The sequence below is a fragment of the Crocosphaera chwakensis CCY0110 genome, assembly GCF_000169335.1.
GTDB classification, from domain to species: domain Bacteria; phylum Cyanobacteriota; class Cyanobacteriia; order Cyanobacteriales; family Microcystaceae; genus Crocosphaera; species Crocosphaera chwakensis.
The window spans coordinates 57,672-115,342 of sequence record NZ_AAXW01000007.1 but is presented as its reverse complement, the minus strand read 5'-3'; the positions used below and the strand labels follow the sequence as shown (position 1 = coordinate 115,342).

Sequence of the window (57,671 nt, the reverse complement as noted above, 5' to 3'; positions counted from 1 at the left end):
CATATAGTATTAATTAAGGGAAATTTATAAAAAATTTATAAAATTTCAAAAAATAATTTTAGGAAAATTTCATTATTTAAACTTTATAAAGTGACAATTTTAAAACTGTCTATTGTTGGTTGAAATTGCAGAATTAAACTTCTATCTTTATTACTAATCGATTGAGTTCGATTGTGGTGTGAAAGAGTGATTGTGTGGTGTGAGAGCCGTATCAGGAAAGCACTTGGTGTCGAAACTAGGCAAGATTCCCAAGTGCTTTTCTTATCATTTTTAGTGATTACTCTTATTAATTCTTGGTGGCATAAAGAATTAGGTTAATACTTTAGATTGTCCGTGCCAACGTAATAAATGATCGCACAATACTAAAGAAACCATCGCTTCTACCATAGGAACAGCCCTGGATAAAACACAGGGATCATGTCTTCCTTTAGCTGCTAATGTTGTTTCTTCACTATCAGAAGTAACGGTTTTTTGTTCTTTACCAATGGTAGCAGTAGGTTTAAAAGCAACACGAATAATTATATTTTCTCCGTTACTAATTCCTCCTTGAATACCTCCAGAACGATTAGTTTTGGTGCGAATATTTCCGTTATCATCAATATAAAATTCATCATTATGTTCACTTCCTGTTAATAGGGTTCCGGCAAACCCTGAGCCAATTTCAAAACCTTTACTCGCAGGAAGCGACATGACAGCTTTAGCTAAATCTGCTTCTAGTTTATCAAACACTGGTTCTCCTAACCCTTTTGGAACATAACGGGCAACACATTCAACTACACCACCAATAGAGTCTTTATCTCGTCGGGTTTGATCAATGAGATCGATCATTTTTTCCGCCATTTCTTGATCGGGACAACGCACAATATTACTTTCAACTTCTTTTAAAGTAACGGTGTCTGGATTAATATTTCCTTCTAAATCTTTGATCTGTTTCACATAGCCAACAATTTCAACATTAGCAACTTCTTTTAAGATTTTTTTTGCAATTGCACCAGCAGCAACTCTTCCGATAGTTTCCCTAGCAGAAGATCGACCACCCCCTTTCCAGTTTCTGATCCCATATTTTGCTTCATAAGTTGCGTCTGCATGGGAGGGACGAAACTTAACAGCCATCTCGTTATAATCTTGCGATCGCGCGTCTTTGTTACGAACTAAAATAGCAATAGGAGTTCCTAATGTTTTCCCTTCAAACACGCCTGAAATAATCTCGCAAATATCCGTTTCTTTTCTGGGTGTAGTAATCTTACTTTGTCCGGGACGACGGCGATCTAAGTCTACTTGAATATCCGTTTCTGATAATTCTAAACGAGGGGGACAACCATCAATAATCACCCCAACTCCTCCCCCGTGAGATTCTCCAAAGGTTGTGATACGAAATAGATGGCCAAAGGTGTTACCCATATTTTTAGATCAGCATTAGTTTTTCTTTTCTTATTGTAACCTTTTTTTGTAGTTAAAATCTAAAAGATTGTTGATTTTTTTATAAAATATCTTTACGTTTTTGCAAAATATAAGTTACACCCCAATAAAGAAAACTATGTAATAATAATAAGCCCCAATTGATTAATAAATTGCTAGAATCAGCAGCATAAACTTCCGTAGGAATATCAACAGGAACCTCCACTGGAGCAGGATTTAGTGGGGAAATAGGTTTAGCTTCAGGAATCATAGAGGGAATATCTACCAAACTACCTAATGCACCTACTGACCAACGACTAATCATTAACCACGAGAATAGTTTGCCAATACCTGTCATTTTAAACAAAACCCCTGAAAAGATAATTTGAGGCAATAATAATAATGGTAACGAACTGTTAGCTTGAGTAATATTTTTTACAAATGCAGACACCATAATTCCTAAACCAATAGTAGAAAACAGCGTCAAGAATAGTGTTATTTCAGTCCCTAATATCCAAGTAAATTGATTAGATTCTGGTGCTTTAAAACAAATTAAAATTGTTAGAGATATGAGTAAACTTTGTAAAAATCCTAAGATTCCTAAAATAGAAGCTTTGGATGCTAAATAAGCGCAAATTCCTAGATTAACTAATCTTTCTCGTTGATAAATTTTGGATTCTTTAACGATTTCTTGTAAAGAACTTGCTAATCCTACCCAAATGGCTGCACAGGTAAAAACGAACAAAACTTTTAAAGATAAAGTTGCAAAACTTGGGTCATTGTCATCCGCTAAATTGAAGGGAATTATATCGGATAAGGCAATTCTCATAGCTATAATTCCCAAAGGTGCAGTGATTAAAGTTAAACCAATATTCAAAGGGTCTCGTAATAGTAATTGACCATATCTTTGAGATAAAATAGAAAACTGTTGTAAGAAAGAACTGTTTACTTTTTTAGGTTTAGATTTTTGATTAGTTTGGGTCGATACTTGTACTAAGTGTTGAGTAATATATTTATCATAAAAATTAGAATCATCTTTAAAGCGTATGGATTCTTCTTCTACTTTATTTTTATCTTCAAGATGAATATAAATATTAGCAAAATTATTACTTTTGAGTCCAAAAAAAGTTATAGCTTCTTGGGGAGGTCCAAAATAACAGAGATTTCCTCCTTTTCCCAAAAAAACTAAGCGATCGCAAAGATGAATATTTAAAGTGGTATGAGTGACTAAAATAATAGTTCGTCCTTCTTCAGATAATGTTTTAAGTAATTCCATCATTTTTTTATCTAATCCTGGATCAAGGCCAGAAGTTGGTTCATCCAAGAAGAAAAGTTTAGGATCTGCTAATAATTCAACCCCCATACTCACCCGTTTAAGTTGTCCTCCACTGAGATTTTTAACTAAAGTATTTTCTCTTTCTTTTAACTCAATTTGTGTTAATACTTTCTCTCTTTCTTGTTCAATATTGATGTCAAAAGGTAAGCGTAATTTAGCTGCATAGTCTAAAACTTCTTTAACTGTCAAATTAGAATGGACAATATCATATTGAGGCACATAACCGATCAGATTACGATAAATATTAAAATTTTTTCGTAAATCTTCTCCATTTAATTCAACGATTCCATTATTGACTGGTTCAAGTCCTAATAGAGTTCGCATTAAAGTTGATTTTCCAGCACCACTTCCCCCAACAATGACAACAAATTGACCAGGATCGATAGGTAAAGAAATATCAGTTAATAACGTAATATTTTTACCCTGTTTATCTTTAACAACTCGATGTAAATTTTTAGCATCAAGACGAATATTATCACCAGTATCTGCAATCAGTAAATCATCTCCTTGCAAAATTAATGTATAAGGTCCTATACGAATAGTCGAACCATTAAAAAGAATTGCTTGATTAGTTACTTTTTGCCCGTTAACAAATACCCCATTAGTGCTACGATCTGTTAGGATATATTTACCTTGATTATTACTATCAATTATGGCGTGATAACGGGAAACAGTTGGTGCATCTAACCGTAAATTAGCTTGAGTATCTCGACCAATAACAACTGACTTATTTTTAAGAGAAATAGATGTTGTCTTTAAGGGTTTTAAGGTTTGATTAGCACTAGGATTAGAATAAGTAATAATAATATGATTACCCGTAACTGTTCCGATAGTAATTTCCATCCCGTCTTGTAACAATAATCCTTCTTTAGGTGTAATTAAAGTATTATTTGAAAATAAGCGATTACTACTAGGTTTAACTTGATCACCATCATAAATTCGGTAATCATTTCCTTCTGTAGTAAAAGACGCTTGACAACCACTAACTAGCATCCAAGTCTTACTTTCAGGAACAACAAGATCAGCTTTTTCAGCATTTCTTCCTAAACGATGCAAATCTCTTGTTAACTCGAAAGGACCTAAAATTTCCCCCTGATTATTTCTTAGAATAATCGAAGGAATTTGAGCTAAAACTGTTTTTGAACCTGAAGCATTGGTCATAATAATATCTCCTAAACAAAATTAATTTTTAATCATTTTATAAAAATAGAGAATCTCTGACAATTCTTTATCAGAGAGTATAAGCTTGTTATTAGCTAAAAATCTAGATTTCTTAGTCACAGTTAGGACAATTGATTAGTTGTTTTTCTAGCTTCAATTTCGTTATAAACTGCAAAAAACTATCATAATCGCTTTCCACTTGATTAGCGTAATCAAAAGCTACTTCTTTAACTAATTCACGAAATTCTTTATGTTTTCCATTAGTCAGTTGTGTTACTTCCTTTTCAAACGAATAGGGAATATATTTTTCTTCAAAATCTTTATCAGCACGAGCATGATCAGTGGCTAAAATTTTACCCCATAGTTTCGCAATTTCCAATAAATCAGATTGCTTTGCATTGGCAAAAGTAAAAGCATTACCTTCCTTATCTTCAAGATCATCTAATGATGCTTTATTCGGAGACATTTCTCTAACAGAATAGTAACCAGAAAACTCGCCATTTTTATCAGAAAGATACATCCATCCTAAGAAATCATCAGTATGTTTTGTTAAAGCACGATAAGCGATCGCATGACGTTGTGCATCATTATCAAAAAACTTATCATAAGTAGCTTTTTCTGTTGAATTAAAGACATGGTAAGGTGTTGGTTTAGATTGACGCTTAATATCCAAAATGCGATCATCTTCTAAAGAATCTGATTCTCCCTCAAGTAATATATAATAACGAGGAGTGCCTAAAGATCCCAATCCAGCTTTTAACCTTGGGGCAATATCTTTAACTTTAAAATAATTTTCATTGTACTCAAGTTTACCTGTCAAAGTATTACCATAAGCTTTCATTTGAGAGGTTATGGCTTCTTTTTCTTCTAGAGATGCGATACCTAATATATCTCTTTCTTTAGGTGTTTTAAAGCGTTTTCGATCCTTTTCATCTATTGTCCATTTTTCAAGTAGCTTGTTACGACTTTTTTTTTCAGCATATTCAATAAGTTCCTTTATTTCTCCCTCAGTATTTTTGTTAGTAAAATAAGTTTTGGTTTCGTCGTTATTTCCTTGATATTCAGCTAAAGTATCTAGATAAGATTCAGTAAATTTATCAATCACATCAGCAATTTGATTCTTTTCATCTAAATTTAAAGTGGTGGTATGACTATTACTTATAGAAAGAATAATACTGGTAGCCATACGCCATACATCATATTGATAGTTAGAAATAACTGATTCATCAAAGTCATTAAGATCAAAAATCACTTCATTTTCATCATTATGATAGGCTCCAAAATTATCTACGTGCAAGTCACCAGATATCCAGATATTCGTCTGTTCACTAGAAAATTTACTGAATCGATTATCTTTTGAAAAATCATCCCAAAATAAATAATTAGTTGCTCGATAAAAAGGAAAAGCAGCACACGCAATACGGCAATATTTTTCATATTTTATATCATTTTTTAATTGATTGTTTGCTTCTTGTATTTTTTCCACTACTTCCTTATTTTTATTTTGATTATGTTCCCCTTTAGCTAAAACCGAAATAGGAAATAGACAAAAATTGATTAAAATAATGACGATAAAAAGAGTTAACAATCCTATCAAAGATATATATTTATTTTTCATACATTTTAAATCAAATAAGATACTTTTTTAGCCTATCATAATAGTCTTAATGGGGATTAAAAAAAATGTAAATAAATCAAGCTAATATTCTTATGTTTTGTGAACCAATGTAAATAATTGTTTTCAATTTGATAAAGAAAGAACTTTAACTATTTCTCCTCGATCAATTTTGGTTACTCCTATTGGTAAAATAGCTAAAGCATTGGTTAAGGCTAAGTTAATTAAATTCGCTGAATTCTGACTGCCTTGGGCTAAGGTAAATACATATTCACCATTAATTAATTTTAACTGACCCCAAATGTAAGTTTCTCTTTGACCTTTAGAAGATAAATTATCTTGAGATTTGACGGTGATTAATTTAGGTTCATAATCCCCTTGAATTCCTGATAATTTATCTAAAGCCAGTTTAACAAATCGCCAACAACTAACCAAAGCAGACACAGGATTTCCCGGTAGTCCAAAATAAATACATCCGTTATCAAATTTAGCCACTGTCAACGGTTTTCCTGGTTTCATCGCAACACCATTAACCATGATTTTCCCTCCTAATTCAGCTAAAATACTATTAATATAATCATAATCACCAACAGAAACCCCACCGGTAGAAAGAACAAAATCTGCTGTATTGATAGCTTTTCTAATTTTCTGTTTAATTATTTCAGGTTCATCCTTAACAATACCGAAAGAAATAGGAATTCCCCCATTATTAAGAATAAATGCTTTAAGTGCATATTGATTAGAATCAATAATTTGTTCAGGATTTAACTTTTCAGTTGGGGCGATTAATTCATTTCCAGTCGAGAGAATAGCCACACGAGGACGACGATAAACTGTTACAGTAGAACATTGTGCCGTTGCTAAAATAGCCATTTCTGACTCATTAATATAACTACCTGGATTTAATAAAATATTACCAGCTTGATAAAAACTGCCTTGTTTTCTAACAAATTCTCCGAGATAATTAGGAGGGGATAAGATAGTAACTTTTCTTCCTTCCTTGCGAGTATTTTCCTGCATGATAATCGTGTCAACCCCATCAGGTAACATCGCTCCAGTAAAAATGCGACAAGCTTCCCCTGATTGAATTGATTGTTTCGGGTTAATTCCTGCAGGAATCTCTGCTACAATATCTAAAGTTATAGGATAGTCGGAGTTTGACTGTTTAACATCTTCAAAACGAATCCCATAACCATCCATGGCGGAATTATCCCAATAAGGAAAATTCAAGGGACTACTAATAGATTGAGCCAAAATTCTTCCCGTTGCTTCATCAAGGGAAATACTGTCTGTCTCTTGTAAACTTTCTACTAACTTTAAAATAATTGTTTGGGCTTCTTGAACAGAAATTATAGTCATGGTCTTTAATTTTAAATTGATAAAAAGTTATCCTAATCATAAAAGATTTTCTATTTAATTTTATCCTCTATACTAGCTTTAACTTGATTAGATTAAGCTTTCCTCTTCTAAAATAAGTATAAATTGCTATATTGTTAAACCAAAAATGTGCTAAAAGAGTGGCAATGGGGATTTAAAGATGCTATGCACCAGTGCAGGAACAAAAACCTAAATCAAATAGAGGCATTATTGAGTCGCTACGGATTCGAGATCAAAGAAGTTAGCATTTCTGAGGTAATCGAAAATGGGTAGCATCTTACTCAGTTTATTGGATTCGTCTGGCTATTGTCGAAGCTCTCTATCAAGGACGTTATAAAGCCATTTCTGTTGAGCATATTCTTGCTCTTTGGAAACGCCTGGGACATCCTACTTATCATTTTACCTACGAGTTTGAACGATTTATTACCCGTAATCTTTTTGTTGAAGATATCAGCAATCACAAAATAATCGAAGAGCAACAACCAGAAGAAAAGTCATCCACTCCAGACAAACCAATAGAACCTGCTCCAAAAAATAATATTACCTTAACGCCGATTCAAGAATTAGTTAAAAAAATAGAGATTCCTATTTTGATCGCCACTGAGAAACTAAATCACAAAACTGAGAGAAAAGAAGAGTTAAACGGTGCGGTTGCTGAAAAAGTAGATCAAAAAAATATTGCCATCACCAAGGAAGTATTAAAGTCTCAAACCACCTTAACTCAAGAAAAGACCTCTCGTACCATTAACCAATTTACCCCCCATTGCGATGCTTCAAATTTTTATGGAAAATTGAGGGCTGTCGCCTATCAAGAACTAGAAGAAGATCAAGATAATTAGTGACTCATCATCCTCCCTAACTTTTCATCCTATCCTCAGACTGAACCCCCCTGAAATGTTATTTTTCTCGAAATTTAGGGAATCCTATAACTGTAACACTGTAATTAGTCACTTTATTGAAGATGCAATGATGACAGCTTCCTATCCCCCTCAAAACCCAATTTCCATACCAGAATTTACACCCTCAAGACAAACCAGTTTCTTTGATACCCTCAAACAACCTAGATTTAGTGGTCAACTAATCCTGACCAATAGTAAAGGAGAAAAGTGGTTTTTTTACTTATATTTAGGGCGAATTATGTACGCCACTGGGGGAACCCATCCCGTTAGACGGTGGAGAAGACATATTGCCCGTTATTTGCCCGAAATTGCCTCTAAATTATCCTCCTTGCAGCTAGATTTAGCCAGTTTAGGGAATCAAGACTTTCGCTTATGTTGGGAATATCAACTGTTGTGTTTGTGGGTAGAACAACAGAAAATTAGTCGCGAACAAGCAGCTAGAATGATTCGTTCTATCATTATCGAAGTGCTATTTGATATCACCCAAACGATGGAAGTGACTTGTGAACTCAGACAAGATAACTTGCTTTCAACTCGTTTGGTGTTAATCGATGCCGATCAATTGATTAACGAAGCCTATAAACAATGGCAAGCTTGGCAAGAGGCAAAAGTCGCCGATCGCTCCCCCAACTCCGCTCCCATCATTAGACAAGCTGAAGAATTACAACAGCGTACCTCTCCCCAAGTCTATCAAACCTTAAAACAACTCCTAGACGGCAATCAAACCCTACGGGATCTCTCGGTACGGATGAAACGGGATGTAGTTACCGTTACCAGTTCCCTACTGCCCTATGTCCAGATGGGGTTAGTAGAATTAATCGCCATCGAAGACTTATCTCCTCCCGTTTCTATTCCCACTCCCACCGCCACCGTCGCCACCCCAGAGGTTTCCGTTGGTCCATTGGTGGCTTGTGTAGATGATAGTCCCTTGATGTGTCAAACCCTAGAGAAAATTCTGGTAGGGGCTAATTACCAATTTTTAGGCATTAACGATCCCTTAAGAGCGATCGCTATCTTATTAGCCCGTAAACCAGCCATTATTTTCCTAGATTTGGTTATGCCCAACGCCAACGGCTACGAAATTTGCGGACAACTGAGAAAACTTTCCTTTTTCCGTAATACACCCATCATTATTCTTACTGGTAATGATGGCATTGTGGATCGAGTTCGGGCCAAAATGGTGGGTTCAACGGATTTTATGAGTAAACCCGTTAATCCTGACTTAGTTTTAAGTGCCATTCGCAAATATCTTAAACAAGAAAACGTCGCTTAAAGGAAATTGAAACATTTTCCTTTGTAAATTTTACGCACCCTATCCATTCAAAATGTTACTTTCCTTAGGGTTTTAGGGAATTGTAAGACTATAGAACCACCTTAATCAAACATTAATAGAGGCAAAAATTATCATGGGAACCGTCCTTGTCATTGAAGATTCTTTAACCGAACGAGAAATTATTACTCAATATTTAAAAATTGCAGGTATTACGGCTGCTATTGCCAGTAGTGGAGAAGAAGCCCTAGAAAAATTGAATGGAGAATTGCCTGATCTCATTGTATTGGATGTCGTTTTACCCGGAGTGAGTGGCTTTGAAATCTGTCGAGCGATCAAAGCCGAAGAACGTACCAGTAAAATCCCGATCATTATTTGTTCCACCAAAAATACTGATATGGACAAATTTTGGGGCAAACGCCAGGGCGCAGATGCTTACATTCCCAAACCCATCGATCAAGATACCTTTCTCAGCACCATTAAACAACTTATTCCCTAAATTTACTCAGTAAGCCTCATCACAGGAGTCAAGTATTGTGGTTCAACATGGATTTTCTCAGATCAACTCGACAACAACCTCCCTAGAAAGCCAAGAACGTTATCAATTAGAGCAATTTTTACGATTCCAGTTAGTTCCAGATACCACCTTACTCTTACCCGTTGACCAATTAACCGAAGTTATTACCATTCCCCTCGGTCAAATTGTTCCCATTCCTCAAACCCCCTCTTGGGTAATGGGAGTCTATAACTGGCGTGGAGAAATTCTCTGGATTATCGATTTAGGAGAATTATTGGGGTTAACCCCTTGGCATCAACAGCCCCAAGTGACTCCCATTTATCGAACGATTGTCCTTCATTCAGGTAAAACTTCCCACAAAGTCGCTAAAGCCCATCGTCAGCATATCGGGGCGGTAGTTAGTCAAGTCGATGATATGGAATGGTGTAATCCTAATGAGATTCAATCTCCTTCGGGATCAGCAGCGAATTCTGGCTTAGCGGCCTTTCTGCGAGGTTATTGGTTACCACCCCGTGGAGATATGTTAGTGGTTCTCGATGGAGAAGCCATTCTCGCAGCCATGCCTAAACCTAATGATTAAAGTATTTAATCCAAAGTCTTTACAAAAGACTAAACAACAGAAGCATCAATATCTGTCTCGCTTATTTTGCCAATTGTATCAATGGCCGATTGCTTAATTTCAACAGTTTAACCATTTTTTAGGTGCTTTATTCTTGGTTTCTTTGCTATTTATCTTCCTACTTCTAACTCTTAACACCGAATTTAGGTTCTTAGTCCCTCTTTATTGAAATTTACTCTTTGGTTAACGTTATGACTCAGACTTCTCCTAACCCAAATTCCCAGAATAATAACGAAAGCAACGGTTTTGTTTCTCAAGACATTTCACTAGAAAACAATCAATCCTCAGACACCCTTGACACCGAAAGCAACGAATCCCAAATTCTAGCCATTGAAAGCGAAGTTACCCTTCCCTCTGAACCGCCTAGAGAAAAACCAAACACCGCCACCCCTACCTCGCAAAATTGGCCAGTCATTAAATGGTGGCAAGATTTAACCCTACGTTCCAAAAGTATTATCGCTACCACAGCTATTGGTATTATTCCAGTGATTGCAGTGGGTTCTTTAACCTATAGTATTTCTAATAAGATTACCTACCATCAGGCCAAAGAAACAGAAATTTCCCGTGCAGTTGGGATAAGTGATCAACTGTCTCGGTTTATGAACGATCACTATCTCAATATCCAAGCGTTAGCCACCTTAGACACCTTTACTAAAGCTGAGTTAAGAAATCAGGTTTCTCCTCAAGAAAAACAAAAAGTCTTAGATAATTATATTAATCTTTATCAGTTGTATGACAGTATTGCTGTCTTTGATTTACAAGGGAATGTCATTGGTCAATCCAAAGGAACTCCTCTGAAAAATTATAAAGATCGTAGTTATTTCCAAGAAGTTCTTAATACCAAATCAGCTACTGTTACTCAACCACTCATTTCCGCCACAGAAGGGACATTTAACGTCTATTTTGCTGCCCCTGTCCGAGATAGTCAGACAGGGGATATTGTTGCCGTAATTCGTTCAAGAATGCCCGTTCAACACCTGCAAAAAGTGGTGAAACAGGGAATGAAACAAGGAGAAGATATTTACTTAGTCAATAAGAATGAAGAGGTTTTTCTCGCTCCAGACGGAATTCAAGTAACCCAGACCAATACTGCTGGTAAAGCTGATGAGAGAAGCAAGCAGTTTGAACACCAAGCGGTTAAAGCTTCCTCATTATTTTCTGTTTATTCTATCCTTGAGGAGCGACAAAAACCAGCAGCAAAGCTAGGTGCAGAAGACTTAGTGGCTTTATCCCCTTTTACTAAGGTTGATAAGCTACCTGATCTAGGATGGAATACCGTAGTTACCCTCGATAATGCTGTCGCCTTTGCTGCTCAACGACAACTACTAACAGCCATCTTTTTAGGAACCTTAGTAACTGCCGGGTTAGCAGGGGCTTTAGCCCTTCTGCTTTCTGAACAAATGACCCGTCCTGTACACCGTGTCATCTCTGCTGTCAAGAAAATTGGAGAAGGGGACTTAGACGTAGAAGTTGAAGTATTAGGTGATGATGAGTTCGCTACTTTAGCCAAAAATGTCAACACCATGACCCGACGAATTCATCGCTTAGTAGATAAACAAATCTCATCGACTCTACAAGCGAACCTTTTAGCCGAAATTGCCAGTAGCATCATTACTGATCGCCTTGCCTTACAACGGATTCTTGATCAAGCTGTAGAGGGTATTCGGACAGTTCTAGGGGTTGATCGGGTGGTAATTTATGAATTTAATGTTGATGGCAGTGCCTTTATTTCCTATGAATCGGTCAATCCAGCTTATCCCAGTGCTAAAGAATTGCAAATCGACGATCGCTGTATTCCTCCAGAAATTATGGAAGAATATCGTCAAGGACGAGTAGTGCCTACTGATAATGTCCATGAAGCTGGCTTTCATCCTGAACACCATCAACTCATGGAACAGTTGCATATCGATGCCAATTTAGTAGTTCCTATTATCAAACAAAAAGATGTATTCGGCTTATTAATCGCCCATCATTGTCAAGGAACTCATCAATGGGAAAAGGAAGAAGTTAGCTTTATGCAGCGTGTAGCCGAACAGTTAAACATTATCCTTGACCGTATTACCCTGCAACAACAACAAAGAGCCGATGCTAAACTGGGCCAGATGTTACGGAATATTAGCGTTAAAATTGCGGCCGGCCTCAACACCGAAGAAGTGATGCAGATAGCTGTTGAACAAATGCGTCGCGCTCTGAAAACTGATCGAGTTGTTGTTTATACTTTCGATGAGCAATGGATAGGAACCATTGTGGCTGAAAACGTAGCAGATGGATATCCCAAGGCGTTAAATGCCAAGATTATGGACCCTTGTTTTGCCACTAAATTCGTCGATAAATACCTCAATGGTCGAGTTCAGGCAACGCCGGATATTTATAATGCAGGACTGACCGAATGTCACCTTAAGGAACTAGAACCCTTTAAAGTTCGTGCTAATTTAGTTGCTCCTATAATTTGCAACGGAAAATTATTAGGGTTATATATTGCCCATGAATGTTCGGGACCAAGAAACTGGAATCCTTCAGAAATTAGCTTTTTCTCCCAAGTCGCAGCCCAAATCGGTTTTGCTCTAGAAAGGGCTGATCTGCTCGAACAACAAAGAATTTCTGAACAAGAACAGAGAACCGCAAAAGAACAATTACAACGACGGGCATTAGAATTACTCATGGAAGTTGATCCCGTTTCCCAAGGGGATCTCACCATTCGGGCAAGAGTAACAGAGGATGAAATTGGTACGATTGCCGACTCTTATAACGCCACCATTGAAAACCTAAGAAAAATTGTAAACCAGGTACAAAACGCTACCGGACAACTCTCAGACACCACCAACAAAAACGAGTCTGCTATTCGTTCCTTATCTCAAGAAGCCTTTGAACAGGCGCAGGATATCTCTGCAGCCCTAGATAAACTGCAAGCCATGAACGACTCTATTCGCACCGTTGCTGCTAACGCTGAATTAGCTGAAGCTACCGTACAACAAGCTACCGAAACCGTAGAACACGGAGAAGATGCTATGAACCGTACAGTAGACGGGATTATGGCTATTCGACAGACAGTAGCAGAAACCGCCAAAAAAGTAAAACGGTTAGGGGAGTCATCCCAGAAAATTTCTAAAGTGGTGAACTTAATTAGTAGTTTTGCTGATCAGACTAACTTATTGGCGTTGAATGCTTCGATTGAGGCAGCACACGCAGGAGAAGAAGGACGAGGCTTTGCGGTGGTAGCTGAGGAAGTGCGATCGCTGGCTCGTCAGTCTGCTTCAGCGACAGCAGAAATTGAAGCCCTCGTTGCCGGTATTCAAACGGAAACCAACGAAGTAGTGGCTGCTATGGAAGCAGGGACAGAACAGGTAGTAACTGGAACAAAATTAGTTGATGAAACCCGTAAGAGTCTTAATAAAATTACGGCCGCAAGTATTCAAATTAGCGAATTAGTTGAAGCCATTACCCGTTCTGCCATTGAACAGTCCCAAACCAGTCAAACTGTAACCCAAACCATGACTCAAGTGGCAGCCATCTCGGATAAAACCTCCAGTGAAGCAGCACAAGTGTCCGACTCATTCGGAGAACTCTTAGCTGTTGCTCAGTCCTTACAAGATAGTATTCGTCAATTTAAAGTCCAGTAGTTGCCAAAGAAAGTTTGAGAAGATCATTGACATTTTTCTTCTCACTCTTGTCCTTTCCATATCCCAACAAGACTTATCCCATGACTCAGACCCCTTCCAAACCCACGACCCAAAAAACTGCTGATAATTGGAGTAACCCTAATACCGACTCCAGTTCTTCTGCCAGTCCATTAAACTTACCACAAGATTCTCTTCCTAACTCCCCAGAAACAGTAACCTTTGAACCCCAAACTTTTTGGTGGCAACGGTTAAGTCTTAGGGCAAAAGCAGCTATCATCGCCGTAACTATTGGTGTGGTTCCCGTTTTTGCCATTGGTTCTATTGACTATTTCATTGCTCGAAAGTCTATGGTTCAGCAAATTAAACAAGAAAGTCAAGACGATGCCATTACCCTAGCAGAACAGATTAAATTATTCATAGCAGAACGGTATGACGATATTCAGTTATTGGCTAATCTTCCTGTCTTTACCGATCCTCGGATTGCTGCTGCTACTTCTACTGAAGAAAAACAAAAACTATTAGCTGAATATATTCAATCAACAGGAACTTATCAAGACGCTATTTTGTTTAACCTTAATGGGGATGCCATTGTTCATTCCCAAGGGAAAAGTATTCCCAACCATAAAGATTCTCCTTATATTAGCAAGGTTTTGCAAACGGGTAAACCATTTATCTATAAACCTAGTGCTGCTAAATTGCCAAAAGGTTCGATTAAAATTGTCGCTCCAGTCAAAGATAAAACTACTGGCAAAATGATTGGGGTTATGCGCTTGGGAATGCCTGTTAGTAATTTAGACAAAGTGGTTGATGCTTATTCTTTACTCAAAAAAGATTATAAATTAATTGACAATTTTGATGCTTATTTTATCGCACCAGATGCTAAATATATTGGTAAAAACCCCAAACAAGAATTTCAATATTTCTCTCAAAAGTCTTTTGATCACAAAGCTCATACTTGGAAAGATATCAGTCAAATCACAGGTCAAAAAATCTTAGGTGCCTACGCTCCTATCAGTAATGTGGCTAATTTTCCTGATTTGAATTGGGGCGTAATTATTGAAGCTGACACAAAAACAGTTTTAGCTGCTCAAAGACAGTTATTATTAACAATTGCTTTGGGAACATCGGCTGCCAGTCTTTTATGGGCATTAATTGCTGTTTTATTAGCTAATCGTTTGACTCTTCCTATTGTTCAGGCAACAAACGCTCTAGCAAAAATTGGTCAGGGAGAATGGGATACTCGTCTAAAAGTTTCAGGAACCGACGAATTAGGACAATTGGGAACAAATATCAACAGAATGTCCAGACAACTTAAACAGTTCAGTGAAAAACAAGCGGATTTAGTTGAAAAATCCCGTTGGTTAGTTAAAATCAATGGCATGGTTGCTACCAATGAAGAGGAAGTTAGAAAACAGTTCGATCAGATATTAAGCAAAGCAAAAGAAATGTTAGGGTTAGATCGCCTTGTTATCTATCGTTTTAACGACGATTGGAGCGGTTATATTGCGAATGAAGCTGTTTCTCCTGGTTGGCCTGTTGCTCTCAATGAAATAATTAACGATTCTTGTATTAGCACAGAATTACTCGAAGCGTACCAAAAAGGGCGAGTGGTTCCCACTGAGGATGTGTTTGCAGCAGGATTTCACCCTGATCATCAACAGTTAATGACACAACTAAAAATTAAAGCTAATTTAGTTGTTCCTGTGATCAATCAAGGTCAACTGTTTGGTTTATTAATCGGCCATTATTGTCGGACGACCCATCAATGGCAAGAAGAGGAAATTAACTTCATGCGCCAGTTAGCAGCCCAATTAGGGTCTGTTCTTGATCGGGTCAGTTTATTACAAACCCAAATTGCTGAAAATAAACGCTCCCAAGTGTTAAAAGATTTGGTGTTGAAATTGATTGGGTTATCTCAAACTCACATTATTTTTGATACGGCTGTGGAAGAAATTCGTCAAGCCATTCAATGCGATCGCGTAATTATTTATGAGTTTGATGAAAATTGGCAAGGGTTAATTATAGCTGAATCTGTAGATGAACGTTATCCTAAAGCTTTAGGCGCATCTATTGAAGACCCTTGTTTTGCCGAAAACTATGTAGATAAATATCGTCAAGGAAGGGTTCAAGCCACAGATAATATTTATAATGCAGGTCTAACCCAATGCCATCTTCAACAGTTAGAACCGTTTGCAGTTCAGGCTAATTTAGTTACCCCCATCGTTGTTAACGGGGAACTGTTGGGGTTACTCATTGCCCATCATTGTGAATCTCCCCGTCATTGGCAACAGCCTGAAATTGATTTTATGACTCAGGCAGCCATTCAAGTCGGGGTAATTTTAGAACGGGCTAACTTGATTCAACAACAAGCAATTGCCCAAGAAGAACAACGTCTTGCTAAAGAAATGCTACAAGCAAGAGCAATGGAACTGATTACAGAAGTAGAACCCATTAGTCACGGCGATCTCACAATTCGGGCTAAAATTACTGAAGATGAAATTGGTACCATCGCTGACTCGTATAACGTCACAGTGGATAACTTGCGTCGTTTGGTCTTGAACGTAAAAACTGCTGCACAACAATTTTCTAGCACCACCGAAAATAATGAACATTTGATTGAAACGGTCGCTGAGCAAGCTCTTAAACAAGTTGAAAAAATTGCTGTAGCTGGCGATCGCCTCATGGCGATGAATCATTCGATTAATTTAGTCGCCGAAAATGCTCAACAAACCCTTATGGCTTTTCAAAGAGCTTCTGAGACAGTGACAGTGGGAGAAAATGCCATGAATGAAACCGTAGAGGGGATGATAGCGATTAAAGATACGGTATCAGAAACCACTAAAAAGATACAAAACTTAGGAGAATCATCTCAGAAGATTTCTAAAGTGGTTAGTTTAATTAGTCGTTTTGCTGCCCAAACCCACTTATTAGCGTTAAAAGCTTCTATTGAAGCAGCCCGTGCAGGGGAACAGGGACGAGGTTTTGCAGTGATTGCCGATGAAGTGCGAAGTTTGGCTACCAGTTCAGCTGAAGCTACGGCAGAAATTGAAACCTTGGTCAATAGTATTCAAACGGAAACCAAAGAAGTGACCCAAACCATGAAAACGGGAACCGACCAAGTGTTGCGGGGAACCGAATTAGTTGAACAAACTCGCCATAGTCTTCAAGAAATAACCGTAGCTTCTGGGCAGATTAATGCGTTAGTTAGTGCCATTTCTCAAGCTGCTCAAGAACAATCTTTAACCTCCGAATCTATGAACGAGGTTATGGGAGAAGTCTCGGCCATTACTCACAATACTTCTGTTTCTGCTACTCATCTTGCTGACTCTTTCCAAGAAGTTCTTGCCCTTGCTCAACAGTTACAAGCCAATGTTGAACAGTTTAAAGTCAAATAAGCAACAGGGAATAGGCAATAAGCATTCTAACAATCATTAATGTCTCCCTTTGCTTCCCCTACTCCCTTCTGCTTCCTAATTCCCTCAAAAACCATGATGAACTCTGATATCCGCGATCAAGCCTATCAATTTTTTATTGAAGAAGCCCCTGAACTTCTTCAAATCATTGAAACTGGACTACTCAATCTCAAAGAAGAGCGTGATAAATCCAAGGTTCATGAAATTATGCGGGCTGCTCATTCTATTAAAGGTGGCTCTGCTAGTGTAGAACTCAATACCATTAAAATCCTCTCTCATCGTCTTGAAGATATTTTTAAAGCCTTGTATGACGAGACGGTGATCATTGATGATGATTTAGAAAGCTTGTTGTTAGAGGCGTTTGATCGCTTGCGTGATCCGTTAGAAGAACAAATGACAACAGGGAGTTTTGACGAAGAGCAGGCTATAGAAACCGCTCTTCCTGTGTTTGCAGCCATTGAAGAGATTTTAGGGGATAGTATGGCTCAAGGAGAACAATACATTCCCTCTTCAGCAGATTTGGGTATCGATATTGTTTCTTCTTTGTTTGAAGTGGATGTCGCTCAGGGTTTAGCAGATATTGAAAATGCCTTGGCTTCTGGGAATAATGAACAAATTGCTCAAACCTTACGAGATCAAGGAGAAGTGTTTACTGGATTCGCTGAACTCCTTGCATTACCAGGGTTTGGAGAGATTGTCCAAACAATCTTACAAGCTCTCAATGCTGTTCCATCAGAGGCTGTAACCATTGCTCAAGTGGCCTTAGGGGATTTAAAACAGAGTCAGCATTTAGTTTTAGTGGAAGGCGATCGCATTTCGGGGGGTCAACCGTCTGAACAGTTGTTAAGTTTGGCTAATGGAAATCTGGTTGAGACACCCACATCAGCCCTATCTCCCTCCGTCGTAGAAACTTCTCCAGAACCTTCTTTAGAAGACAATTCTGTCCTCTCTTTAGATAATCTTTTCCAAGATCCAGAAGAGGAAGCAAACTCATTATTGTTCTCTGATAATGAGACTGTGAATGAGGTAAATACTGTCGATCATCAAGAAGTTCTAGAAGAGACAGCCGAGAGCATTCTAGATTTTGCCAACGCGCCTCCATTAGATGATATTTTTGGCTCAACTGGTACCGAAATAGAAGAACCAGACTGGGCAGGGGTTCCGGCTTTAGATGATGTTTTTGGAGAACCCTCTCATGAGCCATCGGAGTCAGTTGAAGAGATGCCGTTTGCTGCCTCTCTCAATGATTTGTTTGATCAAGTAGAAACCCCAACGGAAGAAACGGAAGAACCGTTATCTTTAGAAATTAATGAAATAGATATTCAAGAAAATCTCAATACTTTTGTTGAGTCGGTAGAAAATGTTTTTGACACTTTACCTACTGTTGAAGAAGAGAATAACCAATCCGCTTCACAAAAACTACTTTCTCCTAAAACTGTCAAACAATCTTTTCATAATACTCGTTCAACTCGTTCTTTTAAAGATCATACGAAAACCAGAAGTTCGAGGCAACAAGAAGGATCAGAAACACAAAAAACGGCTCCCCCCCTCTCGGTTAGAGTCGATTTTAACCGATTAGAAAGAATGAATAACTTAGTTGGGGAATTAGTGATTAATCGTAATAGTTTATCGCTACAAAATGATCAATTACAAAATAAAGTAAAAGACTTACTAAATCGATTTTCTTACTTTCAACAAATTACCAATACCCTTAAACAATTATCAGACCAAATGGTAATTGCCCCTGAACGTTATGGGGCTATCCGAGTGACGGGACAAGCTGTAAATCGACAGAATGTTTTTGCTCGTTCCCCCTTTTCTCCTCCTTCTGAATCTTCTGATTTTGATTCTTTGGAAATGGATTCCTATAGCACTGTTTATTCTATTGTACAGAGTTTACTAGAAGAAATGATGCAATTAGAGGAATCGGTAGATGATATTGTTCTATTTGCTCGTTCCTCTAATCAAACCTTAGAACAACAAAGGCAAATGCTCACCTCACTTCGTGATGAATTAATGTGGGCAAGAATGTTACCTCTAGGGGAAGTATTAAACCGTTTTCCTAGAGTCCTCAGAGATTTATCTAATAAATACAATAAACCAGTTAAATTAAAGTTAACAGGCACTTCAGTTTTAGTCGATAAAGCAGCTTTAGAAAAACTTTATGATCCTTTGCAACATCTTCTAAGAAATGGCTTCGATCATGGCATTGAACCCCCAGAAATTCGTCGCAAGTTGGGCAAACCAGAACAGGGACAAATTGAAATTCAAGCCTATCACCAAGGTAACCAAACCATCATTGAAATGCAAGACGACGGCGGGGGTTTAGACTTGGAAAAAATTGCTAAAAAAGCCGTTGAAGCAGGCTTAGTAACCCCAGAACAGGTGGCTGTGATGACAAAAGAAGCGCTACAAGATATCATTTTCGAGCCGGGATTTTCTACTGCGAGTCAAGTCAGTGAGCTTTCTGGTCGTGGGGTTGGTTTAGATGTGGTCAGAGAACAATTACGGGCTTTAAAAGGAACGGTTTCGGTGAGTTCTATTTCTGGCAAAGGAACTACTTTTACCCTCCGTTTACCTTTTACTTTAACCATTTCCAAACTATTAGTTTGTCTGATTCAACAGCATAATTATCATCAAGGATCAGCCATTGCTCTACCCTCCGATAGCATTGAAGAAATCATTATGCCAGAACCTGAACAGATAAAAACGTCAGGAGACCAACGGTTTCTGGCTTGGCAAAAACATATTATCCCCATTTATCCACTACAAAATTTACTTGAGTATCATAGTCCTTGTCCTGAAGGGTTTGCATCTCAGTCCCTGCAAGGAATCATGACTCCAGATAATTGGGGTTCACCCTTGTTAATTTTGCGACGAGGAGAGCGTTTATACGCTCTAGAAGTGAATCGTTTAGTCACCGAACAAGAATTAGTAATTAAACCCTTTGGTAAAGCGATCGCAGTCCCTGCTTACATTTATGGTTGCACCATTTTAGGGGATGGAACTTTAATTCCTGTAGTCAACGGAACGGTATTACTCGAAGAATGTTTAGAGGCTTACAATGCTTTAGGAAAATCGGCAGGTATCATAGTAGAAGCTTCTGGCGATAAATCTCATACTCCCACACCAATTGCACAAAATCCTACTATTTTAGTGGTCGATGACTCAGCAGCCTTACGACGGACTTTAGCATTAACTTTACAAAAATCGGGGTATCGGGTTCTACAAGCTAGGGATGGTAGAGAAGCCTTAGAACAATTGCAACAGCCAGGGATTCAACTGGTAATTTGTGATGTAGAAATGCCTAATATGAATGGATTTGAATTTTTGGGGCAGCGTCGTCGTGACCCTGAATTAATGAAAATTCCTGTGGCAATGTTAACATCTCGAAGCAGTGAAAAACACCGTCAGTTAGCCACCCGTTTAGGAGCAAGTGCTTACTTTACTAAACCTTATATCGAACAACAATTCCTCGAAACGATTAAAAATATGATTACCGATTAACACTAATCAGTATTTATTATCCTAAAAACTATGACTACTAAAACCACTTCTTATTACACAGCCAACGTTGATCCCTCTTTAGAGGAAGTCGAAACCCGTCGCCGTCAGTTGTTGATCTTTAAAATAGGGACACTTCATTTAGCATTATCTGTAGAATCGGTCAAAAAAATCACTCACTATATTCCTATGCAAGGGAGTGGCATCACTGACGTAGGATTAATTCATGTTGATGAAATGGAAATTACAGCGATTGATCTTCACAAACGTCTCTTTAACATCTCTCAACCGCCAATGTCAGGGCGACAGTTTCTAATCTTAGCTAAAAATAGTATTGACGAATTGTTTGGAATTTTAGTCCCTCAAACCCCATCTCTCGTTGAATTACCTCTGAGTCAGATTCGCACTTTACCTAATTCGTATCGTAGTGGAGATACCTTAGAGATAGCGAGTCATGTGACGAGAGTGCAAGAAAATGAGCAATTATTAACTGTATTCATTTTAGATGTTGATCGTTTAGTTCCACCGATGGGCATGGAAAACTTTGTGTTTTAGAAAAGGAACGGGCAACAGACAACAGTATTTTCTTATCTTGTTTAGTCTTTCACTGAGGTTACTGATGACTGATAACTCACCAATCAAAGCAGATTTGATCTATCCTAAAATTTGAGTATTGTGTGTCTGGTGTGAGGAAAATCATGGTAAATCGTGAAAAGGGATCTAAAGCAGCCCGAAAAAAAATATTGAGGTTACCTTTGTTAGCTTCAATAGTTTACGGTTGTTCTCAGGGAATTGTTGGTTGGAGTTTAATGGAAAGTTTCTTGATACCTGCTAGTTTAGCGCAAGAAGTTAATCAAGAAGGGATTGAGCCTCTGGAGGTTCCAGAATCGCCCCCGGCTACCTTTGGAGATGAAAATATTCCCCCAGGCACTGAGCAACCTCCTTTGTTTGATGTTAGAACCTCAGAACAGTTTAATCTCTATCGTTTAGCCATTGGGGATGCGATTAACGTTAGAGTTCTAGATTTTGATGAATTTAGTTTTTCAGGGGCGATCGACCCTGAAGGTAAAATTCGCGTTCCTTTTCTTGGGGAAATCTCTGTTGTGGGACTGACTCTAGATGAAGTAGAAACTAAAATGGCTTACGAATTAGGACAGCGTTATTTACAAGAACCGCCAGAAGTGATTGCTGTTCTATCGGGACCACGTCCGGTACAGTTAACGATTTTAGGAGAAGTCAGTCGTCCTGGTTATTACTTTTTTGCTCCAGGGATTACCTTGAATAATGTGATCACAGGGGTCGGGGGTAGTACCCCAGAAGCGGACTTGCGATCAATTATTATTCGCCGTCCTTTAGTAGATGGCACCATACTAGAGGAACGGGTTGATTTGTATAGTCCCTTAATTGAAGGCTCTCGTTTACCATCATTTCGCCTACAGGGAGGGGACACCATTATTGTTTCTAAACTAGATGCAGGACAAAAAGACTATGATCGAACGTTAATTTCTAAAACCAATTTAGCACAACCGACAATTATCGTCCGTGTCTTACTGCCAACTAATCCCATTGGCTTAGCTGTTCGCAATATCACCCTCCCCAATGGAAGTACCTTTTTAGATGCAGTTGCTGCTTTACCACCGAGTAGTCCTTTGATCACTAAAGAAGAAGTAACGTTACTGAGATTTGATCCTGAACAAGGTAAAGTGGTAACACAAGGCTTAAATCCCATTCAAACAGTAGAAAATCTCGACGTAACTCAATATGTTACCCTTCAAAATGAAGATGTAATTGTTGTCAGTAGAACCCTATTAGGTAAGGTGTTAGCTGCTTTCCGAGTTATTACTCAGCCAATTCGAGATGTGTTAGGCTTGAGTAACTTTATTATTAGTTTACCTAATAATAGAGTCTTTGGTGGTAATAGTAATAACGGCAACGACTTTAGATTTTAGATAGTTAGGAGTCTATGGAAACAACGGAACTGAAAAGAGAGATTGAATTGATTGGTTCGCGCCTGGGGAAAACCCAGGACTATCTTTGACTTACCTGCGCTCAAAGCAAATATTAAAAATCTAGAAAATACAGCAGCACAACCTCAATTTTGGGATGAGCCTGAAACGGCTCAAAAAACTTTACAAAAATTAAATGATCTCAAATCACAATTAGAACAGTATCAACAATGGTGTGAGCAGTTGGAAGACACTGAGGCGATCGCTGAATTATTGGAATTAGAAGACGATACGACTCTGCGTCGAGAGGCTCAAGAGAATATTACTCAACTTAACCATAATCTTGATCGCTGGGAATTACAACAGTTATTATCGGGAATTTATGATACTAAAGGGGCCGTCTTAACCATTAATGCTGGTGCTGGCGGTACAGATGCTCAAGACTGGGCGCAAATGCTCCTGAGAATGTACACTCGTTGGGGAGAACAACAGGGGTACAAGGTGAATTTAACGGAACTATCAGAAGGAGACGAAGCGGGAATTAAATCAGCGACCCTAGAAATAGAAGGCTGTTATGCGTTTGGTTATTTAAAGGGAGAAAAAGGAACCCACCGACTGGTAAGAATTTCTCCGTTTAATGCTAATGGAAAACGCCAAACCAGTTTCGCTGGGGTCGAAGTCATGCCGATGTTAGAAGAGGATGATCTTAAGGTAGATATTCCAGATAAAGATTTAGATATTAGCACCTCTCGTTCTGGGGGAAAGGGAGGCCAAAATGTTAATAAGGTAGAAACAGCAGTGAGAATTGTCCATGTTCCTACGGGTATTGCAGTTCGTTGTACTCAAGAACGTTCTCAACTCCAAAATAAAGAAAAAGCCCTAGCTTTATTGAAGGCAAAATTATTAATTATTGCTCAAGAACAACGAGCGCAAGAAATAGCTGAAATTCGTGGGGATATGGTAGAAGCAGCTTGGGGGAATCAAATTCGTAATTATGTTTTCCATCCTTATCAGATGGTAAAAGATTTACGAACGAATGTAGAGACAACAGATGTTACTGGGGTGATGGATGGTAATTTAGATTCCTTTATTGAAGCTTATTTGCGTTATGATACGATGTCAGATATTTAGGGTTGGTTGAATTTGAGAGTTTAAATTCTTACTGACCTGTAACTTTTCTATTTCTTATCGCAGCTTTTTAATAAGTTTCTGTTAAGTTAAAATAATTGGCACTAACTCGGATATGATAAGTAATTAATTTTGCCTTAAATAATAATATTAGCAATGACTTTTTTCTGAAAATGTAGATGTAGTATCTTCTTCTAAAACTGGTAGCTTTAATAATATTCCTGCAACAAACCAATAGTAAACAGCAACTGGATCAACAGCCAGAGGATAATAATAAGGATTATAACTAATAAATAAAATAAAAATCCATAAAGATAGTCCCAGACCTCGCAATGGGGGGGTTTTGAGAGAACGATAAGCTTTAAAAGTAAGAACAGTTATAGTAGTGACAACCGTTAAAAATGCCAAATATCCTAAAATCCCTATTTCATAAATTAGTTGAACAGGGAAAGTTTCTACCAGCTGAATTGATCCTAAACGGCGAGCAGCACTAAGAGTTTTTCCTAGTCCATGACCTAATAAAGTAATGCGATCGTGAGTTAACCATTGTATTTGTTTGGCTATAAATTCGTGGGGAGGTGCATATTGCCAACGTTGAACAAAATTAGCCACTCTTTCATCAATTAAACCAATTTGAGTCGTAATGATAGCAGTTAAAATAAAGATAATGGCTAATTTAATCAAGAAGTTTTTATTTTTCTTTTGTGTCAAAAGAAAAAGCAGTAAATAAATAATAGGCACTAATAATAAGGCCGCCCTTTGCCCTGAAATTAATGTAGCAACCAGGACAGTAATAATAGAGGTACAACCTACACTTTTCCAAAAACGAGAAGGGTCACTTAAAGTAACACCATAAGTGATAAAACTACTAGCGATCAAAAACCAAGCCCATTGCCAAGGAGCCACAAAAGTTCCTGGTAGTCGAATTAAGTTTTTTCCAGGATTATAAAGTAAAGAACCTCCTACAAAACATTGGGCGCGTAAACTAGCAGAAGTATTAGAAGGAACAGGCAATTCACTATTACCTGGGCAAATACCATACACTAATAATAAATATTGAATTAAACATAAAATGCAAGCGATACTAATTATAAGAACTAATATTCGATTTAGCCAAAGTAATTTTTTTTGATTATTTAGATAGTAATAAGCACAAAAAATTAAGGGAATGTAACCTAACCAAACCTTTAAACCTACTAATCCCATTAAAATAATTCTATCCTCAGAATTAGCAAAATCTTGAGGAAAATTGATAAAAAAGAAAGTTAAAAAACAAGTTAATGTAAAGAAAGCAAGAGCAATTAATAAAGGTTTGAATGTTAATGGTTTCTTAGTCCAGATTCGATAACTAACACAAATTCCTAGTAAAGCAGGTAGATAAAAAACATTTTTAGCTAAATGAAACAAAGAATAAGAGCCTGTATAAATAACACCCTTACCAAATGCCTGGAAAGCACCCGCTAAAGCATAAGTAATGGTTCCTCCTAAAGGAAGATAAATTAAAAAAACTAATAATCCCCATCGAGGAAAACAATAAGATAATACTAGACAAGGAACTAATAAAGCTCCCATAATAGCAGTTTTAGTTCCCCCTATTAAGAGAAAGAAAGAACTAACAAAAACTGTTGTAAATAAAAGAGTGATAAATATAATTATTTGTTTTTCATTTTTCATATTTTGAAATTAAATTTTATTGTTTTACTTTAAATAAGCTATTTCAGTGTAATTCCTTTTCCTTTTTCATTAAATTCGATGACAGTGTTTTCTGATAATTCATGAGTGGTCATCGCAGTTAAAATATCTAAAGGAATAGTTAAATGATGCGCCCCTGCTTTTAAAGCTGCGGCCGCTTCTTCTGGTGATTTTAAACTCGCTGCTAAAATTTCAGTGTCACTTTCTTCTAATACTTTGGCCATCTCTTCAACTAAAGCTAAACCATCCCCTAATAAACGAGTTGCGCGGTTGACATACGCGATCGCATATTTAGCTCCTGCTTCTTTAGCAATGGCAGCTTGTGCGGTACTATAAATAGCAGTAACAGCACAAGGAATATTAGGAGATAAGGTGGCTGTCACTTGAAACCCGATGGTTGTTGCAGGAATTTTTAAGACGGTTTTTTCTCCTATTAATTCATAGGCTTTTTGTGCTTCTGCGATCATGGTTTCAACTTCAGTTGCTGTTAACTGATAATACAGTTCTCCAGGACTCAAATACGCTAATTCTTGTAAGGTTTCTTCTGGAGAAAAGTCACTTTTTGCCAATATAGTTGGATTTGTGGTAATACCTTTTACCCATCCATATGTTATGGCAGCTTTCACATCTTCGATAATAGCTGAGTCAATATAAATCATAATTATCAATTATAAAACTACTACATAATAACAGGTTTTTGTCTTGTCGTCTTGTTACTTTATAAATTGATGGGATAAATATTCATATTTTATGCTGTGATCATTTTTTTATTTTTTCTGGTAACATTCAAATAAGATATTCTTAATTGTTAGATAACGAAACTTCTTATTACACTATCACAATATTTATTTCTCAAATGTTTTCTCCTGGCTACGATTAAATCAGCAACCCATAATTATATAGAGATGACCTTAGCTTTGGCTTTATTAAGTTTAAATTTTATGATTAATTTAATCACTATGAAAAAATAACTAAACCTAAAATAAGTGTTTGGAGAGATGGCATTAAAAAGTCTATTAATTATGACTGATGCACCGCCTACCGACTTATGATTCTGAAACCTTTACAGGTCATACTAAAAACTCTATGATTGATACTGCTGAAAGTGTTGCAGTGAGATTAAAATCTTTGGAATGAGGAAATTTAGAAAAATTTTGCATTAACAACCTAAGATAATCAAGCTAGTTGCTACAATCTTAAAAAGAATCTTAAAAATTTAAAAAACTTTATCGAGTCCAGATTATAGTAACTATCACTAAAAAAATGAGTTTAATTAAAACAGCCGTTCGTTGGCGACATGGGACAGGGGTTTTGTTTGCTTTATTAGCAATATTTGGGATGTTATCCCTGTTTAATTTACCTTTAGAATTACAACCCGGTGGCGATCGCCCAGAAATTACCATTACGACCCCTTATCCTGGTGCAAGTCCGGCAGAAGTGGAAGACTTGGTAACTCGTCCCATTGAGGAACGTTTAGAAGAAGTTCAAGGGATACAAGAGATCAGCAGTACCAGCAGCAACGGAACCAGTAACATTAGTGTCGAATTTACTTGGAATACGGACATTGAGCGCAGTTTAATCGACGTTCTCAATAAATTACAACAAGTCGAAGCCCTCCCCGCAGAAGCAGACGAGTCTAACGTAGAAGTGGTAAGCGGTAGCAGTAGTCCGATGATGTGGGTTATTTTAATCCCGAAAGAAGGTTACACCCCCGATGAATATCATTATCGGGACTTAGTGGATGATGTGGTCGTCCCTCGTTTACGTCAAGTGCAAGGGGTAGGACAGTTTATTATTTCTGGGGGACGAGAAAGGGAAGTTGAGGTTATTGTCGATCCTAAAGCATTGGCTGATCGCAACCTTACTATTGGAGATGTGGTTAATACACTGCGTAGCAATAATAGAGATATTCGCGGTGGCCCATTGGTGTTGGGAAGACGAGAATATCGGGTGAGAACCCTCAGTCGTATTAATAATGTACAACAGTTAGAAGGGTTTGTCTTGCGTCGAGATGAGTCAGGGACTGTGTATTTAGGAGATGTGGCCCAAGCGCGTATGGGAAGAGCGATCCAAGATCGGGCATTGGTGAGGAATAATGAGCCAGCCGTCGGTATTGGTATTATGCGCCAGGTGGGTGGTAATGTTCCCGAAATTTCCGCCGGTATTCGTGCAGCATTACAAGACTTAGAACAGCGGTTTGATCGGGAAGGAGAAGGGATCGCCTTCGACATTACCTACGACGAAAACGATTATATCAACGCTTCTATTTCCTTTGTGCAGAGTAATCTAATCATGGGTGCTATCTTAGCTGCCTTGATTTTACTGTTATTTTTAGGGTCATTGAGAACCGTTGGGGTTATTGCGATCGCTATTCCTACCACCTTAATTACTGTTTTTATCGTCTTCTTTTTACTAGGCCGAACCCTTAATGTGATTAGTTTAGCCGGGTTAGCCTTTGCGGTGGGGATGGTAGTGGATAATGCGATCGTTGTTCTCGAAAACATTTTTACCCATATGCAGCAGGGTAAAACCCCTATGAAAGCTGCTATTGACGGCACTCAGGAAGTGGGAGGTGCCATGTTAGCCTCGACTTTAACCACGGTAGCGGTATTTGCACCTATTGTTCTCGTAACAGGAGAAGCCGGACAATTATTCTTTGATATTGGTATCGCCTTATCTGCGTCAGTTTTATTCTCTCTGTTTGCTGCTTTAACCCTTGTTCCTATGTTGGCCGGACTGTTTTTAAACCGGACTGAAGCAGAACAAATGTTAGCAGAAGTGAACCATCAAGGGGGTAACTGGTTAGAGAGACAAGTAGCGCAAACTTCAACAATATTTCGTAGAGGACAAGGAAAATTAGAAGATTTTCTGCTCAAAACTGTCAAATGGTCATTAGGAAGGGGTAAAGTTAAACGTCGCTTACTTATTTTAGCCATTCCTCTGGCCTTAATTGTGGTTAGTTTGCAAATTTTACCCCCACCGGACTACTTACCCCAAGGAAACCGTAACCTGATTTTATGGTTAGCTGAACCCTTTCCCGGAACCAGCATACCTGAAGCTATTGAACAGTCCGAACCGGCGAGAAAGTTCGTTAGTGAACAACCAGAAATCATGAGAACGTTATATGTTCATCGGCCAGGAAGACGTATTATTGCTGCTTTTGTCCATCCGGATCAAGCTACCGGTAACACCTTAGATAGTTTGGTTAACCGACTCCGTAGCAAAAGTTTAGAGTTTCCAGGGTATCGTTTTATGGTGCCTATTCGGGCTTCTATTTTTAATGATCCAGGAAAAGAGTTTGAAGTAAAAATTATTGGGGAAAACTTAGACGAATTAAATAACATACAACAGCAACTGAACCAAGAAATTCGACAATTACCAGGAGTAGAGAATGTTCGCTCTAATTTTGTTACCGGTGCGCCGGAATTACAAGTGATCCCTAACCGTGTCCGTTTAGCGGAGTCTGGTTTATCTGAGTCAGAAATTGGTTCAATGGTACAAAGTGCGTTAGGGGGTTTAAGGGCTTCGGAATTTGTGGACGGGAAACGGGAATTAAACGTGAGTGTGGAACTCAAAGACACATTTGTAAGCAACCCTGACCAATTACGACAACTCGCCATGTACAATGGTCAAGGTCAATTAGTGCAACTATCAGATGTGGCCGAGGTTATTGAAACCACTGGGCCTGATGCCATTAACCATGTGGACTTGGAACGTTCCATTACCCTAACCGTCAGTGTGGGTAGACAAGCACCATTAGGAGCGTTGGTCGATCAAACTGAAACACAGATTTTAGAACCATTGCGGGCTAATTTACCCCCAGGTGTGCGCTTAGAATTAGGGGGATCTGCCGATGTTTTAGCAGAAACTTTGTTTCAGTTAGGTGCAACGTTTTTCCTCTCTTTGGTTATCACTTATTTACTCTTAGTTGCGTTGTACCGCTCTTTTATTTACCCTCTGTTGATCATGGCCACAGTACCGATGGGAATGACTGGGGCCTTGTTAAGTTTAGTCTTAGCTAATGCCATTCCTGGGGTGGTAGTTCCTTTAGATATGATTACCGGGTTAGGATTTGTCATTTTGACCGGTATTGTTGTTAATAACGCTATTTTATTAGTAGATCGCGCTTTGCAACTCCAAGAGGAAGGGGTAGAGTACGATGCCTCTTTATATTATGCCGTCGGCGATCGCTTACGTCCTATTTTTATGTCTGCCGGTACTAGCGTCTTAGGGATGTTACCGTTAGCTATTATTCCAGGAAAAGGGGCCGAACTATATCAAGGGTTAGGTATTGCTTTAACCGGAGGATTAATTTTATCCACCTTTTTAACCCCGACAGTTATCCCTGCATTGATGGGGTTATTACAGGATTTTAAAGCAAGAGAAAACAGTGAACAGGGAACGGTTAAAGTGTTTCAGGAGAAGGAAAAACAAAAACAACATTAATATAAGGAGACTCACGAAAGCGATTTATGCTACAAATGTTAACAATATCTCAGAGAATATTTAACCCAAAAAAAGTCTTAAGAATTATCGAAGAAACCTAAAACCTACGACTACAATGAAGGCAGACCAGGAAGCTTAAGGTTTATTCCCTATTTTTTAAGGAGACATCATGACAATATCTCGTCAAGAACAATATTTTGGTTTAATCGATCAATTAATGCGTTGTCCTAATGGAGAAGAACCTAACTTATTAACAGCCAATAGCGAATTAATCGATCAAGGTTTTATTGAATCTTTGGTACAAGTTTCTACTATGATGGCTCACGAAAATAACCCCGATGGAGCAAAATTTTTAATTCATGTTGCCCGTGAGTTAGCTAAAGAATTGGGGTTATATCCTGAAGCCCCAGCGAATAGCTAAAACAGTGAGCAGTGAACTTAACTGGTAGCTCATAACTGGTCCCTGTTCACTGGTCACTGATAACTGTTCACTGTATAAACAATTATGTTGAACAATATTTTATCACTTTTCTTACAAAACAATTGTCCACTGTGTGAACGTGCAACCTCCGAAGAAATTTGTGATTATTGTCAGAAACAATTAAAAAGTTTTCAATTAAAACAGCCTCAAAAATTTTGGAAAGGGGACTTACCGTTATTTGTTTGGGGAGAATACGACGGAAAATTAAAACAAGCGATCGCAGCGTTTAAATATGATAAACATCTTCAAATTGGTGAACTTTTGGGAGTTTGGTTAGCAGAAACTTGGCAAAACTATTCTTTAATCAATCCTAATTTATTTCCTTTAATTATTCCTATTCCAATTCATCAAACCAAAGAAAAAATAAGAGGTTTTAATCAATCGGAAATTATAGCAAGAGGATTTTGTCAAGTGACAAAATATCCTTTAAAGAAGAGAGGATTAATAAGAGTTCGTTCCACAAAACCGATGTTTAGTTTAACTGTTGAAGAAAAAGAAAACAATATTAAAGGTGCGTTTAAATTAGGAAAATCATTACAAAATTATTCTGTATCTAGACCTATTTTATTAATTGATGATATTTATACTACAGGTACAACGGTTAAAGAAGCAGCGAGAATGTTACAACATCAAGGAAAAAAAGTATTAGGGGTACTTTCCGTCTGCACTCCACGTCATTTATAGCAGTTTCCATCTCTCGATTTGAGGCAGAGGGAGATTATGAGTCCAAAAAATGCTATATAATATAGCTCAAACGGTGCCACATTATAACATTAGTTCAATTATAGATTAATAAAAAATAGACAAATTGATTGTTTAAACTGATCTCTAAACCATGATTAAACTCAAAAAAATATCTATCATTTTACTAATTAGCAGTATATTTTCTGTAGCTAATATTGCTTTGAATTCTCCAAAAAGTTTGGGTCAAGAAGAAACAGAACCTACCGAAGAAACCGTTTTAGAGGAGGTAGAAGAAACCCCATCATTAACGGCAGTACAATGGTATAATAAAGGAGTCGATCAAATCGATGTAGGAAACTACCAAGCAGCTATCGAAGCGTTTACAGAGTCCATTAAACTCAACAAAAGTGATGCAGATTCTTATTATAATCGGGGCTATTCTTACTTACTTTTAGAGCAATTTGAAGAAGCGATTAACGATTATGATCAAGCCATTGAATTAAATGCTGAATTTGCCTATGCTTATGGGAATCGCTGTTATGCTTATTATCAATTGAAAAATCATGAACAAGCCATAGAAGATTGTTCTCAAGCCATTGAATTAGAAGCCAATTATGCAGACTTTTATATCTATCTCGGTAACGCTAAAGATGATTTAAAAATGCACGAAGCAGCCATATTAGCCTACAATCAAGCCATTGCTCTCAGTGAAAATAATCCTAAAGCTTATTATAATCGCGCCTTAGCTTATAATCGTTTAGGAAAGTCTCTACAAGCGGTTGAAGACTATACCAAAGCCTTACAATTGAACCCTAACTTTGCCGATGCTTATCATAACCGAGGGGTGACTCGATTTAAACTAGAAGAAAGAGAAAAAGCGATCGCAGATTTAGAAAAAGCAGCCGAATTATTTCAAGCTCAAGGTAACACAAATAACGCCCAACACGCGATCAACACCCTACAACAATTACAAACAGAAGAGTCTCTCTAGCTGATATCCTAGTAACAATAAAGCCTGCATTAGCAGGCTTTATCAATTAAAATAAACTATCTGGCCATAGTCTAACCCTATGGCTTTTACTTACCACCCAGTTTCTGCTTGACTTAAAACATAAGTCGCCACATCTTCAATCTGTTGAGCATTTAAACGCCCTTGAAACGCTGGCATAGCATTTTTACCATTGGTGACTTGATAGACAATTTTTTCTAGGGTATCCACTCCATTTTTCTCTAGAGCATCTTTTGCTAAACCTTTACTTGCTCCTGCGACTACGTTACCGCCACCCATGTGACAAGAGGCACAGTTAGCCGTAAAAATCCCTTTACCAGCACTTGCGTCACCAGCTAAGGCAGGGGAAACAAAACTGAAACAACAAAGGGCAAAAAGCAGTAAAATCAGGGACAATAATCTTTTCATCGTGTTCTCTGTTCTCCTTACAAAGATCAATCCGTTATTAATCTTCGCTATAAGTTTTGAGTCTGTCAAAAGACACAACGTCAAACTTGTCAACCTATCACAGTTTAGGGTGTTGATTAGCAAACAAAATCTTTTTTGTCCAAAGACAGCTTGTAAAAGGTCTCTCTTTTTCTTATAATCAGAGACGGAAAAAAATACTGACAAAACTATATTTTGTCATAAAGAACTCATAAGGAATAATATAATGTCTAAGAAATTAGGTCTACTCATTGCTACTGTTGCTTTCGTTATCTCCAGTTTCTTCGTTGCTGTTAACCCCGCAGCAGCCGGAACCGTTGAAGTAAAAATGGGTAGTGACTCTGGAATGTTAAAATTTGAACCGACTGAAGTAGAAATTAGCCCCGGAGATACTGTTAAATGGGTTAACAATAAGCTTGCTCCCCACAACGTTGTTGTAGAAGGAAGTTCCAAACTTTCCCATAAAGGACTTGTTTTTTCCCCTGGAGAAACTTTTGAAAGCACTTTCAACGAACCTGGAGAATATACTTACTACTGTGAACCTCACCGTGGTGCTGGCATGGTTGGTAAAGTAATTGTCAAGTAGTTTTTATTATTCTTAACAATACATAAGTTTAGCCTACGAGCCTCATTTTCGTAGGCATTTTTATTTTTGAACATCTAATAAACGCTGCATTAAAAGCTTAGCCTGTTGCGTAATGATACCCCAGTCTTGATGATCTAGGGCATGATTAGGAAATAATTGACTCGATAAGCCAACAGCGATCGCCCCTGCTTCGATAAAATAAGTTGCATTATCTAAAGTAACCCCTCCTGTAGGAATCACAGGAATAGAACCAAGGGGACCTTGTAACCCTTTAATATAGGCAATACCACCAATAGCTTGAACAGGGAAAACCTTAACACAACTGGCTCCTGCTTGCCAAGCCGTGATGATTTCTGTGGGGGATAACGCTCCGGGGATGATAGGAATATGGTGATTAATAGCTGTTTGAATCAAGGTTTGATTAACATGGGGTGTAAAACAAAATTGAATACCGGTTGCGATCGCTTTTTCTAATTCTTCTAGGGTTAGAATAGTGCCGGTGCCAATAATACACTCAGGTAAATCTTGTTTTAACTGTTGAATAATCTTAGCCGGTTCATAACTATTCCAAGTAATTTCAATAATTTTCATACCCCCGGTTGCCACAGCTTTACCCATGTTTACACCCTGTTCTATATTGTCAGTGCGAATCACAGCAATAGCCCGATGTTGTTTTAATAATTTTCGCCAAGACTGTGAGGGGTTCACGGCAGAATCTACTATTAGCAATATTATTGAATATGAGAACTAGGAGGATTTAACTGATACGTTTGTTGACGTTCAACGGTTTCAACTCCTTCAATTTGAGCAATATGATTGAGTTGCTCTGACGAAATTGAACCATTGATAATACCAATATTAGCTAAAGTTTGTGTTACTTTCATTCCAGAGGATTGTAACTTCTGTGCTATTTGCTCAATTTGAGACAAATGGGCATCGTCAATACATATCGATACTTGAACGTTTGACATTTACTCACCTTAAATAGAAGTTTAAAAAGGCCAAGGAGTAGATAAATATAAACATAGATTACATCTATCTACCCATTATGCTAACAAAATCGACGTTCAATGGGTGCTTGAACTAAACCGACTCCCACATCAGTAGCAGGCAAAGGTAATGTTTTAGCATTAGCTATCAGCGCATTCCAAAGATCCATGCCTCGTTTTCCCGTTGCCTCAGCGTATAAAGCAGCAATTCCTGCTACGTGAGGAGTTGCCATACTGGTTCCACTAATCGCTTTATATCTTGAGGGTGGATTAGGATCAATACCAAATGGTGTCATTTGTGGGATAGTATCCGTTGAATAGGTAGAATAAATTTCAGGCAAAGGCGATCGGCCTGCATTGCCCCCAGGTCCAGCAATATTGACTTCTCCCCCATCCGAATTAATTCCACCATTGGAGTAAAAAGACACTCCCAAGTCAGGATGTACAGCAGCCACTCCCATAATTGAAGGGCAGTTAGCAGGACGACCGACAGGACTAATAAAACCCGGCCTGCTACTTTCATTTCCCGTGGCAGCAATAATTAAGGTGCCTCGTCTCAAAGCCCGTTGAGCAATTCTTTCGTAAGATCGGGGAAAAGGATCACCAGGAAACGTTCTGGCACCTAAAGACATCGAGATAATATGACAATTATTAGCAATTGCCCAACTAATGGCCTCTAAAATACCCCCATCAGCACCCGATCCCTGATTGCTCAACACTTTCCCTGCAAAAATTTCTGCATTGTAGGCAATACCATAACGCATGGGAGAAGCTGGATCAGGTGGATTGAGCGGACCACAAGCTGTTCCAATACAGTGAGTTCCATGACCATTTAAGTCTTGAACGGTCTCCCCGTCAATAAAAGATTCGCTGGTAATGGCACGACCTACAAAATCGGGATGTTTTAGGTCTAAACCGGTATCAAGTACAGCCACTTTAATGCCAGCACCACTATATTTACTATTGATGACATTAGTAGCTTGTAAGCCCCAAGTCGCAGCACTATCAGAAAAAGCAGCAGCCGTTACTTGTTGTTGTAATGTTGTTGTTTCTGTGGTTAAACTGTCTACCAGATGAGTAATACCATCTTTATACCCTTGAAGATAATGAGCGGTATCTTGACTAATTTTATGGTTACCAAAGGCATACATAATCTGTTCTGGTTCAACGGATAAAACGGGTTGCGAACCCGCAACGGCTGAACTTAAAGACTGTAGACGATCAGGATCTAGAGAAACCACAGCAATCCCTAAATTACTTAATACAGACATATCAGACTCTCGAACCCCTGTGGAATCGGTAACGGCTGATATTCCTAAACTCAAATCTTCTTCCGGTAACACCACTATATAACGACCTGTTGTTTGTGTAGGTCGGTTCAAGGAATTATAAGTCATAAGATTTTCTCTCCTATTTGACTATCATTAACTTCCGATGCTTATGTAGGTGATCTTCTCGTTAAACATTAAGAGTATTATTAGGGAACAAAATATAAGGATATAGGGAACACAATATAAAAACTACAGTATGACTTCGATGAGTTTCAGATTAACTACCTATGACAAGCTCATAATTTAATATTTAGCCAGGCTATCATTTTTAATGAGAAACTCAGCATAATGAGGACAATTTAGTTATAAAAATTAATTTAATAACAATTCATTTTTAACAAAAGTTAAGTTTGATTAAAAAGAGTAAAATTAAGCCTACCTCTTGTTTTTAAACTGAGGATACGATAGGCAGATTAATGGTTAATTTTTAAAAGTTTCATTAATGACTAAATTATCTCGATGAATAATAGTACCTCCTCCATCATAACCTAATATTTCTGGGATATTATCTGAGTGATTTCCTTTTATTTTCTCTATTTCTTCTTGACTGTAGTTAACAATTCCTCTAGCAATTTCTTTACCGTTTTTATCACATAATTGAACAGCATCGGCTGAATAAAAATTACCTTCGACTTTAATGATTCCTGCTGCTAATAAAGACTTTCCTTTTTGAGAAATAGCTTTCACTGCACCCTGATCAAGATACAATTTACCACTGGGTAGTAAACCATAAGCGATCCAACGTTTACGGGCATTATCATTTTTTAATTGTGCCTCAAATTTAGTACCAATATCTTCACCATTGATTATTTTTAATAAGTTTTCTGGCTTCTTCCCGTGGGTTATTATGGTAGTGATACCGGCTGATGTTGCTAGTCTCGCTGCTGTTAGTTTAGTTAACATTCCTCCGGTTCCCCATTGTGAGCCTTTATTTCCTGCTTTAATTTGTAATTGATCTAATTCTAAACGATTAACAACTTTGATCGGTTTAGCATCAGGAAAGGTGCGAGGATCAGCCGAATAAAGTTGATCAACATCCGTTAAAATAAATAACCAATGGGCATTAATTAAACTAGCCACTAACGCCGAAAGGGTATCATTATCCCCAAAATTTAACTCTTCAATGGCAACCGTATCATTTTCGTTAACAATAGGAATAACCCCTAATTCAAACAAAGCATCGAAAGTGTTTTTTGCATTGACATAACAGCTACGTTCCATTAATTCTCTACGAGTCAATAAAACTTGAGCAATGGGTTGATTTAAAGCAGTAAAAAGGTCATCATACACTCTAATTAATCTACCTTGTCCAACGGCTGCAATAGCTTGTTTTGTGGCGATTTTTTTTGGCCTTTCTGTTAGTTTTAAGCGACTACAACCCACTCCTACTGCACCAGATGAAACTAAGACAACAAAATATCCTAATTGTCGTAACTCTGTTAAACTTTCTACTAAAGCAGCAATGGTAGATAAGGCTAATTTTCCTGTCTCTGGTTGGGCAAGACTAGAGGTACCGATTTTTACAACAATAGTCTGGGCATGGTTCATAAATGATCAAAAAAGAAGTAATATAAAGGTTATTTTGCAGCCCGTAAAGCAGCCCCAATTAAACCAACTTTGGGGTTTAAAATAATATGAACAGGCATTTGAGATAAGAGTGAACTCATACGTCCTTTTGCTTTAAAAGATTCCATAAATGTCCCTTTTTTCAATAAAGTTAATATTTTAGCTGCAATTCCTCCTGCTATATATACTCCCCCATATGGTAATATTTTCAAAGCTAAATTTCCAGCTTCTGCCCCGTAAGCTGAAATAAATATTTCCATCGTTTGTTTACACAAAGCATCTTTATCTTCAATAGCTGCTTTAGAAACCTCTGCACTTAAATCAATCTTTTTTTCTCGTTTCCAAGTTTCGTAAATTTCTTTTAATTTCTCTGATTCTTTCTCAGGATATTTGTAACGTAAAAATTGATAAATAGCACCAATTCCCATACCAGAAACAACTCTTTCGATAGAAACTCTGGATAAATTATATTTATCTTTAATATAGGTTGATAATTCAAATTCTAATTGAGTTCGTGGAGCAAAATCTGCATGAGAACCCTCTGAAGAAAATACATGATAATGACCACTGCTTGAAGGGGTTAAAAAACATTCTCCTAAACCCGTTCCTGCACCTAAAACGGCCATTGGTGTATTTAGTTTCGGTTCTATATTTTGTAGGGTACATACATCATCTTTATTTAATCCTAAAATACCGTAACCAATAGCAGCGAAATCATTGATCAGATTGACTCTTTCTAAAGATAACTGTTTTTCTAGTCGATCACCTGTTAGTGACCAACTCAAATTAGTTAATTCTGAGGTATTATTAACTACAGGACCAGCAATACCAAAACAGCCATTTTTGACGGTAATTTTTTGTTCTAATTCTTGTTTTGCTTCTTTTAAAAATTCTTTGACAATCGGCACTAAATCATCATAGTTTTGACTCGAATAAGACTTTTCGTACAAAGTAGTTTGTTCGGGTAAATTTTTAACTTTTTTAGGATTTTCTGAATTAACTAAACGCAAAATGGTTTTAGTTCCTCCAATGTCACCAGCGAGTAACACAGTCATAATAAATTTAACCTCAATTCTTTTCTTTTTTTAGTTTAATCAAAAGGTGTTATTCTGTAAAATAGTCGTTATCTATTTTTTTAATAGCATAGGATTCAACCAGAGAAACCCCTACGTTATAATCAATTAATAATTCACTCAGTTTTTGACCATCAATTAAAATAATTTTACTGTCAATCATGGTGCTATATTCTATCGCTTCTTTACTAAAGTTAGAAGTAGTAATAAATATCCCTTTTTTAGCTTGTTTTCCTAATAATGCACCAGCAAACTTTTGTATTTCTGGTCTACCGACAGTATTCTCCCAACGTTTAGCTTGAATATAGATAATATCTAGCCCTAATCTATCTTCTTTAATAATACCATCAATGCCCCCATCATTGACTTGTCCTACTGCTTCTCCTGCTTCTTTTCTTGATCCTCCATATCCCATAGAAATCAGTAAATCAATGACTAATTTCTCAAAGAAATTAGGAGAATATTGTTTAATAGTTTCTAATAGCTCTTTTTTTATATCTTCTTTGATTGCCAGATAAATTCTTTCTAATTGTTCTTCTGGTGTTTTGTTTTCTTCTCTTATATCTGATGATTGATTGGAATCAGACAATAAACGATTATTATTTTCTTCTTTATTATTATTTTGAAAATCTATAAATTCAGGAAACTGTTTCAAAAATTTAACATTTATTGCTTGAATACTATTATCGTTTAAGACTTTTTTCCCTTTCTGGGTTATTTTAAAATATCCCCATTTTGTACTCTCTAATAAACAGGCTTTTTTTAAATAAGTTTTTGCCCACCCAACCCTATTATCAAAAACAGCTTGTTGTCCACTGGGTAATCACTGTTTTCTGTTCTCATGAGTTAGATTAAAGTGGATAGCTAAAGATTCAATGCACTCTCTTAAAGAATGTTCTTGCTCATCTCCAGAATATTGAAGTAAAGGAAACATGATTGATTGATAATCAGGAATACTCATGAAATGAAATACTATTCTATTACCTAGGATTATTATATGTTATGAGTTGACTTCAAAAAACTTTATACGAAAAACAATAGGTGTACTCAATCATTAGATAAATACACCCATTATGAGAAACCTAATACTCAATAGCTTCGTCTACTATAAAAAAATCTATGATATTAGTTATGTATTCAATTGTCTCAAAGATAAAAATGAAAAGCCTTCGGGCGTCTTGCCGTGTTTCGACTCCAAAGGCGTTTTCATATCACTCTTACTCCTCACACACAAGAATAATATAGCAAGCAAAATACTCAAGACCAATATAAGTTATGACACTTTATCAATTGTCACAAGTTCCTCCCTGATCAAGACAAGTTAAAATTAGCTACAATCTAGACCCTGACAGAATTATAAGATAAAGATTGTTACGAAATTAGACCCATTAGTCTTTTTTGTCAGGGAAGATTGCTAGGTTAAGCTTTATAATTGGGCATATTATTAAAAGGAATCTCACCAAGCGGGTTGGTAACCAGTCAGGAAACAATCAGCACAATTTCCTAGGAGATATTGCTAAGGTGAGAAACTCAAAAGTAGTCAATTTTTATTACTTTTTATTCTTTGCACCTATGAAATTTTTGAAACTGCTTTCACCTTTTGTTTTCAACGTCGTCGGGGGTTTTTCCCCCATTTTATTATCTCTGTTTTTTGGTATATCTCCTAGTCTAGCTGCTGAAAATATTGTATTAAAAGTAGGATTACTACAACATAAAATTTCTGTTGAAGACTTACAAAAATTGGCAGAAACTGAACAAGTCTCTTCTAGTTTAAAGCCCTATGATTTTTTACTAACCAATGAAGTTAAACAAATTTTATTTCAAAGTTTTAATATTGATACTTTAATTGCAGAACAATTTTTAAACGATCTTTTAAAAAGTGACGACGGCAAAAAATTGTTAAGAGAAATAATTCAAGCTTTACCTAATAGTAGTATTGCTGAACTGAAAGAAGCATTACAATTACTTTTAAAAAACACAAATCATCTAAGTATTATTAATTTTTTACGAGTCTATCCCCAAGAAACTGTTACGATTGATGTTTCAAAAATGGCCATTTTAGGACTAAAGATGAATGGTTCTTTTTTGCACAGCCGATTGATTAGTTCTCAATTGGATAAAGGTTTTAAAGACTTATCTCAAACAGAAATCTTACCAAAATTTGATCCCACAGAATCAGGAGAACAAAGAGTATCTATAGAAACCAGTGTGCTTTACGATCGCAGTCGAGATCGTTATATTCCCCTAGATATTTATACAGCTAAAAAAACCCAGGGACCTCTTATCATTATGTCTCATGGATTTGCTTCAGACCGTCGATTTTTGCGTTATTTAGCAAAACATTTAGCCTCTTATGGTCTGACAGTGGTTTCTGTTGAACATCCTGGGAGTGATATTAACGCACTAATTAAAACAGCAACAGGGATAAAACTGAGTCAAATTTTACCATCAGCAGAATTCATTGATCGGCCTCAAGATATTAGTTTTGTCTTAAATCAATTAACACTTGTCAATAAAAATAATCGATCTTTTCAAGGAAAATTTAATACTAAAAAAGTTAGTATTATTGGTCATTCATTTGGGGGTTATACTGCCTTAGCCTTAGGAGGTGCATCTTTAGATTTAAAAAGGTTAAGACGTTTTTGCCAAAAAAACTCGCCTTTAGAGCGATCGCCAGCAGATTGGTTGCAATGTGCAGCAGGAGAATTACCGTATCCTCAGCGAACGTTTAAAGATAATCGTATTAAACAAATCATCGTTTTTAATCCCATTATTGGCGAATTATTTGGGGATAATTTATCTCAAATTAAAGTTCCAACTTTAATGTTATCTGGTTCAGATGATGGCATTACCCCTACCGTTGCCCATCAATTAAAACCCTTTAAACAACTGTCTGGAGAAAAATATATGGTCATGGCTATGGGCGGAACTCATATGAGTATTAGTGATATGAATAGTATGAATAGTGTGATGGGACAAAGTACCCTAGTCAAAGAAGTTATGGGAATAGATGCAGAGCCCGTTCGTGAGGTTGTCAGAGGGGTTAGTTTAGCCTTCATTCAACAGTTAACTCCTGAAAAATCTCAGTATAAAATGTTTTTAACTCCAACTTATATTGAATCATTATCCCAAGAAAATTTGCACTTTCGTATGGGACAAGAATTACCTTCCAGTGTGAAAACCTGGATTAATGTTATGAATATGGAGACACCGAAAGTTAGTTTATCATCGATTCAATCCAAGTTTGCTCCCTTACAAAATATACAACGTTATTTTATCAATGCACGACGACTTTTCTTGCAACCTCAATATAGCACTGAAAAACTGAATGATTTATTTACAGGGTTACTTCACAATCACGATGATAACTTAGATAAATGGAGTTAAGAGAAGAGGATGGGGTGTAGGGTGTTGTAGGGTGTAGGGAGTCTACTTCGACCCTTCGACAAGCTCAGTAACAGGGAAGAATTTGTATTTTGATTTTTCATCGGATAAAAAAAGATTACCAGCAACCCAAAATAACGAGTCACTGGTAACTATTAACTGATAACTGTTTAGTTATTACTGATTTTCCGTAGTGGTTTCTACTTCTTTGTTTTCCGTAACGGTTTCTGCTTCTTCGTTTTGTTGCGCTGCTTGTTCAGCTTCAGCTTTAACACATTCTAAAACTCGAACCATAGCGGCCGCAGTATAGTCACGAGTTGCTGGTTCGTCAGGGGCAAACTCAGTTCCCTGTTCATTGATAGGAGTCGCTACACCACAGTAAGCAGACATTTCGCTAATCACTTCAGTAGCCCAACTACTAGAAGTATCAGAAAAAACAAGCGGTTCTTGAGTTGGTTGTAATTCTTCTGATAACTCTAACTGAGTTCTGAGATGAATAGCCATACGACGCATGGTATCCATTAACTCAGCCCGAGTAATGGGTTCACTGGGTTGTAAGGTATTGTTAGGATTACTAAGATTAAGAAACTTCCACTCAGCCCATTTGATTTTTTTGGCACTCCAACGGGAACTATCTACATCTTTGAAGGCTACCACGTCCTGTTCTGGTGTGGCATCTAAATCAACTTTGTAAACCGTACCAATGGCATCAACCGCCATAGAAATCAACTGTTCACGAGTAACCGCTTGGTCGGGACGAAACGTATTATCATCAAACCCTGAAACTAAGCCCATATCAACCGCTTCAGCAATTTGGACTTGATAAATGTTGTTATCGACATCAACAAAAGCAACTTTAGGGGCTTGGGTGTCGGGAGTAGTGGTGACAGGAGGAGTCTCAGGAAGGTCGCCACCGGCTGCGATCGCAGCTTGAGAACCGCTAAAATAGAAGTGTCCTAATACTTTCTCTTCATAGGTTCGTTTGGTGAATTGCCAACCTGGATAAAGGTGAACTTTCATGAACCCTTCGGCCATTCCTTTGGTACTACCGATGACAATTTCACTGTAACCGGGGGTTCTGGGAGTTCCCACTAACACTAATTCCCCATCACGACGTACTAGACGCAGTAAATAATCTAAACCAAGATCATTACCATCAAGACGAATGGAATAGCCGTTACTATCGGTAGAACGACGACAAATGCCAGTAAAATCAAAATTGAGTAATAAGGGGTCAACTAAGACAGGATTGGAACCGCTTTCTGCCCAACAATCTTGTTTATCAGGAATTTGCTCAATCACTAACAGATCATATTTATCATCTCCGTAGGGTCTGGCGATCGCAATAACTCGACTTTGATCTAAAGCGGTTTCACTAAAGGTAGAAGCTTTAACAGGAAGATTGAAAGGGATTAAACTACCGAGGGTAACGGTGGCGAGAGTAGCGAGTTTTAGGGGTAATCTAGATATTTTCATGGTTTCAACTATAAGGTTATGTTGGAGGCTTGTATTAAATAATAGCGAAAGACAATTCTATTCATCGCTATCTGTTGACCGATTTATGGGGTACGGAGTTCCTACCCCTATAGGAGTATCACAAAGGTTGTCAATTTTGAGTAAATGGGAGTGACAATTATTAGATTGACTATTAATTCTCAAAATTACCCTCAATATTAATCAAGTTTTAAGAATTTAAGTTGTCATTTCTAGGTCTTTCTGATGGAGAGTAGAGAATAAGGTTAAAATTCTTAACACAAATAATTTAATTGTCAAGGATTAAAATCACTGGTATACAGAGATATAGATCACAGCTAAATAATTTTACGGAGTCAATAATAATCCTCAAACTGCAATTAAGTACAATCAATGAATTCTAAAAAGTTATGTAAGGTTGGATTAGGATTTGTCTTGAATTTTCTTCTAGTTAATGAAGTTCAAGCCATGACAGTTGCTTTTTCTAGGCAATATGATCACGGGATACTAGAAGGAGTTTTTACTGGTAAGGATAAGGATCAAAATGCGATTATAGAAGCTGATGAAATAAGAGATTTTCAAGGAACTTTTAGGAAAGACAATATTCTAATAGCAAATATTACCTCCTCTGAAGCAAAATCAATTAAAGTATTTAATTATGTAGTGGGACAAACAGAGAGTTTGCACTTTGGGATCGAAACAAAAGACAGAAAAATACCAGGATTTCCTAATGATATAAATGTTTTATTCCAGGTAGATTTTAAGAAAGAATATAACTTGCTTCGTAACGAAGATGTTATGATGATAATTTCTGATGCTAACAAGACTGGTACAACCTCCATTTTAGCTAATGAAAAAACATTAATCACCTCTAATACTCAAGTTCCTGAACCCACATCTTTATTCGCTTTACTCATGATTGGGGGTTGGGGTACATCTCATCTATTACTTAAGAAAAATAGTTAGGATTTATTGAACTATTAAGACAATAAAAAGCAATTAATATAAAAATTTTTATTAATTAACAATGAGCAATTTCTTCTCTCTTTTAGAGAGAAGATTTCGGATATCAGGTATATTTTTTTCTCTTTTACTAATTAATAACTAATTGCGATTCTGCAGTAGCGACAATTTTAACATCGAATAAATCTTCAAACACTACTTTTTTATAGTCTAAATTCCATAATTCTAAGGCGCAATCGTCTTGTGAATTAGAGGGAATAAGATGTAAATGAAGCTTTTTGTATTCTTCATCATATTTACAATGAATGTCTTTAATAGCACCAATTTGACGACGATCTAAGGCTACAGCAATCCGTAAGATAGCACTCAATTGTTTAATACGTTTACGATATTGATCTGGTAATTTACTGTAAGCGTCATGTTTTTTCTTAGGGGTACTTTTACGATGATAACGGGCAATGTTAGCAATGGTTTCAATTTCAATTTCTGTAAAGCCTAATAATTCTGCATGACGAATTAAATAATAAGAATGTTTATGATGAGATGAATGACTAATATAAACACCACAATTATGTAAAATAGCTGCTGACCACAATAATTCCCGTTCGCTTTTTTCCCAGTCATGAAGTACACCAGCCAGTTGCTCAAATAAACTGACTGCAAAATTAGCAACTGTTTCCCCATAACCGAGATCAACTTGATATTTTCGGGCGATTTTATAAACACTTCTTTGACGAACTGCCGTTTGAAAACTAAGTCGATCTTCAATTAATCCGTGGCTTAACATCCAATCAACGATCATTCCTTCTCTTAAAGCCCTTTCACAAATAGTAATCGTTTCCAGGTCTAACATGGTCATAGCTTCTAAAAGAATAACCGCGCCAGCAACAATAATTTCTGCTCTTTTTTCGGACATTCCTGATATATCAACCCGTTCTTCATAGGTCAAAGAAACAAGTTTTTTAACCATATCTTTGAGGTCTTTACGACTCATTTGATACCCTTGTAACGGACTCGGTAGTTCCCCTAAAGTTTGGATAGCATCGATACCGACTAAGGTTTCAATGGTTCCTGATGTCCCTACAGCTTGGAGGGTTTCCCCTGGTTTTAGTTTCCGTTTAATCTCATCAATGGGCCGTTCTAACATTCCTCGCACATAAGCCCGTAAATAGGTCAATTCTGTCTCTTCAATAGGGTCACTACTGATCAACTCATTAGTCAGACGAACCGCCCCAACTTTGGTACTGCTCAAAAATCGGGGTTCTTGAGCATCTGCTAGAACAATCTCCGTTGAACCGCCTCCAATATCAATAATAACGTGGGGTTTTTCTTGGAAATCCATCCCCGATAACACCCCTAAATAGATGCGTCTGGCTTCTTCATACCCCGAAATCAAATTGATGGTAATACCGATTTCTTCTTCAACCTGCCAGATAAAGTCTAACCCATTAGGAGCTTCTCTAGTGGCACTGGTGGCGGCCGCAATAATATGTTCTACCTTGAAACTGTCTGCTAAGTCTTTACATCGCCTGAGAGACGCTAAAGAACGGGCGATCGCTGCTTCGGTTAAATTCCCTGTTTTGGGATCTCTTTCTCCTAAGCGTACTGTATCTTTTTCCCGTGAAATAATGGTAAAAGCGGGTAAGGTTTTATCAATTTCCACAATTACCATGTGAATGGAGTTGGTGCCAATATCAATAGCAGCTAGGATACAAGTTTGTTCAGAAACCATATTTTCTTGCCGGAAGTTGCTGTTAGCCATTAAGGTTAGGAACTAATAACGATAGTGTTTCTCTATGTTTATATTGTCTCATCTTGTGTTTCGTCAAATCAGATCGACCCCTATATTCTTCTAGAAGATAAAAATCTCTACAATCCTAATACATCTAGGATCTCAATGCGATGCTCATTAGTCGTATATTATTAAGAACATTGATCAGTTGATGAATGAACATAAAATCAATTATGATTGTCATCAAAATCGACCCATAGAATCAATGTATCTATGGGTTCTTTATCGAATCAAAAAGTGAACCAAAAGGAACCTGTAACAGCAATACCATCAAATACCCGTAAAGAGTTGCGTCAATTAGTCTGCAACCAATTAGCCTTATTATTAGAACAGGGAAATTTAGAAGGAGCAAAATCCCTCTTGGTTCCGGTGCAACCGGTTGATATTGCTGAGGCCATTGAAGGGTTACCCCAGTCTATGCAAGTGATCGCCTTTCGTTTATTGGTCAAAGAAGAAGCGATCGCTGTATATGAACAATTGGACTCAATGGTTCAACAATCGTTAATTGAACAATTTAAACAACAAGAAGTTAGGGATATTGTAGACGAGATGTCCCCAGATGATCGCGCCCGTTTATTTGATGAATTACCGGCTAAAGTCGTCCGTCGTTTACTCGAACAATTAAGCCCAGAAGAACGACAAACCACCGCATTATTATTAGGCTATGAGGAATATACCGCAGGGCGCATCATGACCCCGGAATATATTTCTCTCAAAGAAAGTTTAACGGTTGCCCAAACCTTAGAAAGAATTAGAACCTTAGCCACTGCTTCAGAAATTGTTTATTATCTCTATGTCACTGATGCCTTTCGTCATTTGGTGGGTATTGTTTCGTTAAGAGATTTGGTCTTATCTTCCCCAGAAGTTACCCTAGGGGAAATCATGGCTAAAGAGATTGTTTCGGTCAACACCAATGACGATCAAGAAGATGTAGCGCGAGTGATTCAAAGGTACGACTTATTAGCGGTTCCAGTGGTGGACAAGGAACAAAGATTAGTGGGAGTTGTCACGGTTGATGATGTCATTGATATCTTACAACAAGAAGCCACCGAAGATATCTATGCGTTGGGTGGGGTACAGTCTGACGGCGATAACTATTTTCAAACCAGTTTAATTACTGTAGCCCGAAAACGAGTAATGTGGTTACTGATCTTATTATTGACCAATACCGTCACCGGAACCATTATTAAATCTCAAGTGGGTTTACTCGAACAAATGGCCATCCTGACGGCGTTTATTCCCCTGTTAACTGGGACTGGTGGTAACGTTGGGGCCCAGTCCTCAACGGTGGTCATTCGGGGCTTAAATACAGAGGATATTATGGATCTTGGTGCCGGGCAGGTGATTTTAAGGGAATTAATGGCCGGAGCATTATTAGGGCTTGCTTTAGGGGCTTTAGCGACGGTGTGGGCCTATGGACTCCAAGGTAACTGGTTAGTTTCGATGTCTGTAGGTATTAGTTTAGTAGCGATCGCTATTTTAGCCTCCGTTGCGGGTTCGGCCTTACCCTTTGTATTTCGGTCGTTTGGTCTTGATCCGGCGTTGATGTCGGCCCCGTTTATTACTACTGCAGTAGATGTCATTGGGGTGTTAATTTATTTTTCTATTGCTAGACTTATTTTAGGTCTTTAAATAGCGAGCAATTTTTTCAATTAGATATAAACTAGCTACCGAGTTTCCTTGTGCATCCAAAGGAGGACTATAACAAGCGATCGCTCCTTGTTCTGGCACAATAGATAAGATAGCACCACTGACCCCCGATTTACTCGGAAAGCCAATGTTTTTAGCTAAGTTTTCTGAGGCTTCATATAGTCCACAAGTAATCATAATATTTAGGACAATTTCAGCATTTCTTGATGATATATTCGGGGCATTAACTAATAATAAACCTAAACGAGCTAAGTCAATAACAGTACCAGAAAGGCAGCAAATTTTATTATAAGTATCTAATGTAATTTCTGGGTCATTAATGTGTCCTGTTTTGGTTAATTTATCGATAATTGCTTTATTGCGAATATTGGGTAAAGATTCAACTGATTCTAGCATTGATTCATCTAGAAATAGATGACATTCACTTTTTTGATTTAACCATTGTTGTAAGTTTTTACACTTTTTATCTCCATCATTTCCAGGAAGTAAAGAGGCTAAGGTTAATGCACCACTATTAATCATAGGATTACGAGGAAATCCTTGATCTAATTGTAACTGTTCTAGAGAGTTGAAGGAATAGTTAGAAGGTTGAGATCCTACTTTTTTAAAGATCACTTCTTTTCCAAACTGTGATAGTAAATGCAGTAATAAAAAAGGTTTAATAATACTCATCAAAGGAAACTTAAGATTACTATCTTCTTGACTGACAAGATAATTATTTTGAGTAACAATACAAAAACTTAATATACTAGGTTTACTTTCTTCTAATAGAGGAATATAATTCGGTAATTTGCCTTGTTTAGCTTGTTCAGATGCTTCCGATAACCAATCAGATAATTGTTCTGAAGATAGCTCAGATAATTGTTTCATGTCACATTATTTTTTATATCTTCTAAGTTATTATAGTTTATCTACCTATTAATTCAGCGACTCGAAAGGCAGAGGTAATCGCTCCTTCGTGTAATCCATCTGAAAGATAAGCACCTGCGTAATAAGTATTATTTATTCCATTCGTTTTAATAATTTCTGGAACGTATTTGAGTGCTTCTACCGTATAAAAAGGAGTTTTATGTTCTTGGATATGAACAATTTTATCTTGATTAATTAACTCTTCTAAGTTAAAAGCAAGACTATATTTTTCAGAAGAGTTAATACCACACACCTGATTCAAGTAAGCATTATAACCCCAGGATTTTGTTGTTTCAAAAAAGTCAAATTCTGAAAATTCTTTAATTCCATAAGGTTCATAAATACTGGTATCTTTATGAGCCATATTTGTTGCTTTGTTTTCCTTCCAAGGAGAAAATCGTTTCATTTCCGCTTCACTGGGATCAGATAATAATTTTAATACTTGATCAGGAGGAGTAGCAAATACAACGCGATCAAATGCTTGATCAGTTCCATCATTAAAATAAAGGTTTACTGAGTTATCCAGTCTGGAAATTTTTACAATTTCTGTATTAACAAATATTTTCCCTTTTAACTTCTCTAAAATCTTTTCAATGTAAGAATAAACACCACCTTTTACCCTTACCCAGTCAACAAAAACATAATTTTTTAGAATCGGTATTCCTAACACTGCTGGAAATTGATCAATCAAATCAAAGGACATAGAATAACTATACATTAATAATAATTTTAACCAACAATTACGAATACATTGACGCTCTAAATAATAAGCAATAGAATGATCATAAAATTCTTGTCGGTTACTAAACTTAAGTTTTGCCCACAATCCAGCAGAACGAGCATATAATGTATCTAATCTCAAATGTTCTAGCCATCTTTTCCAGCCTTGAAAATTCTTTTTAATCATTCCCCCTGATAAAAAATAATGACCATCTCTTAAAAATAATCCTGAACCTGTGTATATCGGTTCTAATTCCACTTCTAATTCTTCCATTAAACTAAGAAAATTGTGAAATACGGTAGGAAATTCTAAAACACCACAGTCTAAGATTAAATTACAATTAGAGCGATTAGGTTTAACATTTTTATTTAAGGTAATAATATTACCCCCTAAATAGGATTTCTTCTCAAAAACCGTTACAGAATGACCTCGTTTTTCCAGTAAATAAGCTGTTACCATTCCACTTGCACCACCACCAATAATAGCAAATCTCATAGTATTCATCTCCTTTTTATAATAACTAAACAATAAATCAACCTGTTTATTCAACGATTTTGTTTATCTAGACTTTTTGATAAGATTGAATCTTCTGATAATTTCTGATATAAAGTTGCTCCAGTCCAAAAAGTAGGTGCAAACCCAGGATATCCAGAAGAAGCATTACAAAAATAGAAGTTTTTGAGGGAGCTTTCAGAACTCAGGCGACCAATTGTCATCTGTTTTGGGGTTAAACTAGAACCATAAGAATTACCCATTGGACACCAACAAAATCTTTCATTTGTGGTGGGACTTCCTGTCATTTTCAACACCAGATGTTCTCGAAAATTAGGAACATATTTTTCTTCTACTATATCGAGCATAATATCTAAAATTTCTTCTTTTTTCCGATAATATTCCTTCTTATCTGTTTCTCTGAGTTCTTTAAAATAGTTATAATTAGCCACTGTTAAAAATTCAACAATTTGACAATCTTCCGGACAGTCTCTTTCTTCATTAGTTAATAGGGTTGGGGTAGTAATAGCAAAACTCAATTGAGAAAAATCATTATCTTCATACATTTGCTTAAATGCTGTATTTAAGTCCTTTTGTTCACTATGAAACGTATTCCATTCTCCAAAACCGTAGTCTCTTAAATCGATATCTTTGACCACACAATAAGCAACATAATTAGACGGGGAATATTCATAATTTAATTTTTGTTGAACTGACCAAGAAAATTTATCAAATCCGATCATTTTAGCTGCTTTTTTGGGATCGATATTACAAATAATTGTCTTCCCTACAAATTCTTTGGTTTCATGGGTATTTCGATTAATCGCCTTAACCCCCTCAACCGTTTTATTACTCACAATAAAGTCAATTACTTCTTGTTCATATAAAATTTCTCCGTTATTTTTTTTGATAACTTCTACCAAAGAATCAATAACAAATTCAAAATGTTTATTGGGATAATAGGCCCCTCTTTGATAAGCAGTAAATAGAATCACCCACGCATAAAATGATAGTTGTTTTGGTGGTAATAAAAAATCAGGCCACTGCAATGCTAATAAAGTTTGTGCTTCTTTCGGTAAATCAAACTTATCAAAAACATCTTGTAAGGTACTACTGACATATTTTGCGGTTGTAAAAACATCGCCAAAATTCTTTAAAATTTGTCCAATAATTAAAGGTTGAGTCAAATACTTTAATCCTTGACTAACTGTATTAACCTCAGTAATAAAACCAGCAATATTATCTTTTTTTTCAGGAAATAAGTTCGATAATCGTTCAATCAAAACTTGAGAATTTGAAGGAATATCGACAGCATAACCTGGCATTCTCATGTGATCGAATCCATCAGGATTATACTGCTTAAAAGTAACTTTTTGATCTAAATCAAGTTGTTGAAGAACACGGTTAACTGTTTCTCCTTCTCCACAGTCCCAAACATAGTGAAGTTGTGCATTAAAAGTATACTTATTCCCTATAGTAAAACTATGGCCAAACCCACCAGGATGTTCGTGGGCTTCTAATATTTGAACTCGCTTTCCTGCTTTGGCCATCAATGAAGCAAACACTAATGCAGATATTCCACTACCTACGATTAAATAATCTATATCCATCTTTTTCTTGGGGTTAAACAACAAAAAATGCTCTAAACCTATTTTCAGGGTATCTCAAACTTCTTGAAATCGTTTTTAGAGCCAAAAAATAATTTTGCTCAATAATGCGCTCTGACTGGATTTCTGCTAGTTATGAAAATATGTAACGAAATCTGGCTTTCTTAAGTCTTAGTAAATAGTAAAAGACAAAAAAGCAGGATAAAAACCTTATGTCAAAAATCTTAAAAATAGAAGTAGTTGAGCCAACCGAAACTTTAAAAAAGAAAATAAAAAAAGTGACATCAAGAATCCAGTGAAGTTTATTTTCAATGCTTCAAACACTGCCAATATAGTGATGGCTAATCTATCTTTAGAGTAGATGTTTTTGGATTTTTTGGACTCTTGAATCTTCTATTTCTTCGACATAGCCTAATAAATTATTTTTGGAGTTTAATCAAATTTCGAGCTTATCTCAAGCTCAGGTTAACTTTGTCTGAGGTTACGAAAGGAAATTCGGAGTAATAATTTACTCCGAACTCCTAACTCACTTTTCTAAGACCTCTTACTGGCTAAACAAGCTAAGGCAACACAACAAAAGGCATTAAACCCTAGAAAAGCCCTAGAAACGTCTAGAGAGGGCATTGCCCACACTGCAGGGGACATAATAGCATGAACCGTTAAACAGCCTGCTACCCCCAAACTGGTACCGATCGCAAACCATTTCCAGCTACGATGACCTAACAAAATGGCAATTAAGACAAAGGGAACTAACACGCTGGCTAAAAAGGGATTTAAAGAAGCGGTTCCTTGAACAGAATTGGCTAATTCTGGGATAGAACTCCCCATGACTCGAAACGGCCATTGCGGTAAGTCAAAGATATAGATCCCTTGTAAGAAAAATAAACCAGAACTCCCTAACAATAAACCCCAGTTAAAAGGACTGGTGAAACTGAAAGGGAAATAGTTGCGTAATAAAAAGGCTAAGAGATACGATCCCAACACCATTAACAGTTTTGGCAACAACGCAACCATACCGCCATCTATCCAAAAACGGGGGTTTAAGTAGCCACTATCCCGTAACCACCTGAAAAAGTCTCTAAAGGTAATTTGCCCTTTTAACGCCAGTTTAACTGCTTCTCCAGCGTCTAATTGACCAGCACCATAATAGTTAAAAGTATCGTCTTCAACTTTACGGGAAGATTGGGTTAAAACCGCCAAAATTTCGTCAGGTTTTTTGATACCAGACGCTTTAACTAAAGCAGCAACGCCGGCTACATGAGGGGCAGCCATGCTGGTTCCCTGGAACCCAGAAAACACAGCTTCTCCTGTGGTGGGATCGATGGTTTCTTGGAGAATTTTACCGCTTTCGCTACCGCCAGGGGCAGAAATGTCAACCCCTGCGCCATAGTTAGAATAGCCAGCTTTTTTCCCAGTTGCATCAAGGGCTGAAACACTAATAACTTTGGGATATCTAGCAGGGTAAGAGGCTGCATTTTGATTACTGTTGCCGGCTGCAGCAATAATGACAACACCCTTATCATAGGCGTAGTCAATGGCATCTTTCATTACCTGACTTTCTCCGCCTCCCCCTAAACTCATGTTGATAATATCAGCCCCGTTATCAGCAGCGAAACGAATGGCATCAGCAATATCGGAAACACTTCCCCCTCCCTGGCCTGAAAGCACTTTTAAGGGCATAATTTTGGCTTGATATGCAATACCAGCAACGCCATAATTATTGTTGGTAGATTGGGCAATGGTTCCGGCAACGTGGGTTCCGTGGCCATTATCATCAGAGGCATCATTGCGATCGTTTACGAAGTCATACCCTGCCACAAACTCCGTCTGGCGTAAGTCGGGAACTCGACTGACTCCTGTATCGATAACCGCTACAGTAATGCCTTCTCCTTTGGTTTCTTCCCAGGCCCTTTCTACATGGATATTGTGCAAATTCCATTGTTTACTATAGTCAGGATCATTGGGACTTTCTAGGGCATTATAAATATAGTTGGGTTCGATGTAATCGACGTATTTTTTTAAGGGAGAGTGTTTCAGGTTGTCGATAAATTGTTTATCCCCTGAAACGGTGTAAATATGTTCGTCGATCGCATATATACTATTAAGACTCAAGGTTTTATCATAGTTAGTGGCGATCGCTTCTATTTGTTCACTTAGGGTTGTGGTCGAAACATCCTCACGAAAATTAACAATAATTGATTCATAAGTTCCTTGGGTAGCAAGTCCTTTAAAATTCATCAAAGCTACCCATAAACCCACTATAAATAAAATCAGAAATAATAGTTTTTTCATGGTTATGGCTTTTCTTTGTATTGAACTACCGACTTAGTTGATCTATCGGTTGTCATCTATTCTGCTTTATGTTAGCTCATTAATTGCCTTATCAGTAAACTCAAGTTAATATTTCTATTACCTTGTGCCTATATTCGATTTATGGATTCTTTTCTGCTATTTGTAGCGATCGCAGACGATTAATGGCTGCTGCTAACTCAAAGCGACGAAATAAGACAAAATCTCCTTGAGGAAAGTGACTTAAAATATCTAAACCTTTACTATTAATATCTTCTATCACTCGATCTAAAATATCGGGTAAGGTTGTTTGACGGTTCATGTAATTATTTTTAGCATAAATAATAGCAGCAGAAATTGCTTGTAACTGTCCCTGTTCGATTAATTGTTCAACGGCAGTTAAGTCAATTTCTTCCGTGCCAAAAACCACTTGATCCACGTCTCGTACTTTCACTTTAACGTCTCGTTTTCCGCGACTGGGATCAATACTTTGACCTAACGGTATTCTCGGCGTTATCTTGCCAAACTGTTCACCCCCTTCTCTCCTCCGTTCATTGGGATTTTCTTGAGCAATTTTTTTAGCTTTTTCGGTTACATCGTGGGGTTGAAAAGTATCCATAGCAATGACGTGATCCGCGACATCAAAATAGTCTCCACTTCCTCCCATTACTAATAGAGTTGATACACCATAATCAAGATATAATTGTTTAATTTTGTCGATAAATGGGGTAATGGGTTCTTTATTTTTTACAATTAATTGTTGCATTCTGCGATCGCGGATCATAAAGTTTGTGGCGGCTGTATCTTCATCTACCAATAAAACTTTAGTACCTGCTTCTAATGCTTCGATAATATTGGCTGCTTGAGAGGTACTTCCACTGGCATTTTTAGTGGTAAAGTGATCAGTTGATCGGTGTTGTGGCAATTGATTAATAAAGGGAGAAATATTAACTCCGACAATACTTCTACCATCTTCTGCCCTAATTTTTACTGCGGAGGGATCACTGATTACAAATTCTCTACCATCCCCAGGAATATGATTATAAATCCCTAATTCTATCGCTTTTAATAAAGTTGATTTTCCATGATAACCACCTCCTACAATTAAAGTGATGCCTTGGGGAATACCTAACCCTTTGAGCATACCTTTATTGGGAGTATTTAATGAAATTTCTAAAGATTTTGGAGATTGAAACGGGATAGGATTTTTATCTAAAGGACGAGAGTCAACACCACTTTTACGAGGCAAAATCGAACCATTAGCAATAAAAGCAATTAAGTTATTTTTGGGTAATTTTTCTCGTATACAGTCTGCATCTTCAGCCGTTTCAACTTGTTTCTGAATTTTCTGACTATTTAGAGATTGATAAAGTAAACTTGTGTCTACTATATTTGGAATATCCTCACATAATAGTTGTGCTGCCTGATGACCTAAAATTGTTCTTCCCTTAGCAGGAAGTCCTACAGAAAAACGAATTTCTAGATCATTTTTATGAATCGTTGCAGCAGTTCTTTTAATAATTTCTTGTCCAATTTTAATAATACTAATTTTTCCACTTTTTCCTGTTCCTCTCTGGCGACTCAGTTGTGAACAAGCTTGACTAAATTGCCGAATCAAATAGTCTTCTAAAGCAATTTTTCTACTTTTATTTTTATACAGATCAACAGAAAATTTAGCAATCGTATGGGAAATTTTTATGATTAATTTACTAGGAGATGCAAAGGGGTCACTTTGAATATGTTCAAAAATCAACCTAAATTTAGGAAATTCATAGGTTCCTTTAATCTCTTTATAAGCTTTATAACCCCGTCTATCTAGAGAAACAAGTTTATTATATAAGTCTTGATCATTCATACTACTAATAAATATCTTGTACCTTCAATTAAATTAGCTAGTTCAGAAAGGGAATAGGGAATAGTAAATTTAACTTTCACCCTACACCCTACACCCTACACCCCCATTTCCTTTATCTAACTCCCAAAAACTTATGAATTTGTAAACTCATACGCCATTGAGGATTACTTAGAATATAATCAAAAATTAAAGATTTACTTTCGGGAGAATTCCATTCAGGTTGTAAATATTTAATGGTTTGCGATGGCACTTTTTTTTCTTGTTTTTCTGCCCAATTTAAGTCCGCTTCATTAGCAATAATAACCTTTAATTCGTTAACCTGGGAATAAACAGTTTCATGGGGAACTTTAAACGGTTTAGGAGACAAGGTTATCCAATCAAACTCACCAGTTAAAGGATAGGCCCCAGAGGTTTCTAAATGAACCCTTAACCCTAGCTGTTTTAACCCCTTAGTTAAGGGGAATAAATCATGTATTAGGGGTTCTCCTCCTGTAATCACTACCATAGCAGGGTTAGCTGCTTTAGCTGCATCGGTTAAAGTTTTGATAGACTGCTGAGGATATAGGTTGCTATTCCATGACTCTTTTTGGTCACACCAGGGACAATGAACGTCACATCCAGCCAAGCGAATGAAAAAAGCACTCATCCCTGTCCAAGTTCCTTCTCCTTGTAAGGAGTGAAACCTTTCTACAATAGGATAAGTCTTTAATTGAGGTGCGATCGCTTTCATGCCAACTGACGCTAAACTATTCATAACTTATTATTAACACTTCTAACAATTGTAACGGCTTTTTTTGTTGTGTTATGAGACATCTTTATTTTCAACTATTATCAACGCTTCCCTTGGTTATCATAGGTTTAATAGGTTGTGAGTCGATTGAACCTATTCCGATCAAAAACAGTCCCCTTTCTGAGATTCCCTCTTCTAATTCTAACGCTCCTTCTAGTTTAACCGATCCGGCCTTTCTTGAAGCCCTTGAAGAAGCAACTCACCGAGAAATTAATCGATATCGTTTATCTAAAAATTTATCCCCATTAAAACTGAATTCTCAAATTACCCAACAAGCAAGAATTCATAGTGAAAGGATGGCTTCTGGTATTATTCCTATTAGTCATGATAAGTTAGAAGAACGACTAAAAATTATTAGTTATAGTACCCCCCATGAAAAGGGAGTGGAAAATTTAGCTACCCATCAAGATAATTTTGATCCTGTTGAAGCTACCATTAAACAGTGGTTAAATCATCCCCAAAATCTTAAAAACATTGAAGGAAAATACGACGAAACTGGTATAGGGGTAGCACAAAATAATAGGGGAGAATACTATTTCACACAAATTTTCATAAAAGATAAGCCTTCTAATATTACTCATTCTCCAGAAATCACTAATAGTTTAGAACCCTGGAAAAATTCTGATCTCTTGTTAGAAAAAGCAAGTCAAGATGGTCAGTTCTTAATTGCTTTAGAACAAGAAATAAATCGTCGGGTTAATCAATATCGTTTATCGAAAAATTTACCCCCATTAACAATGAATGCAGAAATTAGTTATGTTGCAAGAGAACATAGTCAAGATATGGCTAGTAAACAAGCGACGTTTAGTCATGATGGGTTTGATAATAGGGCTAAATCTGTAGGAAAAACCATTCCCTATCAATCCTTTGCTGAAAATTTAGCTTATATAAAAGGGTATCCTGACTTAGCTGATGTAGCAGTTAAAGGATGGATTAATAGTCCTGGCCATCGTAAAAATATGGAAGGCAATTTTAATTTAACTGGGATAGGAATTGCAAAAAATTCTGAGGGAGAATACTATTTTACTCAGTTATTTTTATTACAACGGTAAATTTAATTGTCTAATTCATAAGATCATTATCTGTATAATCAAAAAAAGTGTTACTGTAACTAGGTATTTTAGCTTAACTTAGCTATATTTAGTCATAATTATCTCTACTTTTAGATAGATTTAGTTTCTCACTACTTTTAATTAATCTAAACATCATAATTAAAAAAGATGTCACGAATAAACGGTAACTCTAAATGATCCGTGTGGCGTTCTCTGTTTTTTATGCAATATACAATACCAACCGATAAAGATCATGAATTTGAATTCCGCTCATATTCATCTACTACTCAATCACTTTCCCATTGTTGGTGCTATTTTTGGTCTTTTATTATTAATTTATAGCATATTTAAAACCAGTGATGACCTAAAACAAGCGAGTTACTGGACATTTATTATTGTTGCTTTACTTACGATTCCCACCTATATTTATGGAGAGCAAGCTGCTGATATTGTACTCAATGTACCTAACGTTACTGAAGCTTATGTCCACAAACATGAAGAGTTAGCAGAGGTGTCTTTAATTACGCTTGAAATCCTAGGAACCCTCAGTATAGTCGGTTTGTTTTTTTCCAGTAGGACAAAAAAGACTGTAAACTGGTTGACGATGA

41 protein-coding genes and 1 pseudogene (1 of these 42 only partly in view) are annotated in these 57,671 nt (G+C 37.0%); 20 read left to right on the top strand and 22 right to left on the bottom strand.

The window, feature by feature from the left end:
• Positions 1–309 precede the first annotated feature (309 nt).
• The 4 genes from aroC to CY0110_RS06660 all read right to left on the bottom strand — a co-directional run bounded on the left by aroC (position 310) and on the right by CY0110_RS06660 (position 6,863).
• The gene (gene aroC, locus CY0110_RS06675; protein ID WP_008274593.1) at positions 310–1,401 is read right to left on the bottom strand and encodes a chorismate synthase; all 1,092 of its coding nucleotides are present in this window, start codon (positions 1,399–1,401) and stop codon (positions 310–312) included.
• A gap of 79 nt (positions 1,402–1,480) precedes the next feature.
• The gene (locus CY0110_RS06670; protein ID WP_008274592.1) at positions 1,481–3,895 is read right to left on the bottom strand and encodes an ATP-binding cassette domain-containing protein; all 2,415 of its coding nucleotides are present in this window, start codon (positions 3,893–3,895) and stop codon (positions 1,481–1,483) included.
• Positions 3,896–4,007: 112 nt separating this feature from the next.
• Positions 4,008–5,513, bottom strand: a complete 1,506-nt coding sequence (locus tag CY0110_RS06665) for a DUF2252 domain-containing protein (RefSeq protein ID WP_008274591.1) — start codon at positions 5,511–5,513, stop codon at positions 4,008–4,010.
• A 123-nt stretch (positions 5,514–5,636) separates the two neighbouring features.
• On the bottom strand, positions 5,637–6,863 hold the full coding sequence (locus CY0110_RS06660) for a molybdopterin molybdotransferase MoeA (RefSeq protein WP_035798739.1): 1,227 nt from the start codon (positions 6,861–6,863) through the stop codon (positions 5,637–5,639).
• Positions 6,864–7,477: 614 nt separating this feature from the next.
• On the opposite strand from CY0110_RS06660, the gene CY0110_RS30815 reads away from it, so the two are divergent.
• From CY0110_RS30815 to prfB, 10 genes are all read left to right on the top strand, one after another.
• Complete coding sequence (locus tag CY0110_RS30815; protein WP_008274589.1) at positions 7,478–7,726, top strand: hypothetical protein; 249 nt, start codon at positions 7,478–7,480, stop codon at positions 7,724–7,726.
• 127 nt (positions 7,727–7,853) lie between these two features.
• A complete protein-coding gene (locus CY0110_RS06650; RefSeq protein WP_008274587.1) occupies positions 7,854–9,059 on the top strand; it encodes a response regulator in 1,206 nt (401 codons plus the stop codon).
• A 133-nt stretch (positions 9,060–9,192) separates the two neighbouring features.
• Positions 9,193–9,555, top strand: coding sequence for a response regulator transcription factor (locus CY0110_RS06645; RefSeq protein ID WP_008274586.1), 363 nt, complete (start codon positions 9,193–9,195; stop codon positions 9,553–9,555).
• Between the two features lie 37 nt (positions 9,556–9,592).
• The gene (locus tag CY0110_RS06640; protein ID WP_008274585.1) at positions 9,593–10,153 is read left to right on the top strand and encodes a chemotaxis protein CheW; all 561 of its coding nucleotides are present in this window, start codon (positions 9,593–9,595) and stop codon (positions 10,151–10,153) included.
• A 230-nt stretch (positions 10,154–10,383) separates the two neighbouring features.
• Positions 10,384–13,812, top strand: a complete 3,429-nt coding sequence (locus CY0110_RS06635; RefSeq protein WP_008274583.1) for a methyl-accepting chemotaxis protein — start codon at positions 10,384–10,386, stop codon at positions 13,810–13,812.
• 80 nt (positions 13,813–13,892) lie between these two features.
• Positions 13,893–17,207, top strand: a complete 3,315-nt coding sequence (locus tag CY0110_RS06630) for a GAF domain-containing protein (RefSeq protein WP_008274582.1) — start codon at positions 13,893–13,895, stop codon at positions 17,205–17,207.
• Positions 17,208–17,300: 93 nt separating this feature from the next.
• Positions 17,301–20,732 (top strand): hybrid sensor histidine kinase/response regulator, encoded by a 3,432-nt coding sequence (locus CY0110_RS06625; RefSeq protein WP_035798735.1) that lies wholly within the window; start codon positions 17,301–17,303, stop codon positions 20,730–20,732.
• A gap of 30 nt (positions 20,733–20,762) precedes the next feature.
• On the top strand, positions 20,763–21,284 hold the full coding sequence (locus CY0110_RS06620) for a chemotaxis protein CheW (protein ID WP_008274579.1): 522 nt from the start codon (positions 20,763–20,765) through the stop codon (positions 21,282–21,284).
• A gap of 143 nt (positions 21,285–21,427) precedes the next feature.
• Complete coding sequence (locus CY0110_RS06615; protein ID WP_008274577.1) at positions 21,428–22,678, top strand: polysaccharide biosynthesis/export family protein; 1,251 nt, start codon at positions 21,428–21,430, stop codon at positions 22,676–22,678.
• Positions 22,679–22,692: 14 nt separating this feature from the next.
• Positions 22,693–23,806 (top strand): peptide chain release factor 2 gene (prfB, locus tag CY0110_RS06610; protein ID WP_157464546.1). Its coding sequence is split into 2 segments (ribosomal slippage): positions 22,693–22,764 and positions 22,766–23,806, totalling 1,113 coding nucleotides; the frame shifts between segments, so codons are not numbered across the junction.
• Between the two features lie 147 nt (positions 23,807–23,953).
• On the opposite strand, the gene CY0110_RS06605 is transcribed toward prfB, so the two are convergent.
• The gene (locus tag CY0110_RS06605; RefSeq protein ID WP_232285694.1) at positions 23,954–25,375 is read right to left on the bottom strand and encodes a hypothetical protein; all 1,422 of its coding nucleotides are present in this window, start codon (positions 25,373–25,375) and stop codon (positions 23,954–23,956) included.
• 140 nt (positions 25,376–25,515) lie between these two features.
• On the bottom strand, positions 25,516–26,154 hold the full coding sequence (locus tag CY0110_RS06600) for a transaldolase family protein (protein WP_008274572.1): 639 nt from the start codon (positions 26,152–26,154) through the stop codon (positions 25,516–25,518).
• 604 nt (positions 26,155–26,758) lie between these two features.
• Between CY0110_RS06600 and CY0110_RS06595 the strand changes: the two genes are divergently transcribed.
• The 4 genes from CY0110_RS06595 to CY0110_RS06580 all read left to right on the top strand — a co-directional run bounded on the left by CY0110_RS06595 (position 26,759) and on the right by CY0110_RS06580 (position 32,097).
• Positions 26,759–29,941 (top strand): efflux RND transporter permease subunit, encoded by a 3,183-nt coding sequence (locus CY0110_RS06595; RefSeq protein ID WP_008274569.1) that lies wholly within the window; start codon positions 26,759–26,761, stop codon positions 29,939–29,941.
• Positions 29,942–30,110: 169 nt separating this feature from the next.
• Entirely contained in the window at positions 30,111–30,362 is a 252-nt protein-coding gene (locus CY0110_RS06590) for a hypothetical protein (RefSeq protein WP_008274568.1), read from the top strand.
• 84 nt (positions 30,363–30,446) lie between these two features.
• Positions 30,447–31,106 carry a ComF family protein gene (locus CY0110_RS06585; RefSeq protein ID WP_008274567.1) on the top strand — a complete coding sequence of 220 codons (660 nt, stop codon included), beginning with the start codon at positions 30,447–30,449 and terminating at the stop codon, positions 31,104–31,106.
• A 151-nt stretch (positions 31,107–31,257) separates the two neighbouring features.
• Positions 31,258–32,097, top strand: coding sequence for a tetratricopeptide repeat protein (locus CY0110_RS06580; protein WP_008274566.1), 840 nt, complete (start codon positions 31,258–31,260; stop codon positions 32,095–32,097).
• 90 nt (positions 32,098–32,187) lie between these two features.
• Here CY0110_RS06580 and petJ read toward each other — a convergent pair whose 3' ends face one another.
• Positions 32,188–32,523 carry a cytochrome c6 PetJ gene (petJ, locus tag CY0110_RS06575; protein WP_008274565.1) on the bottom strand — a complete coding sequence of 112 codons (336 nt, stop codon included), beginning with the start codon at positions 32,521–32,523 and terminating at the stop codon, positions 32,188–32,190.
• Between the two features lie 244 nt (positions 32,524–32,767).
• Here petJ and petE point away from each other — a divergent pair, with 244 nt between their 5' ends.
• Entirely contained in the window at positions 32,768–33,127 is a 360-nt protein-coding gene (gene petE / locus CY0110_RS06570; protein WP_008274564.1) for a plastocyanin, read from the top strand.
• Positions 33,128–33,187: 60 nt separating this feature from the next.
• Here petE and CY0110_RS06565 read toward each other — a convergent pair whose 3' ends face one another.
• The 7 genes and pseudogenes from CY0110_RS06565 to CY0110_RS30810 form a co-directional block, all read right to left on the bottom strand.
• Positions 33,188–33,835 (bottom strand): bifunctional 4-hydroxy-2-oxoglutarate aldolase/2-dehydro-3-deoxy-phosphogluconate aldolase, encoded by a 648-nt coding sequence (locus tag CY0110_RS06565; RefSeq protein WP_008274562.1) that lies wholly within the window; start codon positions 33,833–33,835, stop codon positions 33,188–33,190.
• A 23-nt stretch (positions 33,836–33,858) separates the two neighbouring features.
• A complete protein-coding gene (locus tag CY0110_RS06560) occupies positions 33,859–34,098 on the bottom strand; it encodes a hypothetical protein (protein ID WP_008274561.1) in 240 nt (79 codons plus the stop codon).
• Positions 34,099–34,178: 80 nt separating this feature from the next.
• Positions 34,179–35,513 carry a S8 family peptidase gene (locus tag CY0110_RS06555; protein WP_008274560.1) on the bottom strand — a complete coding sequence of 445 codons (1,335 nt, stop codon included), beginning with the start codon at positions 35,511–35,513 and terminating at the stop codon, positions 34,179–34,181.
• 354 nt (positions 35,514–35,867) lie between these two features.
• Positions 35,868–36,995 (bottom strand): glutamate 5-kinase, encoded by a 1,128-nt coding sequence (proB, locus tag CY0110_RS06550; protein WP_008274559.1) that lies wholly within the window; start codon positions 36,993–36,995, stop codon positions 35,868–35,870.
• Between the two features lie 29 nt (positions 36,996–37,024).
• Complete coding sequence (locus CY0110_RS06545; RefSeq protein WP_008274557.1) at positions 37,025–38,068, bottom strand: glucokinase; 1,044 nt, start codon at positions 38,066–38,068, stop codon at positions 37,025–37,027.
• 49 nt (positions 38,069–38,117) lie between these two features.
• Positions 38,118–38,741 (bottom strand): restriction endonuclease, encoded by a 624-nt coding sequence (locus CY0110_RS06540; protein ID WP_008274556.1) that lies wholly within the window; start codon positions 38,739–38,741, stop codon positions 38,118–38,120.
• Between the two features lie 93 nt (positions 38,742–38,834).
• Positions 38,835–39,020: pseudogene (locus tag CY0110_RS30810) on the bottom strand (winged helix-turn-helix domain-containing protein); the annotation flags it as partial.
• A gap of 638 nt (positions 39,021–39,658) precedes the next feature.
• Between CY0110_RS30810 and CY0110_RS06535 the strand changes: the two are divergent.
• Positions 39,659–41,473, top strand: a complete 1,815-nt coding sequence (locus tag CY0110_RS06535; protein WP_008274551.1) for an alpha/beta hydrolase — start codon at positions 39,659–39,661, stop codon at positions 41,471–41,473.
• 174 nt (positions 41,474–41,647) lie between these two features.
• Here CY0110_RS06535 and CY0110_RS06530 read toward each other — a convergent pair whose 3' ends face one another.
• Entirely contained in the window at positions 41,648–42,946 is a 1,299-nt protein-coding gene (locus tag CY0110_RS06530) for a DUF3747 domain-containing protein (protein ID WP_008274550.1), read from the bottom strand.
• 390 nt (positions 42,947–43,336) lie between these two features.
• Here CY0110_RS06530 and CY0110_RS06525 point away from each other — a divergent pair, with 390 nt between their 5' ends.
• The gene (locus CY0110_RS06525) at positions 43,337–43,909 is read left to right on the top strand and encodes a hypothetical protein (RefSeq protein WP_008274549.1); all 573 of its coding nucleotides are present in this window, start codon (positions 43,337–43,339) and stop codon (positions 43,907–43,909) included.
• Positions 43,910–44,036: 127 nt separating this feature from the next.
• Here the strand turns inward: CY0110_RS06525 and CY0110_RS06520 are convergent, their stop codons facing one another.
• Complete coding sequence (locus CY0110_RS06520; RefSeq protein ID WP_008274548.1) at positions 44,037–45,668, bottom strand: Ppx/GppA phosphatase family protein; 1,632 nt, start codon at positions 45,666–45,668, stop codon at positions 44,037–44,039.
• 243 nt (positions 45,669–45,911) lie between these two features.
• Here CY0110_RS06520 and mgtE point away from each other — a divergent pair, with 243 nt between their 5' ends.
• Positions 45,912–47,330 carry a magnesium transporter gene (mgtE, locus tag CY0110_RS06515; RefSeq protein ID WP_008274547.1) on the top strand — a complete coding sequence of 473 codons (1,419 nt, stop codon included), beginning with the start codon at positions 45,912–45,914 and terminating at the stop codon, positions 47,328–47,330.
• Here mgtE and CY0110_RS06510 read toward each other — a convergent pair.
• From CY0110_RS06510 to CY0110_RS06485, 6 genes are all read right to left on the bottom strand, one after another.
• Positions 47,319–48,218, bottom strand: coding sequence for a glutaminase (locus CY0110_RS06510; RefSeq protein WP_008274545.1), 900 nt, complete (start codon positions 48,216–48,218; stop codon positions 47,319–47,321). The genes mgtE and CY0110_RS06510 overlap by 12 nt on opposite strands.
• Positions 48,219–48,255: 37 nt before the next feature.
• The gene (locus CY0110_RS06505; RefSeq protein ID WP_008274544.1) at positions 48,256–49,473 is read right to left on the bottom strand and encodes an FAD-dependent oxidoreductase; all 1,218 of its coding nucleotides are present in this window, start codon (positions 49,471–49,473) and stop codon (positions 48,256–48,258) included.
• Positions 49,474–49,523: 50 nt separating this feature from the next.
• Positions 49,524–51,080: a phytoene desaturase family protein gene (locus CY0110_RS06500; RefSeq protein ID WP_008274542.1), complete on the bottom strand. Its 1,557-nt coding sequence runs from the start codon at positions 51,078–51,080 to the stop codon at positions 49,524–49,526.
• Between the two features lie 531 nt (positions 51,081–51,611).
• Positions 51,612–53,369, bottom strand: coding sequence for a S8 family peptidase (locus CY0110_RS06495; RefSeq protein WP_008274541.1), 1,758 nt, complete (start codon positions 53,367–53,369; stop codon positions 51,612–51,614).
• Positions 53,370–53,508: 139 nt separating this feature from the next.
• Positions 53,509–55,221: an ABC-ATPase domain-containing protein gene (locus CY0110_RS06490; RefSeq protein WP_008274540.1), complete on the bottom strand. Its 1,713-nt coding sequence runs from the start codon at positions 55,219–55,221 to the stop codon at positions 53,509–53,511.
• A 112-nt stretch (positions 55,222–55,333) separates the two neighbouring features.
• Positions 55,334–55,975, bottom strand: a complete 642-nt coding sequence (locus CY0110_RS06485; protein ID WP_008274539.1) for a 7-carboxy-7-deazaguanine synthase QueE — start codon at positions 55,973–55,975, stop codon at positions 55,334–55,336.
• Between the two features lie 50 nt (positions 55,976–56,025).
• On the opposite strand from CY0110_RS06485, the gene CY0110_RS06480 reads away from it, so the two are divergent.
• Complete coding sequence (locus CY0110_RS06480; RefSeq protein WP_008274538.1) at positions 56,026–57,063, top strand: CAP domain-containing protein; 1,038 nt, start codon at positions 56,026–56,028, stop codon at positions 57,061–57,063.
• 253 nt (positions 57,064–57,316) lie between these two features.
• Positions 57,317–57,671, top strand: the 5' portion of a protein-coding gene (locus tag CY0110_RS06475; protein WP_008274536.1) for a hypothetical protein. It continues 155 nt past the right edge of the window; 355 of the gene's 510 nt are visible here — the first part of the coding sequence; its start codon is at positions 57,317–57,319; its stop codon lies beyond the right edge, outside the window.

Bases quoted from the DNA above. Each gene is read 5' to 3' on its own strand.
- aroC (WP_008274593.1), bottom strand. From the start codon at position 1,401: ATGGGTAACACCTTTGGCCATCTATTTCGTATCACAACCTTTGGAGAA.
- CY0110_RS06670 (WP_008274592.1), bottom strand. From the start codon at position 3,895: ATGACCAATGCTTCAGGTTCAAAAACAGTTTTAGCTCAAATTCCTTCG.
- CY0110_RS06665 (WP_008274591.1), bottom strand. From the start codon at position 5,513: ATGAAAAATAAATATATATCTTTGATAGGATTGTTAACTCTTTTTATC.
- CY0110_RS06650 (WP_008274587.1), top strand. From the start codon at position 7,854: ATGATGACAGCTTCCTATCCCCCTCAAAACCCAATTTCCATACCAGAA.
- CY0110_RS06645 (WP_008274586.1), top strand. From the start codon at position 9,193: ATGGGAACCGTCCTTGTCATTGAAGATTCTTTAACCGAACGAGAAATT.
- CY0110_RS06635 (WP_008274583.1), top strand. From the start codon at position 10,384: ATGACTCAGACTTCTCCTAACCCAAATTCCCAGAATAATAACGAAAGC.
- CY0110_RS06630 (WP_008274582.1), top strand. From the start codon at position 13,893: ATGACTCAGACCCCTTCCAAACCCACGACCCAAAAAACTGCTGATAAT.
- CY0110_RS06625 (WP_035798735.1), top strand. From the start codon at position 17,301: ATGATGAACTCTGATATCCGCGATCAAGCCTATCAATTTTTTATTGAA.
- CY0110_RS06620 (WP_008274579.1), top strand. From the start codon at position 20,763: ATGACTACTAAAACCACTTCTTATTACACAGCCAACGTTGATCCCTCT.
- CY0110_RS06615 (WP_008274577.1), top strand. From the start codon at position 21,428: ATGGTAAATCGTGAAAAGGGATCTAAAGCAGCCCGAAAAAAAATATTG.
- CY0110_RS06605 (WP_232285694.1), bottom strand. From the start codon at position 25,375: ATGGGAGCTTTATTAGTTCCTTGTCTAGTATTATCTTATTGTTTTCCT.
- CY0110_RS06600 (WP_008274572.1), bottom strand. From the start codon at position 26,154: ATGATTTATATTGACTCAGCTATTATCGAAGATGTGAAAGCTGCCATA.
- CY0110_RS06595 (WP_008274569.1), top strand. From the start codon at position 26,759: ATGAGTTTAATTAAAACAGCCGTTCGTTGGCGACATGGGACAGGGGTT.
- CY0110_RS06590 (WP_008274568.1), top strand. From the start codon at position 30,111: ATGACAATATCTCGTCAAGAACAATATTTTGGTTTAATCGATCAATTA.
- CY0110_RS06585 (WP_008274567.1), top strand. From the start codon at position 30,447: ATGTTGAACAATATTTTATCACTTTTCTTACAAAACAATTGTCCACTG.
- CY0110_RS06580 (WP_008274566.1), top strand. From the start codon at position 31,258: ATGATTAAACTCAAAAAAATATCTATCATTTTACTAATTAGCAGTATA.
- petJ (WP_008274565.1), bottom strand. From the start codon at position 32,523: ATGAAAAGATTATTGTCCCTGATTTTACTGCTTTTTGCCCTTTGTTGT.
- petE (WP_008274564.1), top strand. From the start codon at position 32,768: ATGTCTAAGAAATTAGGTCTACTCATTGCTACTGTTGCTTTCGTTATC.
- CY0110_RS06560 (WP_008274561.1), bottom strand. From the start codon at position 34,098: ATGTCAAACGTTCAAGTATCGATATGTATTGACGATGCCCATTTGTCT.
- CY0110_RS06555 (WP_008274560.1), bottom strand. From the start codon at position 35,513: ATGACTTATAATTCCTTGAACCGACCTACACAAACAACAGGTCGTTAT.
- proB (WP_008274559.1), bottom strand. From the start codon at position 36,995: ATGAACCATGCCCAGACTATTGTTGTAAAAATCGGTACCTCTAGTCTT.
- CY0110_RS06545 (WP_008274557.1), bottom strand. From the start codon at position 38,068: ATGACTGTGTTACTCGCTGGTGACATTGGAGGAACTAAAACCATTTTG.
- CY0110_RS06535 (WP_008274551.1), top strand. From the start codon at position 39,659: ATGAAATTTTTGAAACTGCTTTCACCTTTTGTTTTCAACGTCGTCGGG.
- CY0110_RS06530 (WP_008274550.1), bottom strand. From the start codon at position 42,946: ATGAAAATATCTAGATTACCCCTAAAACTCGCTACTCTCGCCACCGTT.
- CY0110_RS06525 (WP_008274549.1), top strand. From the start codon at position 43,337: ATGAATTCTAAAAAGTTATGTAAGGTTGGATTAGGATTTGTCTTGAAT.
- CY0110_RS06520 (WP_008274548.1), bottom strand. From the start codon at position 45,668: ATGGCTAACAGCAACTTCCGGCAAGAAAATATGGTTTCTGAACAAACT.
- mgtE (WP_008274547.1), top strand. From the start codon at position 45,912: ATGGGTTCTTTATCGAATCAAAAAGTGAACCAAAAGGAACCTGTAACA.
- CY0110_RS06510 (WP_008274545.1), bottom strand. From the start codon at position 48,218: ATGAAACAATTATCTGAGCTATCTTCAGAACAATTATCTGATTGGTTA.
- CY0110_RS06505 (WP_008274544.1), bottom strand. From the start codon at position 49,473: ATGAGATTTGCTATTATTGGTGGTGGTGCAAGTGGAATGGTAACAGCT.
- CY0110_RS06500 (WP_008274542.1), bottom strand. From the start codon at position 51,080: ATGGATATAGATTATTTAATCGTAGGTAGTGGAATATCTGCATTAGTG.
- CY0110_RS06495 (WP_008274541.1), bottom strand. From the start codon at position 53,369: ATGAAAAAACTATTATTTCTGATTTTATTTATAGTGGGTTTATGGGTA.
- CY0110_RS06490 (WP_008274540.1), bottom strand. From the start codon at position 55,221: ATGAATGATCAAGACTTATATAATAAACTTGTTTCTCTAGATAGACGG.
- CY0110_RS06485 (WP_008274539.1), bottom strand. From the start codon at position 55,975: ATGAATAGTTTAGCGTCAGTTGGCATGAAAGCGATCGCACCTCAATTA.
- CY0110_RS06480 (WP_008274538.1), top strand. From the start codon at position 56,026: ATGAGACATCTTTATTTTCAACTATTATCAACGCTTCCCTTGGTTATC.